Below are 48,093 nucleotides of genomic sequence, written 5' to 3'. Positions count from 1 at the left end.
GTTTTTACGTCAACAGTTCCCCTCCTTCGGAGGGGTTAGGGGAGGATTTCAAAATTCTCCACAAAACCATCAAAAAAGTGGAAGAAGACATTGAAAACTTCTCCTTCAATACCACGGTTTCCACCTTTATGATTGCGGTGAACGAATTGACCGCCCAAAAATGTACAAGCAGAGCAATTTTGGAGCCTTTCTTGATTTTGTTATCGCCTTATGCACCGCATATTGCGGAAGAATTATGGGATAAATTAGGACATAACGAATCTATTTCAACAGCGCCATTTCCAGAATTTGATGCTAGTCATTTGGTGGAGAGCAGCAAGAACTATCCAATTTCTTTTAATGGGAAAATGAAATTCACTTTAGAATTACCATTGGATATGAAAAATGCGGACATCGAAAAAGCAGTGATGGCACATGAAAAAACCCAAGAGCAATTGCAAGGACGCACCCCTAAAAAGGTGATCATCGTTCCTGGGAAAATTGTTAATATCGTAGGATAAATATTCTGATGAGGAATTCTCCTCCTTTTCAAGGAGGAGTGTCTTTTGTTTCCGAAAAGAAACAGAAGACGAGGTGGATTTTGATTAGTTACTCACTCAGCACCATCAGCACTTTGAACGAGATAAATAGTAAGAAAGCTGACAAAATTTCCTGACGTTAAATTGGCTTACTTTTTGCTATATTTAATCTAAATTTAAAAAAAAGAAAACATGGGTGGAATAGGTTTAGGCTATTGGATTTTAATTGGAGGTATAGCACTGGTCAGCTGGTTGGTAAGCAGCCAATTAAAAAAGAAATTCAAAAAATACTCGCAAGTCCATTTAAAAAATGGAATGAGCGGAAAGGAAATTGCTGAAAAAATGTTAGCTGATAATGGCATTAGTGATGTAGAAGTCATTTCTGTAAAAGGACAATTGACAGACCATTACAATCCGGCAAATAAAACAGTTAACCTTAGTGAATCTGTTTACGAGCAGCGTAATGCCGCTGCCGCTGCAGTTGCTGCCCACGAGTGTGGTCATGCCGTGCAACATGCGCAAGCTTATGGCGCTCTAAAAATGCGTTCAGCATTGGTGCCCGTGGTGAGTGTTACTTCAGGCATGTCACAATGGTTGGTGATTGGAGGCTTGATTCTTGGTGCTGCCGCAGGTGCTGGATTTGGATACTATATTGCCGTGGCAGGATTGGTGTTTATGGGATTTGCAACATTGTTCAGCTTTATAACATTACCTGTTGAATATGACGCGAGTAACAGGGCATTAGCATGGTTGAAAGGAAAAAATATGCTCACGCCAGAAGAATACAAAGGGTCAGAAGATGCACTCAAATGGGCTGCTAGAACTTATTTAGTTGCCGCAATTGGTGCGCTAGCCTCGTTGTTATATTGGGCTATGGCGGTTTTTGGGGGAAGAGATTAAAATTCCTCTAAAAAGAATATATAAAAAAACCGAATTTCACCTGTGTAGGTTGAAATTCGGTTTTATGCTTTTGTGAATTGTTCTAATTATTTCTTACTGGAATAAGACAATGTCATTGACCAACTTTGAAAGCATTTTAGTATATTTTTAATTGTTATAGGCGAGCTCTTCAAAAGAACCTTTTATTGTTGTGGTTTTGGTGCCATCTATGGAAGATGCCACAATATTGAACTCTCCTGAAATAAGGCGCTGTTGTGCATTTGATGGATGTTCCCGATTATTGGTAATTTTTATCGTTCCAGTTTTAGAATAATAAGATACTGCCGTACTCACATCTCTAATCACACTGTGAGTGATAAAGTTATCTGAATCAATGTTTCCAATTTGTTTCACGGTACCCGTTTTAAAACCGTCAGTATTGTTCAGGAATAAACTAATTGCAGTCCCTTTGGTGTCGGCGATGTCTATACTCAAAGTGTTGCCGTTGGTACCCTTAGTGGCTTCATAAGCGCCAAGTTGGAAGCTGTAATTTGAAAATGTTCCTCCATTTAGTGAGGCCTGAAATTTTGGGCCTTCAGTAGGAGCATCAGTCGTGTCATCACTACTACAAGAAAATATAAGCATTGAAAGGAACAGAACGGAAATAAAATGTAGTTTTTTCATTTTAATTAAATAGGTTAGTTAAGAGACACGTTGGCAATTTTTTAAGGACAAGTGACTTTTTTAGGTTGATTTGGGTCTGTCCAAGTGCTTCAGTGCTCGTGAACGATGGCTAATGTAATAAATTTTATTGATATTTGTTTTATGTCAATTTTTTTTTAGCGCACTCAACATTCTTTTAATACGCTTGACAAAACCAGCTGTATTTTCTTAAATAAGTGTTGGAATTTTATTTCAAAGTAATTTTCCGAGATCGATAGCAACAAATTATAAAAAAACTACTGAAGTTTTCAAGTGTTTTATAATATCACTGTTTAAATTTGAATCTGTCTATCAATCTGCTGATTTAAGGAGATGAACGTTTCGGTTCGAGACACACCTGAAATGGATTGAATTTCCTTATTGAGCAAATGCATCAAATGCTCATTGTCTTTACACAGAATTTTTATCAAAATGCTCCAATTGCCTGTAGTGTAATGGCATTCCAAAACTTCAGGAATTTTTTGAAGTTGTTTTACCGCCTCAGGGTTACTCACAGCTTTGTCTAAGTAAATACCCACAAAAGCCATGGTAGTGTAGCCCAGTACTTTCGGGTTGATGACAAATTTTGAACCCGATATTAAACCGGATTTTTCCAGTTTCCTCAAACGCTGGTGGATTGCAGCACCGGAAATGCCCACTTTTCTGGCAATTTCCAAAATAGGAGTCCTAGCATCTTCCATTAGTGCGCGGAGTATCTTTTTATCGATACCATCAATTTGAATGTTCTGATTGACTATTTTCATATTCACTTCCCGCGAAGAGGGGAATCTCATTTATCCTCAATTTATAAACTCCAAACTCCAAACTCCAAACTCCAAAGTTTGAGCTTCTACCTTAATGCCTCCAGCTTCCGTTTTTACACATTCAAAGGATTATACCCTAAGTACGGCACTTCTTTTTCAGTAAACTTGATATCGAAAGCTTCCAATTCTGATAAAATGGGCCCGTACACTTCTTTGGTAATTGGAATTTGAACCCCAGGAGTTACGATAGTTTGGTTCAAAATAGCCAATGTTGCAATGGCTACTGGAAGTCCCACAGTTTTTGCCATAGCGGTATAGGTTTGGTCTTCTCCAATAGTGACCATGGTAGAATCAATTTGATGCATTTTGCCATTAAGCTCATAACCAAACTTATGGTACATGACAATCATATCCTTGTCATCATCGTGAAGCGTCCAGCTATCCATCAATATTTTCTGAAGTATTTCTGCTGGGGTCGCCTTTTTGAGCGTTACCATTTTGTTTTTATTGAAAAGATCTAATTCTTCAAGCTTGTCCCACACAATGTCATCTTGATCGATTTTGAGAGACAATCTGAATTTAAGTTCTACAGAATCTGTAGGGCTGTATGGTAAAAATGCATTCACAAAATCACGATAGCTCATATTCTCGCTATCCTCTATAGTATAGCTATCGTCAGTCATTCCCAATTGTACGAACATATTCCACGCGCGACTAAAGCCAACGCGACGCATGGTGCCCCTATAAAGGGTTTTGATATGGTCTAACCCATAAACACTTTGGTATTTGAGAGAATCTCTATTGGCATAAGCCTCAAAACGACCATAACCATCTATTTCTAAAAATTCAGTCCTTCTAAATAAACGATGGTAAGGAATATATTTATAATTACCTTCCTGAACAAATTTAGCAGCGCTCCCTTGCCCTGCAACTACAACATTTCTTGGGTTCCAGGTAAATTTATAATTCCAAAGGTTATTGTCACTTTCAGGAGCAACCAATCCGCCAGTAAATGATTCAAACAGTACCATTTTGCCTCCTTTGGCTCTAATGCTATCAATGACCTTCATGGCGCTCATATGGTCAATTCCTGGGTCAACGCCCACTTCATTCATAAATACCAACCCTTTATTTTTTGCGGCAGTGTCCAAATCTTCCATTTCCTTGCTCACATAAGATGCGGTTACCATGTTTTTACCATAGGTAATGCAGTCTCTAGCCACTTCAATATGGTATCTTGCAGGAAGCATGGAGACGACAATATCAGCATTTTCAATGGCATTCTGGCGTGATTGTTTATTAAAAACATCCAAGGTAATGGCCTGGCCATGCTCGTGGTTGTCAATAAGTTTGTTGGCATTGTGAATGTCAATATCACCAACTATAATATGTAAGTTTTCCTCAGTAGACTTATCTAATAAATGTTTGATGAGGTAAGAAGAAGATTTTCCTGAACCTATGACTAAAATCTTTCGCATAATTGGGATTTCTTGAGTAATTTTGTTGTTAAGAATTACGAATTTACTAAATAACTCGCGGTTAATGAAGTCAAAAATGCAATTATATGAATAGAATTATTTTAACAACTGCGGCCATTTTTGGGATTATCGCTATAGCTCTTGGTGCTTTTGGCGCCCATGGTTTAAAGCAATTGATTTCAGTGGATGCCCAACTAACCTTTGAGACTGGTGTGCGCTACCAAATGTATCACGCCTTGTTGCTTTTATTTGTTGGAACCACTAGTTTAATTAAAGAAAAATTAAAAGCTATCATCTATTATCTGGTTGTATTTGGAGTGTTTTTGTTCTCTGGTTCTATTTACGGATTGGCAACTATGGCAGTAACCAATATAGACTTTAAAAGTGTCGGTTTTATTACACCCATTGGCGGTTTATTGTTGATCATTTCATGGGTGGTAATGTTGATCAATTTTTTGAAAATGAGACGTGATAATTCTTAAAAAGAGTGCATACTTTAAAATAATTGCTAATTTTGTAGCCACAAACAACACAAATTATTATGGCCAATAACACCCAACCTACGAAATCGATTTCGTTAGATGAGTACGGTATTAAAAATGCCGAAGTACATTACCAATTATCTCCAGAAAAACTTCATGAAATAGCAGTCGCCAAAGGGCAAGGTGTGGAATCTTCTTCTGGTGCCTTGGCGGTAAATACTGGAGAGTTTACTGGACGTTCGCCACAAGATAGATTTATAGTTAAAGATGAGATTACTAAAGACCGTGTGTGGTGGGGAAATATCAACATTGCATTTGATCCGGATGATTTTCAGAAGTTATATGATAAGGTTACAGCTTATCTTTCAGGAAAAGAAATTTATGTAAGGGACAGTTACGCTTGTGCAGATGAGAATTACAAGCTAAATATTAGAGTAATTACTGAGTATCCATGGAGCAATCAATTTGCTTACAATATGTTTTTACGACCAACTGGCGAAGAATTGAAAAACTTTTCTCCAGAATGGACAGTTGTAAACGCTCCTGGGTTTATGGCCAACCCTGAAGTGGATGGCACTCGCCAACATAATTTTGCGATTTTAGATTTTACGCGAAAAATCGCGCTTATAGGAGGAACCGGTTATACTGGAGAAATTAAAAAAGGTATTTTTTCTGCCTTGAATTTTATCTTACCAGTATTTAAAAACACCTTACCAATGCACTGTAGTGCCAATGTGGGTAAGGATGATGATACTGCGATATTTTTCGGATTATCAGGAACAGGAAAAACAACCTTATCTGCTGATCCAAACAGACGTTTAATTGGAGATGATGAGCACGGATGGACCAAAGAAAATTCCGTATTCAATTTTGAAGGCGGCTGTTATGCGAAAGTGATCAATCTTTGTGAAGAAAATGAACCTGATATTTTTAAAGCGATTAAAAAAGGAGCCATTTTAGAAAATGTCATTTTAAATGCTAATGGAGATGTTGATTTTGATGATGTGTCCATTACGCAAAATACTCGTGTAAGTTACCCAATAGACCATATTGATAATATTCAAGTACCTTCTATTGGTAAAAATCCTAAGAATATTTTCTTTTTAACAGCAGATGCTTTTGGTGTGTTACCTCCAATCTCCAAATTGACACCTAATCAAGCGGCTTACCATTTTATTTCTGGCTATACCGCCAAAGTTGCGGGAACTGAAGCAGGGGTTGTAGAACCTACACCAAATTTTTCAGCGTGTTTTGGTGCACCATTCATGCCGTTGCATCCTGCAAAATATGCAGAAATGTTAAGTGCTAAAATGAAAGAAACTGGCGTTAATGTGTGGTTGGTAAATACTGGATGGACAGGTGGACCTTACGGCGTAGGAACAAGAATGAAATTGAAATACACAAGAGCCATGATTAACGCCGTATTGAATGGTGATTTAAAAGGCTATACTTATGAAGATTACCACATCCATTCCGTATTTGGAGTAGCGCAACCAAGATCTTGCCCGGGTGTTCCTGATGAAGTATTGAGTCCGAGAACTACTTGGGCTGATGATGAAGCCTATTACGCTACAGCCTTCAAATTGACAAATGCCTTTAGAGAAAACTTCAAGAAATTTGAAAATTTTGCAAGCGAGGAGATCAGAAGAGGTGGGCCACAACGCTACGCGTTTTAAACCACAACTTCACTATAAAATAAAAAGGCGATTCAAATTTTTTGAATCGCCTTTTTTAGTTATTTAAAGTAGAAATTTTATTTTCCTTTATTTGCTTTTTCAATATATTTTTCTAACGCCATGGTCATCGATGGGGTTTCTGGTGTAGGAGCCAAGATATCAATTCTCAGTCCGTGCTCTTCAACAGCCTTGGCCGTGGTGTTTCCAAATACCGCAATACGAGTCTCGTTTTGCTTAAAATCTGGAAAGTTTTGAAACAATGATTCAATTCCTGAAGGGCTGAAAAACACTAGAATATCATAGTACACATCTGCAAGATCAGACAAATCGCTAATTACCGTTTTATAGAAAATTGCTTCTTTCCACTTAATGTTCAATGCATTGAGAGTTGCAGGCACTTCATCTTTTAATTTATCTGTAGTGGGCAATAGGAAATTTTCGTCTTTGTATTTTTTGATCAAAGGAGAGAGATCCTCAAAATTGCGTTTACCTACATAAATTTTTCGTTTCCTATACACTACATATTTTTGAAGATAGAACGCCACCGCTTCACTTTGACAAAAATACTTTAGGGAGTCTGGTACTTTAAAGCGCATTTCGTCTGCCACTCTAAAAAAATGATCTACAGAATTCCTGCTGGTCAAAATGATGGCAGTATATTGTGTAAGGTCAACTTTTTGCTGTCTTACATCTTTTGCTGCAACACCTTCTACGTGTATAAATGGGCGGAAGTCAATTTTTACTTTTTGCTTTTCTTGGAGATCAAAGTAAGGCGAATTTTCGATTTTAGGTTCGGGTTGAGACACTAAAATTGTTTTCACTTTCATAGGCTAGGGAGGGTTTTATACTTTATATTCTACAATTATTTTATACAAAATCAGATAAGGCCCAATTTCAAGTGCGCAAAGATACAAAATAAAATAGAATATGTTGTCTATCACTGTCTTTTGATGATTTTTAAACGACGTGATAAATCCAATTACATTGATAATTATTAGTAAAGAAATGACGGCAAAAATTATAACTTTTGATGGGTTAATTGTGTACAATAACAAGGCGTTAATGGGTAAGAGCACAAAGCCACTGAAATTTTTGTAACTGATTTTTTGAAAGAGATAAGCGTCGATCAAACGGTCAATTTCAAACACACTTCCGATAAGTCGTTCGGCTAATATTTTAACCAGAGCCAGGGAGGTAACTCCCAGCATAAACTTTAAAAACACATCCAGCTCAAAGGTTTGTGTAGACTCCAATGTCAAATAGGAGAGGTAGCCAAAGATGGAAATAGAAATGACGAGATTCAAAAATAAGAGCGCATCAAAAACATCAATAAATTTTTGATCCTTGGTGTAAAGTTTGAGGTATTTTGAGTTGCCAAAAACACCCAAAAAATCGATAAATCGATTGGTGAAGGATACTTTGGCAATTGCAATGAAAACCAATCCTAAAACCATAAATATGGTAAACCATTCGTAAGATATGACGTCTCTTAGCATGCTGCTAAATTATAAAGAAAATTTTATCTGTTCATTTCAATAAAATTAATCTTTTAAAAAAACTTACTTTTGCTAAAATTTTACCGATGAAAGACGCCATTGTCATCATTCCAACCTACAATGAAATTGAAAACATTGAAGCTATAATCATAGCAGTTTTTGCGCAGAACAAGGCTTTCGATGTGCTTGTGGTTGATGACAATTCACCAGATTTGACAGCCGAGAAAGTAGAGTCGTTGCAAACAGAGTTTCCAGACCGTTTATTTTTGCTCAAGCGAGAAGACAAAACAGGTTTGGGCACAGCATATATTGATGGATTTAAATGGAGCCTCGCCAAAAACTACGAGTATATTTTTGAAATGGACGCCGATTTCTCACATAACCCCGAAGATTTAGGCAAACTTTATTCGGCCTGTGCGAGTGATAGGGCTGATGTTGCCATTGGATCTCGATATATCACGGGTGTTAACGTGGTCAATTGGCCAATGAATAGGATATTACTCTCATATTTGGCATCCAAATATGTTCGGTTTATTACAAGAATGGACATACAGGACACTACAGCAGGTTTTGTTTGTTATAAAAGGAAAGTCTTACAGACTATTAACTTAGATACAATTAAATTTGTGGGCTACGCGTTTCAAATAGAAATGAAATTTAAAGCCCATTTAAAAGGGTTTAATGTTATTGAAATTCCTGTAATTTTTACAGATCGGGCAAAAGGAAAATCGAAAATGAGTGGCGGGATTATTTCCGAAGCTATTTTTGGAGTCATTACCATGAAATTCAAAAGCTTATTTAGCAAATAATATGAAACGAGCATGCTAAAAAATTCACTACCCATGGGAATGATTAATTGCGAACAGCATGTGTCCGTTAAAAAACAATAAGAAAAAAATACATGAAAGACAAAAACGGTACTTAATTAAAAATGCAAAGATTGTTAATGAAGGACGCATTTTTGAGGGCGACATTTTAATTGAAGGAGAGTTTATTAAGGAAGTTGCTGATTCTATCAGTGCTAAAACATCTGATGTAGTTGTAGTGGATGTTGAGGGCAGCTATGTGTTTCCTGGAGTCATCGATGACCAAGTCCATTTTAGGGAGCCAGGATTGACACATAAGGCAACTATTGAGTCAGAATCCAAAGCTGCCGTGGCTGGTGGGATCACGTCGTTTATAGAAATGCCAAACACCGTGCCTCAAACCACAACTATAGAGAAGCTTGAAGAAAAGTTTGAAATTGCTGCAAACACCTCCTACGCCAATTATTCATTTATGTTTGGGGGTACCAATACCAATTTGGAAGAAATATTAAAGGTAGATTCTAAAAATGTTGCTGGTCTTAAACTGTTTTTAGGATCATCAACAGGTGATATGTTGGTGGACAATACGGAAGTTCTGGAAAAGATCTTCAAAAGTACTGACTTGTTGATTTCTGTACATTGTGAAGATGAAGCTACCATCAAAAACAATCTTGAGGAGCATCTTGAAAAATATGGGAACGATATTCCTATGGAATGCCATCCTGTTATTAGAAGTGAGGAAGCGTGCTATATATCCTCATCTAAAGCTATAGAATTAGCAAAAAAAACTGGGGCACGCTTGCATGTTTTCCATTTATCTACAGGCAAGGAGACCAAGTTGTTCTCTAATAAGATTCCGCTCAAGGATAAGAAAATTACTGCAGAAGTGTGTATTCACCATTTATGGTTTAGTGATGAAGATTACAAGAAAAAAGGCTCATTAATCAAATGGAACCCTGCTATAAAGACAGCGAAAGATCGTGACGAACTATGGAAAGCTCTTTTAGATGACCGCATTGATGTGGTTGCTAGTGACCATGCTCCACATACCTTACAAGAAAAACAAAATGTTTATACAGATGCGCCATCTGGAGGACCGTTAGTACAGCATGCGCTTGTAGCTATGATTGAAAGCTATCATAATGGTAAGATCAGTTTAGAAAAAATTGCCGAGAAAATGTGTCATAATCCAGCCATCTTATTTCAGATAGAAAAACGCGGCTATATCAAACCAGGATATTATGCTGATTTGGCTATTGTGGATATCAACAGCCCATGGACGGTGAAAAAAGATAACATTATATATAAATGTGGCTGGTCACCTTTTGAGAACACGCTTTTTAAATCGAGAATTACTCATACGTTTGTGAATGGCGCCTTAGTGTATAAGAATTTCAAGTTTTTAGATGTCAAAGCCGGGAAACGATTAACCTTTATTAGATGAAACACTTCTTTTGCATCATTGTTCTGATTGCCCTTTTTGGGTGCAGCGGCATGGACAAACCTAAAAAGCCGACAAAATTGATTGGCAAGGATAAAATGACGGAGATCATGTATGATGTGTATATTCTTAATGCAGCGAAGGGAGTCAATAGGAAAATATTGGAGCTTAATGGGGTCATGCCCCTAGATTATGTCTATAAAAAATATAATATCGATAGTTTACAGTTTGCCGAAAGCAACACCTATTATGCTTATGATACTGAAGGCTACTCGGCCATGATTGAAAACGTGAGAGTAACTCTCCAAAAAAATAAGGACCTTTACGAAGAGCTGGTTAAAGAAGAACAAGAACTTGGTGACTCCACTGGTGTCACTAAAAAAAGAGTAAAAGGCGCACTAAGAGAAATTGAGGACCCTTTACCTCAATAGGGATTTTTCTCCAAATCACTTAAGAATAATTGAGCGTTTTCCTTTAGAGAAATTGACATTGGTTTAAATTTGAAATTGAGCGCATCTTTTAACTTCGATGCATCATATTGTGTGATGCTCTTTGCGCTTTTTACCATATGCCTAGATAATCTGCGGCGTTTTCCGGTGAGGACTTGGTTCAGCCAATCCAAGCGCCAGCCCACTGCTAAAATAAAAGCGCTGGCCTCTTTTAGGGCGGGTTTTACATTGAGTGCCAAAGCTGTTTGCTGCTGAAACTCTTTAAAGGATAAGTTTTCTGAAATGACAATAAACCGTTCATTTTTTATATCGCTCTCCATCAATAAAATCATGGCCTTCACAACATCATCCACATCCACATAGCCAGTAACACCCTTTGTGTAATACGGCATGCCCTTATAGACCTTTTTTAATAAACTGCTACTGCCACCGCCATTCCAGAACCCTGGCCCAATGATAATTCCCGGATTCAAAATAACTGCGTCAACCCCTTCTTGGGTACCACGCCAAACTTCAGTCTCAGCCCCATATTTGGTAATGGCATACACGCTGTTATCCTCTTCTTGGTTCCAATGGGTGTCTTCAGTAATGAGCTGCTCAGGATTTTGATGATGCCCAATAGTTGCAATAGAACTCACATAACACAATTTTTTAACTCCATTTGAGATGCATAAGTTGACCACATTTGCAGTACCCTTAATATTCAAATTGCGCAGTTGGTGGTATTTGTCAGGTTCAAAACTCACAAAAGCGGCACAATGGTAAACGTAATCAACATCTTTGAAGGCAATTTCCAAAGAAGGTACATCTGTAATATCAGCTTTAATCCATTCAATTTTTTGATACAGTGAGGCAACGTCTTCAGTGTAATAAGAAAAGACTTTTTTTACCAACTCCAATTTATGTTCTCTTCTGTAAATTGCCTTCACCTTGGCGTTGGTTTCCAATAATTTAAAAAGCAAATGAGAACCTACCAATCCTGTACCTCCTGTAACTAATATCATGTGACTAAAATAAAGAATTATTACATATTAATTCCTAATTCTCTACTGATGTTTATCTTTGCGGGACATTAGAAAATAATTCTAGAATTCATGACAAACGCCTTTGTAGAAGATTTACGTTGGAGAGGAATGGTCCACGATATCATGCCCGGCACTGAAGACCAACTCAATAAAGAGATGACCACCGCTTATATTGGCTTTGATCCTACGTCAGATTCACTCCATATCGGGAGTCTGGTTCCAATAATTCTTTTGGTACACTTGCAAAGAGCAGGGCACAAACCTATGGCTTTGGTTGGTGGCGCTACTGGAATGATTGGAGACCCTTCTGGTAAAAGCGATGAACGTAATTTACTTGATGAGGTTGCTTTGGAAAAGAATGTGGCGGGAATAAAATCAGTGTTATCCCGATTCTTGGATTTTGATTCTACCGCTAAAAACGCTCCAGTTTTAGTGAACAACTACGAATGGATGAAGAATTTCACGTTCATTGACTTTGCAAGAGATGTTGGCAAACGCATTACGGTCAATTATATGATGTCCAAAGATTCTGTCAAAAAACGTTTATCTGGCGAAGAAGGTAGTGTTGGCATGTCCTTCACGGAATTTACCTACCAATTGATCCAAGGGTATGATTTTTACCATTTGCACAAACATCATAATGTTGTTTTACAAATGGGCGGAAGTGACCAATGGGGTAATATTACCACAGGAACCGAGTTGGTAAGACGTATGAATGTTGGTGAAGAAGCAAAGGCTTATGCAATGACCTGTCCGTTGATTACCAAAGCTGATGGTTCTAAATTTGGCAAAAGTGAAGGCGGCAACATCTGGTTGGATGCTGATAAAACATCAGTATACCAATTTTACCAGTTTTGGTTGAATACAAGCGATGAAGATGCTGAGAAATACATTAAAATTTTTACCTTTTTAGATAGAAAGATCATTGAACACTTAATAGTTGAGCACCATGAAGCGCCACATATGCGCCATCTACAAAAACGATTGGCTGAAGAAGTGACCACTTTTGTACATTCTAAAGAAGATTTTGAAAATGCTGAAAGAGCATCAAATATTTTGTTTAGTGACTCCTTTAAACAAGACATAAAAACCTTGAATGAATCCATGTTTTTAGAAGTGTTTGAAGGTGTGCCTTTAGCTGAAATTTCTAAAGCTGACTTTGATGAAGGTGTCGATATGATTGCGGCACTTGCTGCAAAGACCAATTTTCTTAATTCCAACGGCGAAGCACGTCGTGCCTTGAAGGAAAATTCAATTTCTGTAAATAAGGATAAAGTTGCTGAAGATTATGTCTTGTCAACTGAGGATCTGATCAATGGCAAATACATTATTCTCAATAGAGGGAAGAAGAGTACTTATATTGTTAAAGTGGGTTCTTAATATGAAGTCATTTCAACCCTAATCAAAAAACAAAAAGGTGGAATACTAAGATCCCGCCCATCCTGAAGTGTCGGGAGCGAGATTGGTTCAGCTAGGTAATCTTTGAAATTTAATTTACAAATTTAAAAGATTGCCGCTTTTCTAAAAAAAAAACGCCTGACGAATTAAACTTCAATCAGGCGTTAAAAAACCAACCAATCAACTTAAAAACTTCTTTCTTTTACTAATTATAGAATACTTTTTTTTGGCTTCCCAAAATGTCAGTCTTTTTAAGTGTTGGTTTGGTCGTATGTATTACATTGCAATTACAGACTTTAACAAACATTTATAATACCATGAGGTTGCAACCTCTAATGTCTGAATTATCAAAACGTCCAATAATTTCAAATTGATTATCAGGTAACACCTTTCCTAAGTCCTGTGTGGCAATAAAAGAGCATGAATTGATGTTTGCCAAATCAATAACGTTAATGCCTCCTGTCTTGTTTTTCGGGAGGATGGTCAATGCATCTTCAGGATCTCTTGTTAAAATCTGCATCCATTTGGGGCATTCAAAAACGCCATGGCCTTTGGAATACGCCTGACTCAATAATTCAGTCATCCCATACTCGCTATGGATGGTTTTTACGCCAAAGCCTTTTTCAAGTATGGCATGAAGTTCTTCTCTTACCAATTCTTTTCGTCTTCCTTTCATGCCACCGGTTTCCATAATGACGGTATTTTTCAATTGAAATTGATATGATTCTACGAGGTCGAGAAGTGCAAAGGAGACGCCAATAAGTAAAACCTTTTTACCATGTGCATCTAACGAAATTAAAATATCTTTCAACTCTGAGAGGTTATGCAAGTAAAATCCACTTTCTGGTTGGTGCGATTTTTCGATCATGTCTTCTACCATATAGATCAATGAAGAACCTTCACGTTCCAAATAAGATGGTAATAAGGCCAAAACCACACAATCTTCAATAGTACCATAAAAATGCTTGAAGGCACGTCTAAAGCTTTCCTCGTAAATCTGAACATCCGTTACTTGATGTTTACTGGTCATAGCGCCCGTAGTTCCTGAACTGGTAAATAATTGTTCAACCGGTTGTGAACTGCTCAAAATATCATGCGATTTGAAGAATTGTATCGGTAAAAATGGGATGTCTTCAATACGCTTCACATCACTGGGGTGGATATAAAGCAAATCACAAAACGATCGGTACACACGATTGTTTTCGAATTGGAATTTGAAAACCTCAAGGCTTGCAGACTCAAATTCGGCTTGTGTTTGGATGTTAAAAATGGCGTCCGTAGAAATCATGATTCAAAAATATAGAAATAAAAAAAGCGCTACCTCATTAAGACATCGCTTCTCTGTTATTTTAAAAGTGTTTTTATTAAGTCTCCAATTTCTTGGTTAATGTAATTTCGACTTTGATGAAATTTCAGAAGACAAACAGCTGTATTTGAACAGGACAATCTAAAATAATTTTAAAAAGTAGTACTTTGAATAGTTGTTAGATCTTAGATTCTTGTATTACAAAAAGACAAACGTCGCATTAAAGATATTAATCGTAAACTATCTCACCACCAACTTTCTAGTGGCAGAATTATTTCCTTCTCTAATTTTTAAAATATAGATGCCAGCGGTTAATTTAGAAATGTTCAATTCTTTTCCAAAAACAGAACTGGAAAGAATTTTTTTGCCTAAAACATCATAAATTTCAACTTCTTTGGTCAAGTTGTCTTTTGTGGTAATATATATTTTGCCATTACTTACGGGGTTCGGATAGATGGTCAGATTAGATATGCCATCTGAGGTAGAGATTTTGGACGGGCCGTTTTGTGCATATGTAGTAGCACCAAAACCAAGGCCAAAGATTAAAAAAAGTATAAAAAAGTAGTTTTTCATCAAATAGAGTCTTTTTATAAAGGTACAAAATTAGTACAAAACCCGTTCCAAAAATTTGTTAAACAGTTAATTTTTGAGTAAAAGGTTAAACTGTTGTTTGCTATAGGTTATTTTAACGTTATCATTATTTCAGTTTTTTGTAAAGTATTTGTTAATAATCCTATCTTTACCTTATAATTCAATGGACTCATGAAAAATAAGGATATAAAGATTTTGTTGGTAGATGATGAGCCAGATATTTTAGAAATTATTGGTTATAACCTCTCTATTGAGGGTTATCAAGTCATAACAGCAGAGAATGGTATCCAAGCCATTAAGAAAGCGAAAAAAGAACGCCCCCAGCTAATTATTTTAGACGTCATGATGCCTGAAATGGATGGGATTGAAGCCTGTGAGCAAATTCGTAAAATTCCTGAACTCAGCAATACAATTATTACCTTTTTAACCGCCCGAGGTGAAGATTATTCACAAATGGCCGGATTTGATGCTGGCGCAGATGATTATATTACAAAACCCATTAAGCCAAAAGTGTTGACCAGCAAGGTTAAAGCCTTGCTCAGAAGGTTAAAGGACGAAGAGCCTTCAGAAGCAATCCTCAAAATAGGAGGATTGATCATTAATAGAGAAGAATACAAGATCTCCAATAAAGGCAAGGAAATTATTTTGCCAAGAAAGGAGTTTGAATTGTTATCTTTGTTAGCAACCAAGCCTAATAAAGTATTCAAACGCGAAGAAATCCTAGATAAAGTATGGGGTAACGAAGTTGTTGTTGGTGGACGGACCATTGATGTGCATATCAGAAAGTTACGGGAAAAAATTGGCGACGACTGCTTCAAGACCGTAAAAGGTGTGGGCTACAAGTTTGTTGACTAATGAAAAAAAACATTAAAAGGTCTTATAAGTTCGCAACCAAAACCTCACTCTTTATTACTCTGGTCTTAACAGTGTTAATCGCTGTTTTTTTGTCCGTATCCGAAGCTTTTAACATAGGGGTGCTATTTGGTTTTTCTGCATGTTGTTATTTCGTTTCATTCTTCATCATCCAATACCGTGTAGAACGTTTTATTTATAGACGTGTCAAAAAAATCTACGATGATCTAACACTATTGGAATCAGCCTCTTTACGCAGGCAGCCCATAACTACTGATATGGCTACGCTTACTCAGGAAATCGAGAAATTTGCTAAGGATAAAAAGCTAGAGATTGAAACCCTCACCGTTAGAGAAGAGTACCGCAAGGAGTTTTTGGGCAATATCTCTCACGAATTAAAAACGCCGTTATTTACAGTGCAAGGCTATATCCTGACTCTGTTGGACGGAGCAATGGATGACGAAAAACTTCGGGAAAAATATTTGGAGAGAGCCAATAAAGGGGTTGAACGCTTGATTTATATTGTTCAGGATCTGGACATGATTACTAAATTGGAAGTGGGAGATTTAAGTTTAAATATTGATACTTTTGATATCGTTGAAGTGGTAGAAGGTGTTTTTGATCTGCTGGAAATGAAGTCTGCCAAGAAAAAAATCACGCTGACGTTTGACATGTTGTATTCCAATCCAATATTGGTCAAAGCAGATAAGGATCGGATCCGTCAAGTGCTTAGCAATCTTGTGGTCAATTCCATCAAATATGGAAGATTCAAGGGTACTACTGAAATAAGTATTGAAAACTTGATAAAAAACAAAGTCATTGTAAGGGTTACTGATAACGGCGAAGGCATTGCAAAAGCTAATATTCCGCGTCTTTTTGAACGGTTTTATAGAGTCGATAAAAGTGGCTCCCGTAAAGAAGGTGGTTCCGGACTGGGACTATCTATTGTAAAGCATATTATTGAAGCACATGATGAAAGAATTTATGTTGAAAGTGAATTGAGCGTTGGTAGTGAATTCTCATTTACCCTCGAAAAGGCCAAATAACGCCTTAAAATTAAATTCTGTCTCCTTAGTTTCTAAGCCAGTATAATCATCCGCCGCCTTCAGTTTTTCTAAACTAAAATCTTCCTGGGTACAACTAGGCGCCCATTTTTTTTCTGCCAGTGTTTTCGCCAAATATTCCTGTTCAAATTGCCCAGGGGTAGGAATAAAGAAAGCTTTTTTGCCCAGCTTTGCCAAATCCATGATTGTGGTATAGCCTGAACGTGCCACAATTAGCGTGCTTGAATTTAAGTATTTTTCTAAAAGTTCAGAGGTCATATAATTGTAGACAGTCAAATTCTCAGAGGTGTAAGATACTTGTGTTTCTTCCATGATACCTCTTACAAAAAGAACCTTTCCATCATAATTTTTAAAATCATTGAGCAACTTTTTCTCTAAAATCTCACGCTGTGGCTCAGGGCCTGATAGCAATACCATAACAGCAAATTCAGGACTACATGGCTGTTTTTGAAACCTACTCAACGGGCCGATATAAGTGATGTTGAAGTTGGCGTTTTCAATGTGTCCCATTTTGCCACTCAAATGTGGTTGTTCAAAGTGGTCCGGCACCCAACACGCATCAAAGCGTTTGATGATTCTTTGGTGTAGTTTGGAGCTCAACCATGTCGTAGTTCCGCTTAAAACCTTCAATTGGTGGGTAATAAACACTGAAGGCACATGTTTATGGTAAAGGCCAAATCTATTATCTGAAATAATGCCGTCAATAGCATGTGATTTTACAATAGTTTGGATGGCATACTGTTCTAAACGAATGGTTTTTAAAATTCGTGGCGTATCTTTAAAAAGCTTCAATTTTAACAGCGATCCTTTTTTAGAATAAGTGATGTTGTAAGACGGTAATTCTAAAGCTTCCAAACTAGGAAACTCTTTTTTTAGAAGTGACAAAGCGGCTCCATCGCTCGCAATAACAGGTGTAAAGTTATGCTGTAATAAGGCATTAATGATCGGGATGCAGCGTGCCGCATGACCCAATCCCCAGTTTAATGGTGCAACTAAAATTTTTTTCTTCATCTTCTATGGGGCGCGACCACAAGGGTCAGGTTTTCCGCTGTATCTTTTTTTGCCAAATGGAGTATTTATATAGTGAACATTTATAGCGCGGCAAAAAAAGGATGCCGCTTCAACCCTTCGCGCAAATCCAGCAATCATTCAAAAATTCGCTGGAACATTCAAAGATAAGAATATCTGAGCTTCCATATATTTCCTTAATTTTGCGAAACCTTAAAGTTAAGGGTAGCTCAGGCTATTTTAAAGGGTATACAAGAATTGCAAATACTAAAAAAGTGGGAAGTAAAAACAAACTCAAAAGATTTAGAGAAAATGAAACGTTTTCAAACGTCTATCAACCAACACGTGACGAATTGGTCAATGGCGACTTCGAATTAAAGGGCCATTGGAATGCCAAAGTGTTTGAAAACGAACATCCTCTTGTTTTAGAATTAGGTTGTGGAAAAGGGGAGTACACCCTTGGATTAGCAAATAGATATCCTAACAAAAACTTTGTAGGGATTGATATTAAAGGTGCCCGATTTTGGCGAGGTGCCAAAACAGCTGTTGAGAACGGAGTTTCTAACGCCGCGTTTTTAAGAACACAAATAGAACTCATTGATCACGCCTTTGGTAAAAATGAAGTGGATGAAATTTGGATTACCTTCCCAGATCCGCAAATAAAATATAAACGGACCAAGCATCGCATGACCAATGCTACCTTTTTAGAGCGCTATAAATCCATCCTAAAACCTGAGGGTGTGGTGCATTTAAAAACAGACAGTGAGTTTATGCATGGATACACTTTAGGCCTATTGCACGGTGCTGGCCATGAGGTGCTTTACGCCAATCATAATGTGTATAAGCAAGAGGGAAGTCCTACTGAAGTTACGGAAATACAGACCTATTATGAAGGTCAATATTTAGAAAAGAATAAAGCAATTACCTATATTAGATTTAAAATTAAATAGTCTTGAATATTACTGTCATATTTTTTCTCGGAATGATCATCGCGCTTGTAGGTGTTATTCCTCCCGGATTGTTGAATATGACGGCTGCCAAAATCAGCCTGAAAGAAGGACATGTGAGAGGGATTATGTTCTCTGTTGGAGTTTGTGTGGTGGTTTTTTTGCAAACATATATCGCTGCAATGTTTGCAAGATATTTGACCAACCATCAAGATGTGGTTGAGGTATTGCAGCGTGTAGCGTTAGTAATATTTATATTGATCACGGTGTATTATCTCCTCATCGCAAAGGCGACTTCTGCAACTGAAATTGATCCACAGTCAAAAAGTAAGCATAGTCGTTTTTTTCATGGCATGTTCTTATCGGCCATCAATGTTTTTCCTATTCCCTATCAAGCATATATGACTATTACGTTAGCCTCTTTTGGTTGGTTGGAATTTAACAGAACCATGATCATCTCTTATGTTTCGGGTGCCGTATCAGGTACTTTTGTCATGTTGTATGTCTATATCTTTTTCTTTGATAAAATGAAGAATAATAATCTGACGTCCCAAAAGAATATGAACTACATCATCGGGACAATTACAGGGATCATTGCTATTGTGACGCTGATCAATGTTTTAAGAGAACTATGAAACCTGAAACGTTCAATTTCTTTGATAAGGTGTATGAAGTGGCCAAACAAATTCCATATGGTCGGGTCACTAGTTTCGGTGCGATTGCCATCTATTTAGGAGCTGCAAGAAGTGCAAGAATGGTTGGCTATGCGTTAAACGGTTCTGTGGCACAGGATGTTCCGGCGCATCGTGTGGTCAACAGGAAGGGATTGCTTACTGGCAAACACCATTTTGAGGGCACTAACCTCATGCAGCAACTATTGGAAAGTGAAGGGGTTGCTGTAAAAGACAACCAAGTCCAAGACTTTGATAAGGTATTTTGGGAGCCAATTAAGGAACTATAAAATGTCTTATTCAAAATTCCGAAGCATGTTTTTTATAGGATCTTTTTTCGGAATTTTTTTTGAAAAATTCGCAAATAATCCTCAAAACCCCTTATATAGAATCACTCTATAACACCATAAAAAACTTCAAGCTTCTGACTTCTGTCTTCAACCTTTATTGAGTATATTTGCACTTTAGAATGATTCTTAATTAAATCAAGAAAAGCGTAAGGAAACTGGTTCATTATGACGGGCTTATCCTTTATCTTTTTAGTAGCTCAAAAAACATGAAATTACATAAACAAGATATTCTTAAAGCACTCGAAAATATCACTGCTCCTGGCGAAGGTAAAAATATGGTAGAAAGTGGTGCCGTAAAAAATGTAGTCACATTTGCGGATGAAGTTATCGTTGACATTACCATTAATAATCCGAGTCTTCAGGCCAAGAAGAAAACTGAAGTTGAAATCATGAAAATTATTCATGATAAGGTGTATGAAAAAGCCAAAATCACAGTCAATGTGAAAGTAGATGCTCCTGCAAAATCGTTGGCCAATAACATAAAAGGGAAGGCTATTCCTGGTATTCAAAACATTGTTGCTGTAGCTTCTGGTAAAGGGGGTGTGGGTAAATCTACCGTCACTGCAAATTTAGCGGTCACTTTGGCTCAAATGGGTTTTAAAGTTGGAATTCTGGACGCTGATATTTACGGGCCCTCTATTCCAATCATGTTTGACGTAGAAAAGGAACGCCCTACGGCAGTTAACATCGACGGAAAATCTAAAATGAAACCTGTAGAAAATTACGGCGTAAAAATCTTGTCCATCGGATTTTTTACCCAACCTGATCAGGCCGTTGTTTGGCGAGGACCAATGGCGGCAAAAGCCTTAAATCAAATGATTTTTGACGCACATTGGGGAGAACTTGACTTTATGCTTATTGACTTGCCTCCCGGTACTGGAGATATTCATTTGAGTATTATGCAGTCGCTACCGATTACAGGAGCGGTTATTGTAAGTACGCCACAAAATGTCGCATTGGCTGATGCTAAAAAAGGTGTGGCCATGTTCCAGCAGGAAAGCATCAATGTACCTGTGTTAGGAATAATTGAAAATATGGCCTATTTTACACCCGAAGAATTGCCAGATAACAAATACTATATTTTTGGAAAAGAGGGCGCCAAAAATCTGGCAGAAGATTTGAGCGTACCATTTTTGGGCGACATACCGTTGGTACAAAGCATTCGTGAAGCTGGAGATATTGGCCGACCTGCAGCGCTGCAAACCGCTACACCGTTGCAAATGGCATTTGAGAAAATAACTCAGAATGTTGTGGAAGAAGTAGTGCGGCGTAATGATGATTTGCCACCTACTGAAGCAATAAAAATTACCACTATGGCTGGTTGCTCGGCGGTTAAAAAATAATTGAAAAAATTTGTAGATGGTTTCATGCATACCTTAATATGATAAAGATGACAGGTGAAGAATTGAGAATTAATGTTGAAAAAGCACTAGATGAAATACGGCCATTTCTTCAGAGTGATGGTGGCGATATTTCGTTGTTATCCATTGAAGATGATAAACTCGTTAGAGTGCAGTTGGAAGGTGCTTGCGTCGGGTGTTCAGTCAATCAAATGACTTTGAAGTCGGGCGTTGAAATGACTATTAAAAAGTATGCGCCCCAAATTGAGCATGTCATCAATGTGGAGGCTTAATCCCTTGGCAATCATAAATTCAGAAATAGTTTAGTTTTGCTTTTGAAATAATGATAAAAATGGGGTCCCGATATGCAAATCCAGGTGAATTTTGAGTATGTATAATATGATGAATGTCATGAAATTTGCGTTTCTTTCTTTGGATTTTTGTATTCTAAAATGAAGTTGAATTAAATGAGTTACCCACTTTCAGGGTTTATATATGATTAAAACAGATATTCTTATTATTGGCGCAGGACCAACAGGATTATTTGCTGTGTTCGAAGCAGGATTACTTAAATTGAAATGCCATCTTATTGACGCTCTGCCACAACCTGGAGGTCAATGTTCTGAAATTTATCCTAAAAAACCTATTTACGATATACCTGGGTTTCCTGAAGTATTGGCTGGTGATTTGACCACTAATCTTCTTGAGCAGTGCAAGCAATTCGAACCTGGTTTTACTTTGGGAGAACGTGCTGAGACTATTGAAAAACAAAAGGATGGCAGTTTTATTGTCACCACAAATAAAGGTACAAAACACCAAGCTCCTGTAGTTGCAATTGCTGGAGGCTTGGGCAGTTTTGAACCGCGTAAGCCGTTGATTGATAATATCTCTTCTTTTGAAGGTAACGGTGTAGAATATTTTATAAAAGATCCTGAAATGTACCGCAACAAGCGTGTGGTTATTTCTGGTGGGGGTGATTCTGCTTTAGACTGGAGTATCTTTCTTTCCGATATTGCTTCAGAAGTTACTTTGATCCACAGGCGAAATGAATTTAGGGGTGCTTTAGATTCTGTGGATAAAGTGCAAGAGTTGAAAAATTTGGGAAAGATCAATCTCGTCACGCCTGCAGAAGTGATCAATATTGTAGGACACCATGAAGTAGAAGCTGTCGTGGTAGCCCAATCTAAAAATATTGAAAAGGAATTTGAAATTGAATGCGATCATTTTATTCCTTTGTTTGGATTATCTCCTAAACTTGGTCCAATTGGCAATTGGGGTCTCGAAATTGAAAAGAACGCCATTGTAGTCAACAATGCGTTGGACTATCAGACCAACATTCCGGGGATTTTTGCTATAGGTGATGTAAATATCTATCCCGGAAAATTGAAATTGATTTTATGTGGATTTCATGAAGCAACGTTAATGTGTCAGGCGGCTTATCAAATTATCAACCCAGGAAAAAAATACGTCCTCAAATATACCACAGTTAGTGGTGTAAATGGTTTTGACGGAACGCGGAAGGAAGCACCAAAGCAAGTTATCAAAGCAATTGATTAATCTAATTGAAAGGGTATCAAAAACCTTAAGGATATAAATAAAAAGATTCCCTTTTTCTTGGGAACTAAGGATGGAACAAGATATTACCATAAAAATTACAGATAGAGAAGGAGTTACCCACAAAGTATTGGCGCCAACAGATATGGCAATGAACCTTATGGAGGTGGTAAGAAGCTATGAATTAGCCCCAGAAGGTACAATTGGTATCTGCGGCGGAATGGCCATGTGTGCCTCCTGTCAATGTTATGTTGTAAGCGACACAGAACTCCCAGAAATGCAGGATGACGAGGAAGCGATGCTCTCTGAAGCCTTTTATGTAAAGGGCAACTCAAGGTTAGGGTGCCAAATCCACATCACTAAAGAATTGGAAGGTTTGGAGGTAGAACTTGCTCCGGAATCTTAATTCAATCAAATAATTTACAGGCAATCAAAATCTGCATAATTTAAAAAGAGCAATTGTATTTCTAAGGTCTTTAAAGGTTTTTCAGATCTTGACAATAGCGCTTCGTACTTTCTAAAAATTCTTTATTCTATAAAGTCAAAGTAAGCCATCTGTGATTAAAAAATAAAAAGCGAACCTTATGGCTCGCTTCTCTTATTCTTTTAAATCTTTATATGATTTTAAACTTTCGCGCCATAAATGCTGGCGGAATCAGATGCCTAAATGATCTTTAAGCTTTTACTTAAATGCATTCAAACCCGTGATGTCCAGTCCTGTTATCAACAAGTGGATGTCGTGTGTGCCCTCATAAGTAATTACACTTTCAAGATTCATGGAGTGGCGCATAATGCTATATTCTCCGGTTATTCCCATGCCTCCAAGCATTTGACGTGCTTCTCGCGCAACATTAATAGCCATATCCACATTATTGCGTTTTGCCATAGAGATTTGAGCTGTGGTCGCGGTGCCATTTTCTTTCATCACCCCAAGTCGCCAAGCCAACAGTTGTGCTTTAGTAATCTCGGTGATCATTTCAGCCAATTTCTTTTGCTGTAATTGGAATTGCCCTATGGGTTTCCCAAACTGCATCCGTTCTTTACTGTATCGTAATGCGGTGTCATAACAATCCATTGCAGCACCAATAGCGCCCCACGCAATACCATATCGTGCAGAATCTAAGCATCCGAGAGGTGCACCCAATCCTGATTTATTTGGTAATAAGTTTTCTTTAGGAACCTTAACGTTATCAAAAATAAGTTCTCCAGTTGATGAGGCTCTCAATGACCATTTATTATGGGTTTCTGGTGTGGTAAAACCTTCCATCCCGCGCTCTACAATTAATCCGTGGATGCGGCCTTCTTCACTTTTAGCCCAAACTACGGCTACTTGACAAAAAGGAGCATTGGAAATCCACATTTTTGCACCATTTAAAAGATAATGGTCTCCCATGTCCTTAAAATTGGTAGTCATGCCTGCGGGATTAGAACCATGATCAGGCTCTGTAAGTCCAAAACTTCCCATCCATTCGCCACTTGCCAGTTTTGGTAAGTATTTTTGGCGTTGTTCTTCGTTGCCGTATTTCCAGATAGGATACATCACTAAGGAAGATTGCACAGACGCGGTACTTCTTACGCCCGAATCGCCACGCTCAATTTCCTGCATAATCAATCCGTAAGAAATTTGATCCAGACCAGCACCACCATATTCGACCGGAATGTAAGGACCAAAAGCACCAATTTCAGCAAGTCCACCAATGATTTGTTTTGGGAATTCTGCCTTTTGGGCATACTCCTCAATTATTGGAGAAACTTCACGTTTAACCCACTCTCTCGCGGCATCACGCACCAAAAGGTGTTCGTCAGTTAATAACTCGTCAATATTGTAATAATCTGGTGCTTGGAATAAATCTGGTTTCATTACTCTGGATTTAATTTTTAATGAGTTGCAAAGATAACGAAATCGTTTTCAGATAACAATTTAATGATTGGTATTTAGAAATCGGCTTTTGTTAGTATGGTAGAAAAAATCTGAAACTACATCGATGTTTTATATCAAAAATATCCTAGATTGTGCTATAGTTGAACGCCTTATAAAAATAGAGTAGCACGAAAACAGCAAAAAATAGGATTTTATGTTGGACCATTAATCCCCTTTTTTTAATAAATAGGCATAGTGTTCCATGTTTTTGGTATGTTCAAAAATAACTTTTAAAATACCAATGAGTGGCAGAGCAATGATGGCACCCACAATACCCCATAAGGAGGAAAACAAAATGATACCAAAAATGGTCATGAACGGATTCAAATTGATTTCATCACCTATGATCCAAGGCGTCAACAAATAATTCTCTATTATTTGGGCTGCACTCACAACTCCAATAACTATTAACGCTGGTGTAGTTCCTGAGTATAAATAAGAGAGAATAACGGCTACGCCACCACCAATAATATTTCCAACATAAGGTATTATTGAAAAGAGTGCTGCAAATAGCGCTAAAAACAAGGCATAAGGAACGGAACTAAGGGAGAACCCCAAGTAGTAGATAACAAAAAGGAAGAGCATAATTTTTCCTTTTCCCACAAAATATCTTCTAGTTACTACTGCCGAATTTTTTAATAGAGATCCAATGGCAACATCATTTGAGGAAAGTTTGAAAAAGAAATTAATGAAGCGCTGTTTTTGCATCAAAAGAAAAATGACGTACACAAAAATAATAAAGGATTGTGATAGTAAGCTTAGTAGGGAAGATAAAAAAGAGCTTGCAAAATAATTCAGCCTTTTGAACCATGTTTTTGTTGTTATCAATATAATTTTTATAGTTCCAACTCAGCTCTTGGTTCGCCCATTGCGATAATCCATTTAATTTCTCGGTAAGTTTTTCTTTTATAGTAGGCCAGTCATCGGCCATCGCGTTTACTTGTGAACTTATGAGCCAAGAGAGTAGAAAAAAGAATATTATCATCACAATTAGAGACAAGGTGATGGAAAGCCAATTGGGGAGTCCCATTTTTTTTAGCTTTCGAGTGGGGATGTCAAGTAAAATGGCAATAATAGCCGCAACCAGCAAAGGCATGATCAAGTTTTTTCCAAAATAGAAAAGTGCTAAACTACCTCCCACTATTAAAAATGTCTTTATTAAATTAATACCTGAAATATCTATTTTAGGAGTGCTCAAATTGGTGTATTTAAAAAGTTTGATAGTTTAAAATTAAGTCAAATTTTGGTAATAGGTGAATTATTGCGTTGAAAAGTCCGTTGTCAATTCCTAAACCGATTTGTGATTCTGAAATGGTCTAAACGCAACGTTCCAGAAAGCGAGCCAAAATTGGATTAAAGTTTTTTAAATAGTCATTATTTAGTTTTAGCTTTCACCATATCATTACTTTGAGATAACTGGGTTTGTAATGCTTGATTACATTTTGAGATAAAAGTCTTGGGTCAATTTTATATAATCATCGGTGTATTGGTGTCGGGCCGTTTCAATAATAAGTTCTTTAGGATCCACAGTTGTTTCCTGAAATGAAAACTCAATTAAACTGCGTTTAATATCTGATTTTGGGGTTCCCTTAACTCTTAAAATCCGTTTAGGAAACAGATTTTCTTTGGATGCCAATACTATAAAATCCTTTTCTTCTGAAAATGGAATAACTACAGAGAATGTGCCTTTTTCAGAAAGTAGTTTTGCAACACTTTCAATGAGGTGTCGGAATGGCATTGCATCAACAAATCGTGCCATAGCCCGTTGCTCATTGTCGCTTTTGTAGGTATCTGAGTGAAACGGTGGATTTGATATAATCACGTCATAAGTATCATCCATTCCTGATTCTTCATCATTGAGATCCTCAACAAATTCATCTAAAGCGGCATGATAGCAAAAAAGCCGATCTCCCCACGGCGAGTGTTCAAAATTATCTACACATTGCTCATAGGCAGCGTCATCAATTTCAATGGCATCAATAAGTTCAGCGTTACTGCGCTGTGCCATCATTAAAGCTAAAACCCCAGTTCCGGCACCAATATCCAAAATAGCATCCGGATGGTTGTCCAACGATGTCCAAGCCCCTAACAAAACTGAGTCCGTACCTATTTTCATGGCACATCGGTCTTGATTTACAGTAAATTGTTTGAATTTAAATAATTTTTCCATAGGAGTGAAGTCCTTCCCTTTGGGAAGGATTTAGGATGGGATTACAAATAAAGCTCAATAAGTCCTTCAGGGGTCTCTACCAAAATAAGTTTTTTATTTTTATCCACCTTTTTGATAAAGGCATCATTCATCGGAATCAGTATTTCAATCCCGTCTCGATCAATTTCAAAAAGCGCTTGGGCGGTAGAATCGTTAATTGACTTTACAATGCCCACCTTGCCAAAATTGACATCTTCTACTGTAAATCCGATAATTTCGTGAAAATAGAATTTGTCATCATCAAGTTTTGGAAGAAATTCCAATGGCAAATACAAATCTGATTTTAAAAGCGCATCGGCATCCGCCTCAGTATCGACATCTTCAAATTTGATGCGCAGCAATTCAGATTTGTGCAATTGTGACGATTCAATAAAAAACGGGACCAGATTGTTGCGGAGGTCTACAAAAACAGAGGTCATGTCTTCATAAATTTCCGGTTCATCCGTGTCTAGTTTTATTAACAATTCTCCCTTAAAACTGTATTTTTTTACAATTTTTCCAACGTAGAAGCAGTCTTTCTTTAGCATCGATTCTATATTTTCTTTACACTTAAATTTAATGAATATAATTAGTTTCAGCTAAAGTGCTAAAATTTCAGTCATTTAGTTTTGAGATACTGCCATAGTGCGGGATCTACAAAGAATCCTTATGAGATTCCTTTTTCAAGGGGATGTGCAAAACCATTTTGCACAAAAAACTCCGATAGGTCATATCGGAGTTTAAAAGTATAAAAAATAAATTCTTTATTCTTCTGTTTTTGTTTCAGCATCATCTGCTGGAGCTTCTTCAGTAGTCGCTTCAACGTCTGTGGCCTCTTCAGCAGGAGCATTTGCAGCAGCTTCAGCGGCTTCTGCATCAGCAATTACCTTTGCAGCATCAGCTTCACGTTTAGCATTTACTTCTTTTTCAGCTTCAAGCGCTTTCGCTTTAGCATCAGCATCAGCTTTTGCTAAACCTTCTTTTTTGGAGTCAACTTTATTTGCTTTTTCATCCATCCAAGCTGTAAATTTCTCTTCAGCTTGCTCTTCTGTTAAAGCACCTTTTCTGACACCACCTGCAAGATGGTTTTTCAACATGGCACCTTTATAAGACAAAATTGCTCTTGCCGTATCTGTAGGTTGTGCACCATTTTGAAGCCATTTAACAGCACCATCAACATCTAATTCAATAGTTGCTGGATTTGTAGTTGGATTGTAAGCCCCTAGTTTTTCTAAGAATTTACCATCTCTTTTTGATCGTGCATCAGATGCAACAATCCAGAAATAAGGTTTTCCTTTTTTCCCGTGTCTTTGTAATCTAATTTTAACTGACATAAAAAATTAATTAGTGAGGTTCGCGACCTCTATTATTAATAAGTGGGCAAAGATACTATAAATATTTAAGTGTTGAATATTTTATTCTAAAATAGCGCGTGTTTTAATTGACATTCAACTGTTGTTAAGTAATGGGTTTTAAATGAACTCAATGAATAGATTGGTTGATTGCAGTGTTTGTATTGAAGGGGACCGGAAATGATGTTGAGTTTAATTGCTCCGCAATGCAGGTATGAACAAAATATAATTTGACGCACCACTCAATTTATAGCATTGTTTAATTTATAGCATTGTTTAATGAAAATTGAAGAGATCAGTAACAAGCATATTAAGCGGCGCCTACTTTCACATCAAACCCCATAATTCTGTTAAAAACGTTAAATACATAGATTTTTCCTACAATTTTTGGTATATTAAAAGTGGATGTGAAACAATACGCATCTTTAAAAAACCTATTGAAATTTAAATTGACAGAAAGATATATGAAGTATTCAGAAAAAATTTCGAATAAATTAAATGAATTATTAATCAAAAATTATGATGCCGAGAAAGGGTATCTCAATTCTATAGATAATGTGGATAGTGACCGATTAAAAATGTTTTTCAAACGAAGAGCCTCAGAACGAAGCGAATTTGCTAAAGAACTACGAACTGAAATCCTGCAATATGGAGAAACTCCAGAGGATTCAGGAAGTTTTAAGGGGTCGATGCATAGAAACTGGATGACGCTTAAATCAACCTTTTCTTCAAATGATGAAGAAGCAGTTTTGGAGGAAGCGATTAGAGGTGAGAAATCAAGTTTGGAAATCTACAATGATTTAATAAAAGAGAGAGACTTGCCACCATCCATTGACGCTTTGTTGGTAAAACATAAAAATGCTATTCAGTCAGCAATAAATACTGAAATGATGAAAGAAGAAATAGTATCCTAATGTTATGATACTTTAATAAGGAAGCGCAACCAGAAATGGTTGCGTTTTTTATTTGAAACTGTTTATAACTTTCCTTTTATAAAAGCGTTAATTATATGTAATTTTAAAAACTTTTCTGTGGAAAAAAAACCCATTTAAATTATTTGAAATTCAGTGGTTTATATTAATTTCAGGAGCTATTGAATGGAATCTATTAAAATCTTAATTGCATTTTGCTTGGATTTCCAATAGGTGGCGTCGTGTTTCAATCACTATGAATTCGAACTGTAAGATAAAATAGGATTTTACTACAAAGAAAAGTTAGCAGCGACTAATCTTAACAGCCCCTTCTGGGAATTTAAAAGGACCTTTTACATGTATTTAATCTTCGATACCGAAACCACAGGATTGCCAAAGCGTTGGGACGCACCCATCACTGATACTGACAATTGGCCAAGGTGTATCCAAATTGCATGGCAATTGCATGATGCAATGGGCAACTGTATCGAGCATCAGGATTATTTGGTAAAACCTGAAGGCTTCAACATCCCTTATGATGCTGAGAAAATTCATGGTATTTCTACGGAGCTTGCCCAACAACAAGGCATCCCCTTAGCGGAAGTTTTGGAGAAATTCAATATAGCCCTAGCGAAAACCAAATTTGTGGTGGGACAAAATGTTGGTTTTGACCTGAACATTATGGGTGCAGAATTCCATCGTGAACATGTTGCCAACACTTTGCAGGAACTTCCAGTTTTAGACACCTGTACAGAGCATACGGCAAGTTTATGCCAACTTCCTGGAGGTCGTTATGGTAAATTCAAACTACCTACTTTAACGGAGTTGCACGAATTTCTTTTCCATCAACCCTTTGCCGAAGCTCATAATGCCACTGCCGATGTTGAGGCTACAACCCGTTGTTTCTTGGAATTGGTAAGACTTGAGAAATACTCGGAGGAACAGCTGGGTGCGCCATCTGATTATTTTGAGAACTTTAAAAAGCTAAATCCGGCAACGATTCAGCTGATCGGATTACAACATATCAATCTCAAAGCTGAAAGCGCAAAAATCAAGAAGCAGATTCAAGCCTTACAAGAATCTGCGGAGCCTTCCAAAACGGAAATTGCCCAGAATATTAAGGAGCTAAAAGAAGTTGAGTTTGTCCATTTGCACAATCACTCTCAGTTTTCCGTATTACAGTCCACCATCAGCGTTCCTGATTTGGTAGCTGCTGCAGCAAAACAAAACATGCCTGCAGTAGCGCTTACAGACCATGCCAACATGATGGGCGCCTTTCATTTTGTAAAAGCTGTCGGCAATCATAATAGAATTGTTGAAGCTAAAAATAAGGCCGCAGAAGAGCGTGGTGAAACACCTACAGAAAAAATTATCAAACCTTATTTTGGGTTGTGAGTTTTTTGTGTGCGAAGATCATAAAGATAAAAGTAGAAAGGATAACGGGTATCAAATTGTGCTCTTGGCCAAAAATAAAAAAGGCTACCATAATTTGGCTAAATTATCTTCTCACGCCTTTGTGAATGGATTTTACTATTTGCCACGGATCGATAAAAAGTTGATTCAAGAATATAAGGAAGACCTTATTGTTTTAACAGGAAATCTCTATGGTGAAGTGCCTAGTAAGGTCCTTAATGTTGGTGAAAATCAAGCGGAAGAAGCTTTGCTTTGGTGGAAAGCTGAGTTTGGAGACGATTTATATATAGAGTTGATGCGCCACAATCAAGAAGATGAAAATCGTGTCAATCGTGTTTTGGTAGACTTTGCAAGGCGGCATGACATTAAGATGGTCGCTACCAACAACACCTATTATTGCAAAAAGGAAGATGCCAATGCGCATGATATTTTGCTTTGTGTAAAAGATGGTGAAAAGCAAGCTACACCAATAGGGCGCGGCAGAGGTTATCGTTACGGTATGCCAAACCAGGAGTATTACTTTAAGACGTCAGAGGAGATGAAAAAAATCTTCAAAGACATTCCTGAAGCCATTTCCAATATCCAGGAAGTGGTAGATAAGGTAGAAGCTTATGAGTTGGCAAGAGATGTTTTATTGCCAGCCTTTGGAATTCCTGACGAGTTTAAGCACGAAGAAGATCTTGTTGATAAAGGCAAACGTGGTGAAAATGCCTATTTGCGCCATTTAACTTATGAAGGTGCTACAAAGCGCTACGCGGAACTTACTGACGACATCAAAGAGCGTATCGATTTTGAGTTGAGCGTTATTGAAAATACGGGATATCCAGGGTACTTCCTAATTGTTGAAGATTTCATCAGGGAAGCACGACATATGGATGTGTCTGTAGGTCCCGGACGTGGTTCGGCTGCAGGATCTGTGGTAGCCTATTGTTTAAAGATAACCAATATTGATCCACTCAAATACAATTTACTTTTTGAGCGTTTCTTAAATCCGGATCGTGTCAGTATGCCTGATATTGATATTGATTTTGATGATGAAGGCCGAAGCCGGGTGATGGATTATGTGATCAAAAAATACGGTAGCAATCAGGTAGCGCAAATTATTACTTATGGAACGATGGCCGCCAAATCCTCCATTCGAGATACAGCTAGGGTTTTGGATTTGCCACTTTTTGATGCGGACAGAATTGCGAAGTTGATTCCGACCATGTCCAAATTGGCCAAAATATTTGGATATGATGAAAAGCAACTCAGTAAAGCTTTTAGATCTGAAGATTTAGAAAAAGTCAATGAACTGCTCAATATTGCTGAAGGCTCTGGGCTGGAATCTGAAACCGTTAATTTGGCGCGGATGCTGGAAGGATCCGTGAGGAATACCGGAATTCATGCGTGTGGTGTCATCATTACGCCAGACGATATTACCAAGTTTGTTCCTGTGGCTACAGCAAAGGATTCTGATTTGTATGTGACCCAGTTTGATAACTCTGTAGTGGAGGACGCGGGCTTACTGAAAATGGATTTCTTGGGATTAAAAACTTTGACATTGATAAAGGATACGGTAAAAATCGTCAAAGCAAAGCACGATATTTTGCTCGATCCTGATACGTTTCCTTTAGACGATGATCTGACTTATGAGCTGTTCCAAAAAGGTGAAACCGTAGGCGTGTTCCAATATGAATCTTCTGGGATGCAAAAACACCTCAAGGAATTAAAGCCTACCGTTTTTGAAGATTTGATTGCAATGAACGCCTTGTACCGGCCGGGACCAATGGAGTACATTCCAAGTTTTACCAGGCGGAAACATGGCGATGAGGACATTGATTATGATCTTCCTGCCATGGAAGAATATCTTAAGGAAACTTACGGTATTACGGTTTACCAAGAACAGGTGATGCTGCTGTCACAAAAATTGGCAGGTTTTACCAAAGGTGAGGCAGACGTTTTGCGTAAGGCGATGGGTAAAAAACAAATTGCGGTTTTGGATAAGATGAAACCACAATTTATCACCCAAGCGGCAGCCAATGGTCATGATGCTCAAAAGTTAGAGAAAATTTGGAAAGACTGGGAGGCCTTTGCGAGTTATGCGTTTAACAAATCGCACTCTACCTGTTATGCTTGGATTGCCTATCAGACTGCCTATTTAAAAGCACATTACCCTGCAGAATATATGGCTGCGGTATTGAGCAATAACATGAATGATATCAAACAGGTCACCTTCTTTATGGAGGAATGTAAGCGGATGAAATTGAATGTGCTTGGGCCTGATGTCAACGAATCTTATTATAAGTTTTCTGTAAATAAGGATTATGCAGTGCGTTTTGGAATGGGCGCCATAAAAGGCGTGGGGCAAGGTGCCGTTATGACTATTGTGGAACACCGCAAAAAAGACGGCCATTTCAAATCTATTTTTGATTTTGCAAAACGTATTGACTTAAGGGCGGCCAATAAAAAAGCCTTTGAAAACCTTGCCTTGGCTGGCGGATTTGATTGTTTTACCAATACCCATCGTGCGCAATATTTTCAGGATGAAGGCGATGGTATTACCTTTTTGGAAAAGGCCATCAAGTATGGTAATAAACATCAGGAAAATGAAAACTCATCCCAGGTCAGTTTGTTTGGTGATGCCAGTGATGTTCAAATTGCGGAGCCTTTAGTGCCGCCTTGTGAAGAGTGGGGCACCATGGAAAAATTGGCTCAAGAACGGGAAGTGGTCGGAATTTATATTTCTGGACACCCGCTGGACGATTTTAAAATTGAGATGAAAACCTTCTGCAATGCCGCGTTGGCACTTTTCTCAAATCTTGAGCCTTATGTAAATAGAGAATTGACTTTTGGAGGAGTGGTTACAGATGTGCAACACCGCGTAAGTAAACAAGGAAAGGGCTGGGCCATGTTTACGATTGAAGATTATACGGACAGTTTTGAATTTCGGATTTTTGGAGAAGAATATCTAAGGTTTAGGCATTTTCTGGTAAAAAGTTCGTTCGTTTATGTGAAGGTTTATGTAAAGGAAGGGTGGATTAACAAGGAAACGGGTAAGAAAAGTGAACCAAGATTGCAGTTTACGAGTTTTCAATTATTACATGATGTGATGGATACGTATGCAAAAAAATTGTCCATTCAATTGGAAATAAAAGACCTAAAAGAAAGTAAGATTAAAGCGCTTGAAGAGGTCTTGAAAATGCACGAAGGAAACCACGCTCTTAATTTTGTGGTTTATGACACTGAAGAAAAGTTGAAATTGCACATGCCAAGTAGAAAGCAAAAAGTAAGGATTTCGCAAGAACTGCTTGATGAATTGAATAATCAGGATGTGTATTATAAGTTGAATTAGTTTGTATAGGTTTTGTATAATGACTTGGAATTATTTTATTGATATGTAAATGAGTGTCACTACTGTTGCGCAAGGAATTGCAGTGGCATCCCTTTTGTTGTTTTTACAACAAAAAGACCCGCCTGAACGGACGGGCAGGTATAACGGAAAGCCCGGTTTATGCGCCCAAAAAGGTATCATAACCACCACACATCCAACGATAACCAAAACAAATGTTAAGCGTACAAGGATTGCTAAAATTTTTGATTAATTTTGTCAATCAAACTGAAGTAAAACAATTAAAGTATAGAAACTATGGCATTAGAAATAACAGATGCAAACTTTGAAGAATTGGTTTTAAAGAGTGATAAACCAGTAATGGTAGATTTTTGGGCAGCGTGGTGTGGACCTTGCAGAATGGTAGGCCCGATCATTGACCAAATTAGTCAGGATTATGAAGGTAAAGCTGTAGTTGGAAAAGTGGACGTTGATGCAAATCAGGAATTTGCTGCCAAATATGGTGTGCGTAACATCCCTACGGTATTGGTGTTCCAAAACGGAGAAGTTGTTGGAAGACAAGTTGGTGTAGCTCCTAAAAATGCTTATACTGATGCTATTGACGGACTTTTATAAGTCGATAATAGATAGAATGAATACATTTACCACTAAAGCGCTCTTAAATGTGAATTAGTTGCGAGATGTTATCATCTGTTATCTAAAAACATAATGTTCAGATAAAAATGATAAAGGTTTGCTGTAATGGTAAACCTTTTTTTAATTTAGATAAAAAATTTAAAATAATGAGTGAGAAGTTAAAAATACAGGATGCCATTGACAGCAAATTGATAGGTGAGCGTAAAGTGTTCCTTTGGGGACAAGTGGATGATAAATCTGCCAAACATGTGATTGACCGTTTGATGTATTTGGATGCTTTAGAGACCAAAGACATCCATTTATATATCAATAGTCCGGGAGGTTATGTGACCTCTGGATTTGCTATTTATGATTGCATGAGGTCTTTAAAAAGTGAGGTATCCACTATTTGTACAGGATTTGCGGCATCTATGGGTTCCATTTTGTTGTCAGCAGGAGAAAAGGGTAAGCGGTTTATACAGCCTCACGCCCGCGTCATGATACATCAACCAAGTGGGGGTGCACGTGGACCAGCAAGTGATATTGAAATCACAGCTCAAGAAATTCTTAAAACTAAAGAGTTGAGCGCTCGCCTATTGGCTGAAAACTGTGGTCAGACTATGGAAAAGATCATGAAAGACTTTAACCGTGACCATTGGATGGGTGCTGAGGAATCAGTGGAATATGGGATTGTGGATGAAATAATCCGATAAAATCCCCTATCCCACGAAGGGGGAATTTGATTCTTACAATTTTTCAAAATTATAAATTAATAACATTATATGTCGCAACAATTCCTCCCCTTTGGGGAGGTTAGGAGGGGACTATGGATTTACAGCAAGAACTCAATAAAACAGGTGGTTTTAAAAACCTCGAACTCCTCGCCAAACAAGTGGTGGAAGGGTTTATTGCTGGCATGCATAAGAGTCCGTTTCATGGGTTTTCAGCAGAATTTGCAGAGCATAAAATTTACAATCAGGGCGAAAGCACAAAGCATATTGATTGGAAGTTGTATGCCAAAACTGATAAGTTGTTTACCAAGCGTTATGATGAGGAAACCAATTTGCGCTGCCATTTGATTATTGATAATAGCAGCTCCATGCATTATCCCGAAATGAAGACGTTTTCACTTGATCACTTGAATAAAATTGCGTTTTCAGCTTTGGCTTCAGCAAGTTTGATGCACATTCTTAAAAAGCAACGTGATGCGGTTGGGATGAGTATTTATAGTGATGCTTATGAGTATTATGCTCCTGAAAAAGGAAGTGAGCGCCACCATCAAATGTTATTGGGCGAATTGAGCAAAACCGTGGTTTCAAGACCCTTAAACAAACAGACGGATACCTATACCTATTTACATCAAATTGCAGAAAAACTTCATAGGAGGTCATTGATTTTTTTCTTTACGGATATGTTTCAAACGTCCGCTGACGACACCAAATTGTTTGAGGCGCTTAGGCATTTAAAGCATAAAAAGCATGAAGTCGTTTTATTTCACGTCTTTGATAAAGAAAAGGAATTAGCCTTTGATTTTGAGAACACACCAAAACGGTTTGTAGATGTTGAGACGGGGGCACATATCAATCTGTACCCAGAAACGATGAAAGACGCTTATGAAAAGGCCGTGGGTTCTTATTTTGATGATCTACGGCTTAAATGTGGCCAGTATCAAATTAAATATGTTGAGGCCGATATTACAAAGGATTTTGATAAAATCCTGACAACCTACATGGTAGAACGCGGGAAATTTAAGTAAGTAATTATTTTCTAAAAAATGGCATAAAATATTTGCGATATTAAAAATGGAGTGTATATTTGCACTCGCATTAACGCAACGGTCTGGTAGTTCAGTTGGTTAGAATGCCGCCCTGTCACGGCGGAGGTCGCGGGTTCGAGTCCCGTCCAGACCGCAATAATGCTAAGAAGCTCTAAAGAAATTTGGAGCTTTTTTTGGCGCTTTAAAGAAGTTGTGTTGTTTTACCTGAATGAAAGTTTGGGTAAACGTAGTGATACCAGAGCAATTTGGTATTCCGATGAGAAGCTTTCCTTTTCTGTTTTTAACAGAATCGGGATGCTTTTTTGTTTTAGGGTGGTTTTGAAATTTTCGAGTACCATTAAATAGTGTGTTTAATTCATCTGAATGAACGTTAAGATAAACGCAGTGATACCCCTTCCATCTGTCATTATCAGGAGAGTTTTTTTTACTTTCTAAAACACCCCATTTATAAAATAATCTTTCGGTCCATTTTTCATATTCAAAATAAATTACTATCTTAAAACGGCTAAGTATGGCATTAAGACCGTATATGTGATCATGCTAAGATATTTTATGATTGCCAAAAACTCCCTAAGCTCTTCTTAAATTCATTACTATGAGTCGCTCCAAAAAAAATGACAATCTTTCATCTTTAAATATATTTCCCTTCTGTGAAGGTATCTATCCAACAATTTTCCATAATAACCCGGCACCTCAATGGCTCTTCGACAGCAATGACAAGAAAATTATTGATGTCAATGAGGCTTGGGAGAAATTTACAGGATATACAAAAAAAGAAGTTGTTGGGCATTCTTTAGAAGCCCTAGATCTTTTTTCATTTAACGGAGAAGATGCCATAACTGAAGAATTGACTGAAAAACAATTATTGAAATATCAGGAACTGGAAGTTAAAACAAAGGCTGGAGAAGTTACGTATGGCTTAGCGACTTTTCAGTCGATTGAATTTGAGAAGGACACATATATTATTTCTACAATTTTAGATATCAGCGATTTAAAAAAAGTACAAAATGAGCTCTGTGTCGCCAATAATTTCTCTGATCGTTTACTAAATAGTATGACTGAGGCTATAGTGGTATTGGACATCAACTTCTGCTGTGTCAAAGTCAATAACGCGTATTGCAAGATGACGGGATTTGAAGAAAAAGATATTGTGGGTACTAAAGTGCCATTTCCACATTGGGCACCTGAGCACTATGATACCATTAAAGACTACATACAACGTGGTTTAAAGGAGGGCTTTAGTAGAGAACAGCTGACCATGGTAAAGGCCAATGGCGATAGATTTGAAGTGGCCATTGCTTCTACAAAAATAACCGATCACAATAATAAAACTATTGGATATTTTTCAACCGCTGTTGACATCTCAGAACGGCTGAGGTATCAGAAAGAGCTTCAAGAAAAGTCCAAAAAATCTGTAGAAAGAAAAGACGCAATTTTAAACTTGATGGGCCTCATCGGCAGAGATTTCAACGCAACACTTGAAAAAGTGATGTCAATTTCCGCCAAGGTTATGGAAGTAAAAAGAGTAAGTATTTGGCAGTTCAATAAAGATGAATCCGCAATACATTGTTTAAATGCCTATCATCTGGATACTAATAATTACGAAAATGACAAGCCAATCTATACCGAAGATTATCCTAATTACTTTAAAACGCTTTATAATAAAAGCACGATAAGGGTTGATAGGGCATGGGATAGTAATTTGTCTGAAGAATTTGTTAACGAGTATCTGAAACCTGCAGGCATATCTTCTTTATTGGATGCCTTCATTAAAGGTACGGATAGTCTATTTGGAGTCATTTGTTTTGAACATATCGGTAGCCCGAGAAAATGGACAGATGAAGAAGAGGAGTTTGCAACCATGATTGCCAGTATTGTATCTTTGGCAGTAGAAAACTCTGAACGTAAAAAGATCGAAAACAAACTGCTCATAGAAAAGGAATTTTCTGATGAGCTGGTGGGTTCTCTGGTAGAAGGGCTGTCGGTTGTGAGTTTAGAGAAAAAAATCATCCGGGTCAATAAGGCACTCTGTGAAATGACAGGGTTTACGGAACAAGAGTTGCTTGGAGATAAATTACCATTTAAATATTGGCCACCAGAGTGCTATGAAGAAATAGTCCATGCTTTTAGTGACACCTATATAGCGACAAGCAATGTGAGGGAACTGACCCTGATGCGAAAAAATGGGGAACGTTTTCCTGTTGCCCTGGCATTCTCAACCATTAAAGATAAAAATGGCGACACCAAGGCATACTTTGCTACAATTAGTGACATCACCAATAGAATAAATGAAGAGGAAGCCTTAAAACACCGTATCCAGATTTCACAAAAGAGAAAAGAGATCATCTCTGAATTGGTGGGTATGATGGGTCAAGATTATGACGCTACCATAAAGCATATCGTGCGGCTATCTTCTGAAGCTTTAAATGCCAATTACGTGAGAGTTTGGAAATTTAAAGATGACGGCAATCAATTGGCAAGCAAGGTTTTTTATGATGCTAAAAAAGGGATTTTGGTGAAGGAAGATCTGACACTGAACAGATCAGATTTTCCAGAATATTTTGGGGTATTTGATACTAAATCTGTTTTAAAAAACTGCGACATAGATATGCACCCAACAAAAGAACGCTACGCAAAAATTGCCCACTCACCAGAACAAAAAGCCTCATGTGTTGATGCCGTTATTTATGGTAAGAGTATGAATTATGGCTTGCTGAGTTTTGAAAGTCATGGTAAGAAACATCTGTTTACTGATGAAGAAGAAAACTTTGCGGCTTCAGTAGCCACAATTATATCTTTGATGATAGAGAGTAAGGAGCGTATGGCGGCCGAAACTCAGCTCATCAATACTAATGAAAAGTTGCAAGCCGTTAATATTGAATTGAAAGCACTAAAGAAAGAATTAGAGCGCGAAAACAGTTATTTACGAGAAGAGATCGGTTTGGTTTTCAATTATGAAGAAATGGTTTATGGCAGTAAAGCGTTCAGTCAAGTACTTACTGATGTTGAGAGCGTTGCTGCCACAAATGCAACCGTATTATTGCTAGGCGAATCAGGGACGGGGAAAGAGTTGTTGGCAAGGGCGATACACAATATTAGCGCAAGAAAAAATAAGCCATTAATAAAAGTGAATTGTGCTGCCATCCCCAGAGAGTTAATTGAAAGTGAATTGTTCGGTCATAAAAAAGGAGCATTTACAGGAGCCATTAGTGACAAGTTGGGAAAGTTTCAATTGGCAGATGGAGGCACCCTGTTTTTAGATGAGATTGGCGAATTGCCTTTGGAGATGCAGCCAAAACTATTGAGAGCCATTCAAGAATCTGAAATTGAACAGGTGGGTGGAACTAAAACTCAAAAGGTAGATATCAGGATTATAGCAGCTACAAACAGAGATCTTGAAAAGGCAATAAAAGAAAAAAGCTTCCGTGAAGACCTCTATTTTAGGATTAACGTTTTTCCCATCACCGTTCCGCCCTTGCGCGAGCGTATTGAAGATATTCCAATTTTAATTGAGCATTTCGTCAATAAATACACCAAATTATACAATAAGAAAATCACCTACATTTCTGATGCCACCAAGAGCAACTTACAGTCCTACAACTGGCCAGGAAATGTAAGGGAACTTGAAAATCTTGTGGAAAGGGCGGTCATTCTCTCCAATGATGAAAAACTGGTGATCCCCAACTTCAAATCGTCGTCAAAAGAATCGTTAATTTCTTCTACAGTGCTCTCTCTTGAAGACGTGCAAAGAATTCATATAAAAAAGGTGCTAACAGAATGCCATTGGAAAATTGATGGAGAAGAGGGCGCAGCAGAATTATTGCAGATGAAGCCCAGTACATTGCGAGACCGAATGAAAAAATTAGGTCTTGAAAAACCGTGATGGTCACGGTATACCGTGGAAGTGTATTTCATCGGCTTTTTAATACGGTATACCGTGTTTCTTGACTGTTCGTGTAATTACTTATAGAAATTTTATCGCGCTAGTATTCAGTTCGTTATCATTTTTTTGAAGCATCTGTTTTGGTTTTGGCATATATGTTGGCAGTAAGTTTTTCCCAAATACACCAAAATTGACATAGCATGGAAACAAATGTTCTCAATCAATTTGAAAGTTCAAAACTTTCGATTGAAAATGGTATATTATTTTGTACACTTAACCATACGGATTGTTATTTATCAGAAAGTCGGATACTTACCTATTTATCCAAAATTGAGGAAATAACCAAAGGGGAACCTGTGCCTTTTGTTATAGACGTTCGGAAATTTGTTGGAAACTTCTCTCCAACAGCTGCAAAACTATTTGCAGATAGCCCAATTTTGAAAACTATTATTTCTCAAGTCTTTATTGCAGATACCTTAAACGGAAAACTTCTTATAAGTTCCTATAGTAGACTTTTTGGTAACAATGCAAACATTAGAATTTTTAATCAAATGGAGGCGGCTTTAGCGTATTGTGTGGAATCTCAAAATCTATTCTATGCTGACAAAGGTTAATAAGGAAGTCTCGAATCTTCACGATAAAGATGTGCTGGCATCTGTGAGAACTAATTATATCACCGTCATTTTAGATGGCGACGGGATCATAATTGACTCCAATGCTCTCTTTTTAAAACTTTTTCGGGCGTCATATAGTGGTAATGTACTGCAATCTAGCCAATTGTTGAAGTCTTTAGTGAATTCCAGAGCGCTTTATTGGGAAATTTGTAAGACCATGCAGGCAGGATTAAAGTGGAAGGGTGTACTAGTTCACAAAGGTTTAAGAAATAGAAACTATCGTTTAGAAACTTCTATTACACCTGTTAAGGACGTACTCGGCAATGTTGTTAAATACGTGGCAATCAGTAATAACATATCTGATTATTATTGTAAAGAAATTAACAATAATTCCGTTTATAACTCTGACAAACAATTGCTAGAAAGCATCGCCAAAGATGCATTGTTTATAACAAAACACGGAAAGATCTTTAACACCTCCCAGAGCATTTTAAATAATACGTCTGACCGCATTATCGGGTCTTATGTTTATGATTTTATAAACCCTGCAAATCATGAGTATCTCAGCAAGCAAATACACAAAGTTTTTGCGGAAGGGAAAGTCAGTACTTACCAGTCCATAGGATTGACTTTTAAAGGGGGCCAGACATTTATTGTGACAAAAATAAGGCCTGTTTTTAATCTCCAAAATGAAGTCATTTATGCCACGTTAAAATCAAAGAAGCATAAAGATGGGCTCAAGGTCAATAAGGCCCTCAAGGCTATAGAAACAAAATACACCAACATATTCCATTCTATAAATGTGGGGATTATAGTGGTAGCCAACAGTCAAGGAAACATTATAGAGTGGAACAAAGGGGCAGAAAAGGCATTTGGATATACTGATACTGAAATTATTGGTGAGCATTTAACAGTCATAATTTCAAAGAAGCATGTGGATACTGGCGTTGAGGAGCTCAGAAAAGCAAAAGACAGGTTGGATAATGATTTATCTGGTGCAAGTATCGAGATGATAGGGCTAAAAAAGTCTGGAGAAGAATTTCCGGTAGATCTTACCATGAGCCATTGGGAAAATGGAAAGGAACGTTTTTATTGTGCCATCATGCTTGATGTTTCCAAACGAAAAAAATTAGAGGATAAATTAAGAAAAACAACCAAAGATTTGGAGCTGTTTTTATACCGATCGGCCCACGACTTAAAAGCACCTTTAACATCTGCTGAAGGCCTGCTGCTCCTTTTAAAGGACGAGAAAATAAATGAAAAAGCTTCAGTATTGGTCAACATGATAGATGAAACCTTAGGAATAGGCCGGTCGTTGCTGGATGATCTGGCTTTTGCTTCGATCATTTCAGAAAAAAGTAGAGAGATTACCCCTATAGTATTTGAAGATAAGATTACTGATGCCATGAGTGCCGTACAGGAAATGGAAAATTTTGAAGGCATAAATTTTCAGATTGATGTGCAGCAAACAACAAATTTTCATTTCAATCAAGAACTTATGGATTGCGTTTTTCAAAATCTGCTACGCAATGCCGTAGGTTTTGCAAAACCCAAAACCAGCAACGCAACTTCTTACGTAAGTGTAACTGTAGTAGCTGCAGATAAGGAAGTTAAAATAATTGTATCAGACAATGGGATCGGCATTGATAGTGCGCATCTTGATAAAGTGTTTGATCTCTATTTCAGAGTGTGCAATCAAAACTCTAATGGCACAGGACTCGGACTTTATATGTTAAAGAGAATTGCTGAAGTTTTTCAGGGTAAAGTTTCAGTTACAAGTGAGCTCAACCAAGGCGCTTCCTTTGAAGTGATATTACCAAACCTAAAAGAAGAAAACCAAAATGATGATTAAAAACGTGATGCTCATTGACGATAATAAAATTGATGTGTATGTCAGTCAAAAAGTCATTGAAAAATATGATCCTAATGTGAAAACGAGAGCTTTTAATAACGCTGTTTTGGCGCTTAGCTTTTTTAAACTCTTGGAGGCAAATAACAACATCAAGTCTTTGTCTCTACCAGAGATTATTCTGCTTGATGTCAATATGCCAGAAATGAACGGCTTTAATTTTTTCAAAGAGTTTAAAGAATTAAAAGTTATTAAAGATCACAAGATCGCGGTGTACATGCTGTCGTCCTCCATATGTCCGGACGATATCATTAAGGCACAAAAAGAAACCCATTGTTCAGGCTATATCATAAAACCTTTGACATTGGAAAAGCTTAAAAAATTTATTCATGAACCCGAAGACACTGAACATCCCCAACAGTTCAAAAAGATTATCTAAACCTTAACCTAAATTTTAACCAAATCTCCCATATGAACCTAAAAACTACGCTTTCACTCTTTTTCATCTTTTGCTTTTGCTTTTTGGCAAAGTCGCAAATTGTAAATAAGGGGGTACTTAAAATTGGATCAGGTACCATCGTTTCTTTCCAAGATGAATACACAAATGCCACCACTGGAAACCATGTGAGTGATGGCAATTTTTATTTAAACAACAATTTTATCAATCATGGTCTAACCAGTGCCAGCGCCGGAACAACGTATTTTAAAAGTGCAACCAATAGTGTGCTGGCCATAACAGGCGATAGCCAAAAGGTCAACTTTTATAATTTAGAGATTGATGTCACCGCGCCCAGTAAGAAAGGCGTCTCAGTGGCCGATGAATTTAGATTGGAGGTAGCCAATGCGCTTCTTTTTAAAAGTGGCGATTTGAGAATGGTTGGCAACTCTCAGCTGATTCAAGTACATGCTGGGGCGAATAAAAACACCGTTGTTTCTGGAAAATTATTGATTGACCAGCAGGGCACGAGCTCTCCTTATCAATATGATTATTGGTCGTCACCAGTAAATAATGGCGGTACTTTTTCAATTGGAGGAGGGAAATTTGATGGGTCTGATGCCGCAATTAATCCTTTCAACCCCACAGCAATCCAAGTTGGCTCTGGGAGTCCTTACAATGGCTTGCCTTCCACGATTGATGTGCCAGGTAATGTTATTGAAGCGTTAACTGTCAACAAACGCTGGCTTTACCAATATGCGAAAGGATCGGGTGCCTATTCAGAGTGGATAGCCTTAAATGCTTCTAGTGCTTTGATGCCAGGGGAAGGGTATACCATGAAAGGCCCCGATGCGGTAACCTCAGATCAGAACTATGTTTTTTATGGCGCTCCAAACAGCGGAGATTACAACTTTCCAATTACTGCAGGAGAGAATATTTTATTGGGCAATCCCTATCCTTCTGATTTTAATGCAGAAAGTTTTATAAGCGATAATCTTTCTGTTTTGGATGTCCTTTATTTTTGGGTTGATGGCGGCACCACGTCGCATTACTTGTCCGACTATTTTGGAGGTTACGCCACAAAAAACCTAACAGGTGGCACGGTGCCTTCTGTAGCCTCTCCCCTTATTGCCGGTGTTGGCACGGCGGGTAACATCACAGCGCCCACTAGATATGTGCCTATTGGCAAAGCTTTTTTCATTGAGGCCAAAGGTACAGGAACTATTAATTTTAAAAATACCCAGCGTGTTTTTGAGGTTGAAAATGCAAAAGCCTCACAAAAAAATGCAGAACAGTCACTAGAAAATTCAAAGGTTCTAAATGATGCCAATCAGTACATCAGGGTTGGATATAGAAATCCCGAAGGCTTCCACCGTCAGCTGTTATTGGGATTTTTACCCAATACTACGGCAGACTTAAATCATAACGCAGGTTATGATGCCATTCAATTTAGAACACGAGCCGATGACATGTTTTTTGTGATTGAAGGCAACGCGACCAAACGTTATACCATTCAGGGTGTCAATAGGTTTTCAGAAGCTATGGAATTCCCGATAGGGTTGATCATTTCAGAAACCGGGACACACCAACTCATGATAGATGCACAGGAAAATTTTTCTGACACTGTTTATTTAAAAGACAATGTGTTAAACGTTACCCATAACCTCACCGAATCTAAATTCGATATTAGCCTTCCATTGGGAGAGCACCTCAATAGATATTCTTTAGTATTCCAGCCCGCTGGTACCTTAGCTACAGCAACCCCTGATTTGGAGAACACAGTGGTGTTTTATAATGGTAACAACCAAATTGTGGTAACAAAACCAAGTCATTTAGAAGTCAAAAGCATTGACATCTATAATGTAGTTGGACAGCATATTTTAACCATCTCAGAAAACCTAAACAATCAGAGCAACATCAGCATTCCCTTTAATAAAAGTCAAGGCGTTTACATTGTTGTTCTTAATACAGAAACCTCAAAAAAATCTACTAAAATCCTAAAATACTAATTATGAAAATGAAAAAACTACCCCTTATCACCATAAAGTTCATCGCTTTATTCTTATTGAGCACCACTGGTTACTCACAAGTGGGTATTGGAACTTTGGAGCCCAATGCATCAGCAATGTTGGATATAAATTCCACATCGAGAGGGATGCTAATTCCTAGAATGACTGAAATTCAAAGAAATGGCATATCCGAACCCGCGGAAGGATTACAGATTTATAATACCACCAACAATTCATCAGATATCTATAGCGATGGTGTTTGGAAATCTTTTTCGTTTTCTATAAACTCTAACCTTGTTTATGTTTATTCACTGACTGATTTACCAACCCCTGTTAGTGGTGGTATTACACTGGATGGAAATAAAATGTATGTTTTTTCAGGTATGGTTAACATTGGTGTAAATTATATTAATATCAATGGGGCAGGACTTAGAGGTACTGACCCACAAAAAGATATGATAGTGTCTAACGTAAACGGTGCCGTGCTGAGAAGTACAAATAAGAATATATTCATTCAAGATTTAGCAATAGCACTTAATAGTGCTAGCACTAAGGCGTATGATGTTTCAGATAGCACAGGTACAATGTATTTCAACTCTTTCTCGGGGGCTTCGATAGTGGAACTTGTTGCATCAAAAGGAGTGGGTCAAATTTCTGGTTTTAAGGCAATTACCTTTGTTAAAAATTTGTGGAAAGTAAGCGATGGTGTAAAAGTAACTGGCAATGTAGGCAAATTTGCCGCTAGTTTGAACTTTATTGAAGGTATTGGTAGCAGCGGCTCTGGAATGGAATTTCTGTCTGGATTGACAGTTGATGATATTGATTTGTCAAATAATTATTTCATTTATGCTGGCGGTACAGGTATCACGGTAGCAGGTACTATAGATAGAGGGCGAATGACCACCAATATGTTTAGAGGTGTTACAACTCCTTTAAGCGGGATAGACTCTTACGCTCCTGGTTGGAGTATGCAGCAAAACACCAATATACCAGATTCAAGAGCGTTTAGTTTTATTTACTTTAATAGCAATACTGCACTGACATATTTTACAGGTGGAACGAATCTTTTTTTTAAAATAGCTGGGGCATCTACCATTGTTGACCAAAAGCGATTTACTGCAAGTGATAATAAAATTACATATAATGGCGTAGAACCTATGGTCGGCAAAGTTTCAGTAGTGATCAGTGCAAAAGCGCCAACTAATAACGCTGATTTTTCAATTGGTCTTGGTAAAAATGGAACTGCGCTTATTGCACCTGTATCTTCTATGGCGGCCGCTACAAATAATCAGTCTTTTCAAATTATTCTAAATACCGAAGTAAATTTGGTTGCTGGTGATTATCTGGAAGTTTTTATATCCAGAAATAATCTAAATACCTCATCAATTAGGGTAGATGAATTACAATTTAGAGTTACTGACTAAAACATTTGAGTTTATCATATAAGGCGTTGATAGAAATTTAAACTTTATGGAATTCCCAATAGACGTAACAATATCAAGCATCAAAAAGCATCAATTAATGATCAAAGAATAAGAGAACTTTAAAGATTCTATTTACATAAGCGCCACATATTTAGATAAGACATTGGTTTATTAAAATGGTAACAACCAAATTGTGGTAACAAAACCAAGTCATTTAGAAGTCAAAAGCATTGACATCTATAATGTAGTTGGACAGCATATTTTAACCATCTCAGAAAACCTAAACAATCAGAGCAACATCAGCATTCCCTTTAATAAAAGTCAAGGCGTTTACATTGTTGTTCTTAATAAAGAAACCTCAAAAAAATCTACTAAAATCCTAAAATACTAATTATGAAAATGAAAAAACTACCCCTTATCACCATAAAGTTCATCGCTTTATTCTTATTGAGCACCACTGGTTACTCACAAGTGGGTATCGGAACTTTGACTCCAGAAGCATCCGCCATGTTGGATGTAAAATCCACAACAAAAGGTATGCTAGCGCCTAGAATGAATACAACCCAGCGGCTATTTGACAGGGAGTGAAGCGCAAAATTTAATCCTCAGGGATTTAGTTATTGCCAGTTCAGCATCGGTTGGATCTATTTCTAATTATGGAATGGTGTTTATGAGTGTTGCACAATATGTAGGCAACACTACAGGAATCACTTTTGCAAACATCAAACAACTACTCATTAGTAATATAGGTTGGTTTGCTAATAATGCTGGAACCTATGAAACGTTTACTGGAACTTTTGACTTTATTCAAAAACAAGGCGGGTTTATGGTCATTGATGGTACAGCAAAAGGTATCGATGTAAGTTCCAATCCAACTGTAGCCAAGGCCGTATTATCTGGTGTTAGTTTTAGTGGAACTGGTACGCAGTACGTCAAAAGATATACTACAGGCTCTTATACAGGGTTTAACTTTAGTAATGTCTGGTCTGTAGATTCACCTGGTATCCCAAAGGAAATTGATAGTGAGGCTACTGGTAATTTATATTATGATAGCTCCACTATAATAACTCTTAGTATTACAACTCCATTCAAATTGCCAGTTAACACAAATGCTCTTAGGTTATTCCGCACTGCAGAGGGTACAGGTGTAAATAGTGAAAATCGGCTGATATATGAAGGAGAAGGCAGAAGAGCGATAAATGTTTTGGGTTCACTATCTTTTACTGCTACAGTTGGAAGTCGATATACCTTTTCGATCTATAAAAATGGTGCAAAGGTAGTTGGAAGCGATGTCATTGCTGATGTACTGCAAACCAACGCAAGACAGTCAGTATCAATTATTGGAACTGTAGATGTAGTTAAAAATGACTATATAGAGATATATGTCCAAAAAACAACCATTGGAACTGAACAGTTTTTAGTTACATCATATAATTTGATTGTCAATTAAATTTTTTTCAACGCAAGTCTTACAAACCTTCGTTGTACTATTTTATTACGCAATAAAAATTAACCGACCAAGAAAAATGTCGAGTAGATTAACGTTTTGTTTATTTACTCGACATTTTAATAT

The 48,093-nt window shown here is 37.5% G+C and carries 45 protein-coding genes, 1 tRNA gene and 1 pseudogene; 32 read left to right on the top strand and 15 right to left on the bottom strand.

The genetic code is table 11. From position 1 onward, the window contains the following. Both A9996_RS13785 and A9996_RS13780 read left to right on the top strand, forming a co-directional pair. Positions 1-500, top strand: a 500-nt coding sequence (locus tag A9996_RS13785; protein WP_157487222.1) for a class I tRNA ligase family protein, incomplete at its 5' end; no start/stop codon positions are given. 210 nt (positions 501-710) lie between these two features. Continuing rightward, positions 711-1,418, top strand: a complete 708-nt coding sequence (locus A9996_RS13780) for a zinc metallopeptidase (protein ID WP_066436168.1) — start codon at positions 711-713, stop codon at positions 1,416-1,418. A 147-nt stretch (positions 1,419-1,565) separates the two neighbouring features. Here A9996_RS13780 and A9996_RS13775 read toward each other — a convergent pair whose 3' ends face one another. From A9996_RS13775 to A9996_RS13765, 3 genes are all read right to left on the bottom strand, one after another. After that, the gene (locus A9996_RS13775) at positions 1,566-2,081 is read right to left on the bottom strand and encodes a hypothetical protein (RefSeq protein WP_146608978.1); all 516 of its coding nucleotides are present in this window, start codon (positions 2,079-2,081) and stop codon (positions 1,566-1,568) included. A gap of 311 nt (positions 2,082-2,392) precedes the next feature. After that, positions 2,393-2,863, bottom strand: coding sequence for an Lrp/AsnC family transcriptional regulator (locus A9996_RS13770; protein ID WP_066436181.1), 471 nt, complete (start codon positions 2,861-2,863; stop codon positions 2,393-2,395). A gap of 113 nt (positions 2,864-2,976) precedes the next feature. Further along, positions 2,977-4,341, bottom strand: coding sequence for a saccharopine dehydrogenase family protein (locus tag A9996_RS13765; protein WP_066436153.1), 1,365 nt, complete (start codon positions 4,339-4,341; stop codon positions 2,977-2,979). A gap of 86 nt (positions 4,342-4,427) precedes the next feature. Between A9996_RS13765 and A9996_RS13760 the strand changes: the two genes are divergently transcribed. Together A9996_RS13760 and pckA are read left to right on the top strand one after the other, a co-directional pair. Then, a complete protein-coding gene (locus A9996_RS13760; RefSeq protein WP_066436150.1) occupies positions 4,428-4,823 on the top strand; it encodes a DUF423 domain-containing protein in 396 nt (131 codons plus the stop codon). Between the two features lie 59 nt (positions 4,824-4,882). Further along, positions 4,883-6,499, top strand: a complete 1,617-nt coding sequence (gene pckA / locus A9996_RS13755; protein WP_066436147.1) for a phosphoenolpyruvate carboxykinase (ATP) — start codon at positions 4,883-4,885, stop codon at positions 6,497-6,499. 77 nt (positions 6,500-6,576) lie between these two features. Here pckA and A9996_RS13750 read toward each other — a convergent pair whose 3' ends face one another. Then, entirely contained in the window at positions 6,577-7,326 is a 750-nt protein-coding gene (locus tag A9996_RS13750; RefSeq protein ID WP_066436143.1) for a uroporphyrinogen-III synthase, read from the bottom strand. Between the two features lie 15 nt (positions 7,327-7,341). Next, a complete protein-coding gene (locus A9996_RS13745; RefSeq protein WP_066436139.1) occupies positions 7,342-7,995 on the bottom strand; it encodes a DUF4271 domain-containing protein in 654 nt (217 codons plus the stop codon). A gap of 86 nt (positions 7,996-8,081) precedes the next feature. Between A9996_RS13745 and A9996_RS13740 the strand changes: the two genes are divergently transcribed. From A9996_RS13740 to A9996_RS13730, 3 genes are read left to right on the top strand one after another with little or no spacing between them, the layout of a single operon-like run. Continuing rightward, positions 8,082-8,804: a polyprenol monophosphomannose synthase gene (locus tag A9996_RS13740; protein ID WP_066436136.1), complete on the top strand. Its 723-nt coding sequence runs from the start codon at positions 8,082-8,084 to the stop codon at positions 8,802-8,804. Between the two features lie 58 nt (positions 8,805-8,862). Continuing rightward, a complete protein-coding gene (locus A9996_RS13735) occupies positions 8,863-10,245 on the top strand; it encodes a dihydroorotase (RefSeq protein ID WP_066436133.1) in 1,383 nt (460 codons plus the stop codon). After that, positions 10,242-10,673 carry a DUF4296 domain-containing protein gene (locus A9996_RS13730; RefSeq protein ID WP_066436130.1) on the top strand — a complete coding sequence of 144 codons (432 nt, stop codon included), beginning with the start codon at positions 10,242-10,244 and terminating at the stop codon, positions 10,671-10,673. Before A9996_RS13735 ends, A9996_RS13730 begins: the two co-directional genes overlap by 4 nt. Here A9996_RS13730 and A9996_RS13725 read toward each other — a convergent pair. Next, the gene (locus A9996_RS13725; protein WP_066436128.1) at positions 10,667-11,695 is read right to left on the bottom strand and encodes an NAD-dependent epimerase/dehydratase family protein; all 1,029 of its coding nucleotides are present in this window, start codon (positions 11,693-11,695) and stop codon (positions 10,667-10,669) included. The two genes, A9996_RS13730 and A9996_RS13725, sit on opposite strands and share 7 nt — an antisense overlap. A 90-nt stretch (positions 11,696-11,785) precedes the next feature. Here A9996_RS13725 and tyrS point away from each other — a divergent pair, with 90 nt between their 5' ends. Further along, the gene (gene tyrS / locus A9996_RS13720) at positions 11,786-13,096 is read left to right on the top strand and encodes a tyrosine--tRNA ligase (RefSeq protein WP_066436124.1); all 1,311 of its coding nucleotides are present in this window, start codon (positions 11,786-11,788) and stop codon (positions 13,094-13,096) included. 325 nt (positions 13,097-13,421) lie between these two features. Here the strand turns inward: tyrS and A9996_RS13715 are convergent, their stop codons facing one another. Both A9996_RS13715 and A9996_RS13710 read right to left on the bottom strand, forming a co-directional pair. After that, positions 13,422-14,402, bottom strand: a complete 981-nt coding sequence (locus A9996_RS13715; RefSeq protein WP_066436120.1) for a LuxE/PaaK family acyltransferase — start codon at positions 14,400-14,402, stop codon at positions 13,422-13,424. Between the two features lie 258 nt (positions 14,403-14,660). After that, a complete protein-coding gene (locus A9996_RS13710) occupies positions 14,661-14,993 on the bottom strand; it encodes a T9SS type A sorting domain-containing protein (protein WP_111626012.1) in 333 nt (110 codons plus the stop codon). A gap of 189 nt (positions 14,994-15,182) precedes the next feature. Here A9996_RS13710 and A9996_RS13705 point away from each other — a divergent pair, with 189 nt between their 5' ends. Both A9996_RS13705 and A9996_RS13700 read left to right on the top strand, forming a co-directional pair. Then, positions 15,183-15,866, top strand: a complete 684-nt coding sequence (locus tag A9996_RS13705; protein WP_066436116.1) for a response regulator transcription factor — start codon at positions 15,183-15,185, stop codon at positions 15,864-15,866. Next, positions 15,866-16,909, top strand: a complete 1,044-nt coding sequence (locus A9996_RS13700; protein ID WP_066436113.1) for a sensor histidine kinase — start codon at positions 15,866-15,868, stop codon at positions 16,907-16,909. The genes A9996_RS13705 and A9996_RS13700 overlap by 1 nt, the downstream gene beginning before the upstream one ends. On the opposite strand, the gene A9996_RS13695 is transcribed toward A9996_RS13700, so the two are convergent. Then, positions 16,883-17,938: a glycosyltransferase gene (locus tag A9996_RS13695; protein WP_066436111.1), complete on the bottom strand. Its 1,056-nt coding sequence runs from the start codon at positions 17,936-17,938 to the stop codon at positions 16,883-16,885. The two genes, A9996_RS13700 and A9996_RS13695, sit on opposite strands and share 27 nt — an antisense overlap. A 272-nt stretch (positions 17,939-18,210) precedes the next feature. On the opposite strand from A9996_RS13695, the gene trmB reads away from it, so the two are divergent. The 7 genes from trmB to A9996_RS13660 all read left to right on the top strand — a co-directional run bounded on the left by trmB (position 18,211) and on the right by A9996_RS13660 (position 23,203). Then, positions 18,211-18,885 carry a tRNA (guanosine(46)-N7)-methyltransferase TrmB gene (trmB, locus tag A9996_RS13690; RefSeq protein ID WP_066436179.1) on the top strand — a complete coding sequence of 225 codons (675 nt, stop codon included), beginning with the start codon at positions 18,211-18,213 and terminating at the stop codon, positions 18,883-18,885. A gap of 2 nt (positions 18,886-18,887) precedes the next feature. Then, on the top strand, positions 18,888-19,517 hold the full coding sequence (locus tag A9996_RS13685) for a LysE family transporter (protein ID WP_066436108.1): 630 nt from the start codon (positions 18,888-18,890) through the stop codon (positions 19,515-19,517). Next, positions 19,514-19,843 (top strand): MGMT family protein, encoded by a 330-nt coding sequence (locus A9996_RS13680; protein WP_066436103.1) that lies wholly within the window; start codon positions 19,514-19,516, stop codon positions 19,841-19,843. Before A9996_RS13685 ends, A9996_RS13680 begins: the two co-directional genes overlap by 4 nt. A gap of 266 nt (positions 19,844-20,109) precedes the next feature. Beyond that, positions 20,110-21,246, top strand: coding sequence for an Mrp/NBP35 family ATP-binding protein (locus tag A9996_RS13675; RefSeq protein WP_066436099.1), 1,137 nt, complete (start codon positions 20,110-20,112; stop codon positions 21,244-21,246). Positions 21,247-21,293: 47 nt separating this feature from the next. Continuing rightward, the gene (locus A9996_RS13670; RefSeq protein ID WP_066436097.1) at positions 21,294-21,536 is read left to right on the top strand and encodes a NifU family protein; all 243 of its coding nucleotides are present in this window, start codon (positions 21,294-21,296) and stop codon (positions 21,534-21,536) included. Between the two features lie 202 nt (positions 21,537-21,738). After that, positions 21,739-22,800 (top strand): NAD(P)/FAD-dependent oxidoreductase, encoded by a 1,062-nt coding sequence (locus tag A9996_RS13665; protein WP_066436095.1) that lies wholly within the window; start codon positions 21,739-21,741, stop codon positions 22,798-22,800. Between the two features lie 70 nt (positions 22,801-22,870). Next, positions 22,871-23,203 carry a 2Fe-2S iron-sulfur cluster-binding protein gene (locus A9996_RS13660; RefSeq protein ID WP_066436092.1) on the top strand — a complete coding sequence of 111 codons (333 nt, stop codon included), beginning with the start codon at positions 22,871-22,873 and terminating at the stop codon, positions 23,201-23,203. Positions 23,204-23,479: 276 nt separating this feature from the next. Here A9996_RS13660 and A9996_RS13655 read toward each other — a convergent pair whose 3' ends face one another. From A9996_RS13655 to A9996_RS13635, 6 genes are all read right to left on the bottom strand, one after another. Beyond that, the gene (locus A9996_RS13655; protein ID WP_066436088.1) at positions 23,480-24,658 is read right to left on the bottom strand and encodes an acyl-CoA dehydrogenase family protein; all 1,179 of its coding nucleotides are present in this window, start codon (positions 24,656-24,658) and stop codon (positions 23,480-23,482) included. A 225-nt stretch (positions 24,659-24,883) separates the two neighbouring features. Next, a complete protein-coding gene (locus tag A9996_RS20860; protein WP_282955929.1) occupies positions 24,884-25,447 on the bottom strand; it encodes an AI-2E family transporter in 564 nt (187 codons plus the stop codon). Further along, positions 25,404-25,916: an AI-2E family transporter gene (locus tag A9996_RS20855; RefSeq protein ID WP_282955928.1), complete on the bottom strand. Its 513-nt coding sequence runs from the start codon at positions 25,914-25,916 to the stop codon at positions 25,404-25,406. The genes A9996_RS20860 and A9996_RS20855 overlap by 44 nt, the downstream gene beginning before the upstream one ends. Before the next feature lie 237 nt (positions 25,917-26,153). Further along, complete coding sequence (locus A9996_RS13645; protein ID WP_066436087.1) at positions 26,154-26,888, bottom strand: tRNA1(Val) (adenine(37)-N6)-methyltransferase; 735 nt, start codon at positions 26,886-26,888, stop codon at positions 26,154-26,156. A gap of 41 nt (positions 26,889-26,929) precedes the next feature. Then, positions 26,930-27,454, bottom strand: a complete 525-nt coding sequence (gene rimM / locus A9996_RS13640) for a ribosome maturation factor RimM (protein ID WP_066436084.1) — start codon at positions 27,452-27,454, stop codon at positions 26,930-26,932. A gap of 216 nt (positions 27,455-27,670) precedes the next feature. Next, positions 27,671-28,240, bottom strand: coding sequence for a 30S ribosomal protein S16 (locus A9996_RS13635; protein ID WP_066436082.1), 570 nt, complete (start codon positions 28,238-28,240; stop codon positions 27,671-27,673). Positions 28,241-28,722: 482 nt separating this feature from the next. Between A9996_RS13635 and A9996_RS13630 the strand changes: the two genes are divergently transcribed. From A9996_RS13630 to A9996_RS13560, 15 genes and pseudogenes are all read left to right on the top strand, one after another. Then, the gene (locus A9996_RS13630; RefSeq protein ID WP_066436174.1) at positions 28,723-29,172 is read left to right on the top strand and encodes a ferritin-like domain-containing protein; all 450 of its coding nucleotides are present in this window, start codon (positions 28,723-28,725) and stop codon (positions 29,170-29,172) included. Positions 29,173-29,526: 354 nt separating this feature from the next. After that, positions 29,527-33,916, top strand: a pseudogene (dnaE, locus tag A9996_RS13625) (DNA polymerase III subunit alpha). Between the two features lie 294 nt (positions 33,917-34,210). Beyond that, positions 34,211-34,528 carry a thioredoxin gene (trxA, locus tag A9996_RS13615; RefSeq protein ID WP_066436077.1) on the top strand — a complete coding sequence of 106 codons (318 nt, stop codon included), beginning with the start codon at positions 34,211-34,213 and terminating at the stop codon, positions 34,526-34,528. A gap of 167 nt (positions 34,529-34,695) precedes the next feature. Further along, a complete protein-coding gene (locus A9996_RS13610; RefSeq protein ID WP_211272657.1) occupies positions 34,696-35,241 on the top strand; it encodes a ClpP family protease in 546 nt (181 codons plus the stop codon). A 113-nt stretch (positions 35,242-35,354) separates the two neighbouring features. Beyond that, on the top strand, positions 35,355-36,284 hold the full coding sequence (locus tag A9996_RS13605) for a DUF58 domain-containing protein (RefSeq protein WP_066436074.1): 930 nt from the start codon (positions 35,355-35,357) through the stop codon (positions 36,282-36,284). A gap of 80 nt (positions 36,285-36,364) precedes the next feature. Continuing rightward, positions 36,365-36,438: transfer RNA gene (locus A9996_RS13600), tRNA-Asp, on the top strand. Between the two features lie 462 nt (positions 36,439-36,900). Continuing rightward, a complete protein-coding gene (locus A9996_RS13595; protein WP_066436071.1) occupies positions 36,901-40,188 on the top strand; it encodes a sigma 54-interacting transcriptional regulator in 3,288 nt (1,095 codons plus the stop codon). A 200-nt stretch (positions 40,189-40,388) separates the two neighbouring features. Beyond that, positions 40,389-40,802, top strand: a complete 414-nt coding sequence (locus A9996_RS13590) for a DUF7793 family protein (RefSeq protein ID WP_066436069.1) — start codon at positions 40,389-40,391, stop codon at positions 40,800-40,802. Then, positions 40,786-42,654, top strand: coding sequence for a PAS domain-containing sensor histidine kinase (locus tag A9996_RS13585; RefSeq protein ID WP_066436067.1), 1,869 nt, complete (start codon positions 40,786-40,788; stop codon positions 42,652-42,654). The genes A9996_RS13590 and A9996_RS13585 overlap by 17 nt, the downstream gene beginning before the upstream one ends. Continuing rightward, positions 42,644-43,090 (top strand): response regulator, encoded by a 447-nt coding sequence (locus A9996_RS13580; protein WP_066436065.1) that lies wholly within the window; start codon positions 42,644-42,646, stop codon positions 43,088-43,090. Before A9996_RS13585 ends, A9996_RS13580 begins: the two co-directional genes overlap by 11 nt. 32 nt (positions 43,091-43,122) lie before the next feature. Further along, the gene (locus tag A9996_RS13575) at positions 43,123-45,096 is read left to right on the top strand and encodes a T9SS sorting signal type C domain-containing protein (RefSeq protein ID WP_066436063.1); all 1,974 of its coding nucleotides are present in this window, start codon (positions 43,123-43,125) and stop codon (positions 45,094-45,096) included. Between the two features lie 8 nt (positions 45,097-45,104). Next, positions 45,105-46,520 carry a hypothetical protein gene (locus A9996_RS13570; RefSeq protein ID WP_066436060.1) on the top strand — a complete coding sequence of 472 codons (1,416 nt, stop codon included), beginning with the start codon at positions 45,105-45,107 and terminating at the stop codon, positions 46,518-46,520. Between the two features lie 193 nt (positions 46,521-46,713). Then, complete coding sequence (locus tag A9996_RS13565; RefSeq protein ID WP_066436057.1) at positions 46,714-46,911, top strand: T9SS sorting signal type C domain-containing protein; 198 nt, start codon at positions 46,714-46,716, stop codon at positions 46,909-46,911. A gap of 8 nt (positions 46,912-46,919) precedes the next feature. Next, positions 46,920-47,108: a hypothetical protein gene (locus A9996_RS19925; RefSeq protein ID WP_146608973.1), complete on the top strand. Its 189-nt coding sequence runs from the start codon at positions 46,920-46,922 to the stop codon at positions 47,106-47,108. After that, positions 47,095-47,970, top strand: a complete 876-nt coding sequence (locus tag A9996_RS13560) for a hypothetical protein (RefSeq protein ID WP_066436053.1) — start codon at positions 47,095-47,097, stop codon at positions 47,968-47,970. Before A9996_RS19925 ends, A9996_RS13560 begins: the two co-directional genes overlap by 14 nt. The last annotated feature ends 123 nt before the right edge of the window (positions 47,971-48,093 follow it).

Origin of the sequence: Gelidibacter algens (genome assembly GCF_001678675.1) — a bacterium.
Taxonomy (GTDB): Bacteria; Bacteroidota; Bacteroidia; order Flavobacteriales; family Flavobacteriaceae; genus Gelidibacter; species Gelidibacter algens.
This window is presented reverse-complemented; position numbering and strand designations above follow the sequence as displayed.

Coding starts and splice junctions, on each gene's coding strand:
- A9996_RS13590 (WP_066436069.1), top strand. CDS start 40,389: ATGGAAACAAATGTTCTCAATCAATTTGAAAGTTCAAAACTTTCGATT.
- A9996_RS13575 (WP_066436063.1), top strand. CDS start 43,123: ATGAACCTAAAAACTACGCTTTCACTCTTTTTCATCTTTTGCTTTTGC.
- A9996_RS13645 (WP_066436087.1), bottom strand. CDS start 26,888: ATGGAAAAATTATTTAAATTCAAACAATTTACTGTAAATCAAGACCGA.
- A9996_RS13735 (WP_066436133.1), top strand. CDS start 8,863: ATGTGTCCGTTAAAAAACAATAAGAAAAAAATACATGAAAGACAAAAA.
- A9996_RS13775 (WP_146608978.1), bottom strand. CDS start 2,081: ATGAAAAAACTACATTTTATTTCCGTTCTGTTCCTTTCAATGCTTATA.
- A9996_RS13595 (WP_066436071.1), top strand. CDS start 36,901: ATGAGTCGCTCCAAAAAAAATGACAATCTTTCATCTTTAAATATATTT.
- A9996_RS13725 (WP_066436128.1), bottom strand. CDS start 11,695: ATGATATTAGTTACAGGAGGTACAGGATTGGTAGGTTCTCATTTGCTT.
- A9996_RS13770 (WP_066436181.1), bottom strand. CDS start 2,863: ATGAAAATAGTCAATCAGAACATTCAAATTGATGGTATCGATAAAAAG.
- A9996_RS19925 (WP_146608973.1), top strand. CDS start 46,920: ATGAAAAAACTACCCCTTATCACCATAAAGTTCATCGCTTTATTCTTA.
- A9996_RS13580 (WP_066436065.1), top strand. CDS start 42,644: ATGATGATTAAAAACGTGATGCTCATTGACGATAATAAAATTGATGTG.
- A9996_RS13660 (WP_066436092.1), top strand. CDS start 22,871: ATGGAACAAGATATTACCATAAAAATTACAGATAGAGAAGGAGTTACC.
- A9996_RS13765 (WP_066436153.1), bottom strand. CDS start 4,341: ATGCGAAAGATTTTAGTCATAGGTTCAGGAAAATCTTCTTCTTACCTC.
- A9996_RS13610 (WP_211272657.1), top strand. CDS start 34,696: ATGAGTGAGAAGTTAAAAATACAGGATGCCATTGACAGCAAATTGATA.
- A9996_RS13740 (WP_066436136.1), top strand. CDS start 8,082: ATGAAAGACGCCATTGTCATCATTCCAACCTACAATGAAATTGAAAAC.
- A9996_RS13670 (WP_066436097.1), top strand. CDS start 21,294: ATGACAGGTGAAGAATTGAGAATTAATGTTGAAAAAGCACTAGATGAA.
- tyrS (WP_066436124.1), top strand. CDS start 11,786: ATGACAAACGCCTTTGTAGAAGATTTACGTTGGAGAGGAATGGTCCAC.
- trxA (WP_066436077.1), top strand. CDS start 34,211: ATGGCATTAGAAATAACAGATGCAAACTTTGAAGAATTGGTTTTAAAG.
- rimM (WP_066436084.1), bottom strand. CDS start 27,454: ATGCTAAAGAAAGACTGCTTCTACGTTGGAAAAATTGTAAAAAAATAC.
- A9996_RS13585 (WP_066436067.1), top strand. CDS start 40,786: ATGCTGACAAAGGTTAATAAGGAAGTCTCGAATCTTCACGATAAAGAT.
- A9996_RS13665 (WP_066436095.1), top strand. CDS start 21,739: ATGATTAAAACAGATATTCTTATTATTGGCGCAGGACCAACAGGATTA.
- A9996_RS13675 (WP_066436099.1), top strand. CDS start 20,110: ATGAAATTACATAAACAAGATATTCTTAAAGCACTCGAAAATATCACT.
- A9996_RS13680 (WP_066436103.1), top strand. CDS start 19,514: ATGAAACCTGAAACGTTCAATTTCTTTGATAAGGTGTATGAAGTGGCC.
- pckA (WP_066436147.1), top strand. CDS start 4,883: ATGGCCAATAACACCCAACCTACGAAATCGATTTCGTTAGATGAGTAC.
- A9996_RS13780 (WP_066436168.1), top strand. CDS start 711: ATGGGTGGAATAGGTTTAGGCTATTGGATTTTAATTGGAGGTATAGCA.
- A9996_RS13745 (WP_066436139.1), bottom strand. CDS start 7,995: ATGCTAAGAGACGTCATATCTTACGAATGGTTTACCATATTTATGGTT.
- A9996_RS13700 (WP_066436113.1), top strand. CDS start 15,866: ATGAAAAAAAACATTAAAAGGTCTTATAAGTTCGCAACCAAAACCTCA.
- A9996_RS13605 (WP_066436074.1), top strand. CDS start 35,355: ATGGATTTACAGCAAGAACTCAATAAAACAGGTGGTTTTAAAAACCTC.
- A9996_RS13630 (WP_066436174.1), top strand. CDS start 28,723: ATGAAGTATTCAGAAAAAATTTCGAATAAATTAAATGAATTATTAATC.
- A9996_RS13635 (WP_066436082.1), bottom strand. CDS start 28,240: ATGTCAGTTAAAATTAGATTACAAAGACACGGGAAAAAAGGAAAACCT.
- A9996_RS13705 (WP_066436116.1), top strand. CDS start 15,183: ATGAAAAATAAGGATATAAAGATTTTGTTGGTAGATGATGAGCCAGAT.
- A9996_RS13715 (WP_066436120.1), bottom strand. CDS start 14,402: ATGATTTCTACGGACGCCATTTTTAACATCCAAACACAAGCCGAATTT.
- A9996_RS13750 (WP_066436143.1), bottom strand. CDS start 7,326: ATGAAAGTGAAAACAATTTTAGTGTCTCAACCCGAACCTAAAATCGAA.
- A9996_RS13760 (WP_066436150.1), top strand. CDS start 4,428: ATGAATAGAATTATTTTAACAACTGCGGCCATTTTTGGGATTATCGCT.
- A9996_RS13695 (WP_066436111.1), bottom strand. CDS start 17,938: ATGAAGAAAAAAATTTTAGTTGCACCATTAAACTGGGGATTGGGTCAT.
- A9996_RS13570 (WP_066436060.1), top strand. CDS start 45,105: ATGAAAAAACTACCCCTTATCACCATAAAGTTCATCGCTTTATTCTTA.
- A9996_RS13655 (WP_066436088.1), bottom strand. CDS start 24,658: ATGAAACCAGATTTATTCCAAGCACCAGATTATTACAATATTGACGAG.
- A9996_RS13710 (WP_111626012.1), bottom strand. CDS start 14,993: ATGAAAAACTACTTTTTTATACTTTTTTTAATCTTTGGCCTTGGTTTT.
- A9996_RS13730 (WP_066436130.1), top strand. CDS start 10,242: ATGAAACACTTCTTTTGCATCATTGTTCTGATTGCCCTTTTTGGGTGC.